Below are 57,016 nucleotides of genomic sequence, written 5' to 3' on the forward strand. Positions count from 1 at the left end.
GGGGTGGCGCTCGGCGAGAGGCAGCGCGCCGGTGCCGTACTCGGCCTTGCGGCGCAGCCAGTCGGCCGGCGCCGTGCGGTGGTCGTGCGCCGCGGTGGCCGAGGGCTCGTACCGCAGCCGCCAGCCCCGTGCGACGACTCGCCAGCCCAGATCCACGTCCTCCCCCACGCGCATACGCTCGTCGAAGCCGTCGCCGAGGGCCGCCACCCGGCCCACGACACAGGCCGTGGGCGCCCAGGAGACATACGACCCCGGCCGGACCAGCGCGGGACGAGCGCCGAGGTCGAGTGAGGAGCGGGCCTGCTCGTAGCGTCTGATCCAGCCCTGCGAGCCGGGGACGCGCAGCCCGGTGATGCGCGGGGCGGCCAGGCCGACCCTGGGGTCGGCGAAATGCCGGAGCAGCTTCGCCACGGTGTCGGGCGCCAGGACCACGTCGGAGTCCACGAAGGCGACGAAAGGTGTACGCACCAGACGCAGGCCTGCGTTGCGGGCCCCCGCCGGTCCCAGGTTCTCCTCCAGTGGGACCAGACGGGCTCCGTGGCGGCGCGCGACGGCTGCCACGGGACCGCGCTCGCGGGAGGCGTCGTCGACCACGATCACCTCACTGCCGTGGGGCACGCTGTCGAGCAGCCGGTCCAACTGGCGCGGCCGGTCGCGGACCGGGATCACATAGGTGAGCGACGGGTCGGCCGGCGGCGGCAGCTCGGAGAGGAGCGGATGGGCGAGACCCAGCTCCAGCAGCCGGTCGGCGAGGACCGCGCCGGCCCGGTCCCCGACCCGAAGGGTCCGGTCACCGTCGAGGAGCGCCTGCGCACGCGCCGTCAGCCGCAGCAGCCGGGTGAGCGGAGCGCCGCCCAGCAGGGCCCTTCCCCCGTCCAGCACGCGGGTGTTGCGGTCCAGGGCGATCCGGAAGCCGAGCGGCAGCGGCGCGTCCGGAGCTGTCGGCGGCAGGGCGCCGGCCGACGGGGCCGCCGCGGTCCTGCCGCGCGGCCCGTACGGATGGGACCTCATCGAAGTGGGCCTCCCGTCGGTTCGAGGAGTTGCCCCTGCCGGCCGGCGCGGAAGGCGAGGACACGGCGCACCACGGCGTCGGTCTGTGCTTCCAGGAGCCGGGCGCCTTCCTCGGCGGAGGCTCCCGAGGGATCACCGAGCACGCCGTTGGGGGCCACGGCGCGTACGCCGGAAGCGATCAGCTCCGGCAGGAGCGCTGCCAGCGGCGCGGTGTTGCCGGCCTTGGATGCCCTCAACTCCACGTCGGCGGGCGCGAGGTGGAGCATGAGGGAGGTCTCGGTACGGCCCGCGTGCGCGTCGCCGCCCGGGAAGTCGCAGTTGGTCCAGGCGACCCGATGCCCCTCGGCGCGCAGATGCGCGACCGCGGCTGCGAAGGTACGGACGTTGCCGCCGTGTCCGTTGACGAAGACCGTGCGCGACGCCCAGAGCCCGAGTGAGCGCACCAGCTCGACCAGAACCAGGCAGAGGGCCTCGTGGCCGATCGAGACGGTGCCCGCGAACCCGGCGTGCTCGCCGCTGTTGCCGTAGGCGAGCACAGGCGCCACACACACCGGGGCGGGCAGCCGGCCCGCGGCGCGTTCGGCGACCGCGTGGGCGATGACGCTGTCGGTGGACAGGGGCAGGTGCGGGCCGTGCTGCTCGGTGGATCCGACCGGGACGAGAACGGTGGCCCCGGACGACGGCACGCGGGGCCAGGTGGTGCGGCTCAGAGGCGTGTCCACGACGTCAGGTCGCAATGCCGGGGGCGGCCCGGGACGCGTCGGGCGCCACAGAGGCGGGGCCGTCGGCGCCGAGGACCCGGGTGAAGCCGTCGGGGATCACCAGGTCGTCCGGCGCCAGCTCACCCGCCGAGGCCCGGCCGAGGCCGAGGACCGCGGAGTCGAGCCCGCCACGCAGAATGTCGAGGACGTTCTCGACGCCCGCCTGTCCGCCCGCGGCCAGCCCCCACAGGTAGGCACGCCCGACGAGCACCGCGTCGGCGCCCAGGGCCAGGGCCTTGGCCACGTCGCCGCCGCGGCGCACGCCGCCGTCGAGCAGCACCTCGATCTGGTCGCCCACGGCTTGCGCCACGGCAGGCAGGACGCGGATGGTCGCCGGAGTGGTGTCGAGGTTGTTGCCGCCGTGGTTCGAGACCGAGATCGCGGTGACTCCGGCGTCGACGGCACGCTTGGCGTCGTCGACCCGGCTCACCCCCTTGAGCAGGAACGGAGCGCCCCACTGGTCGGCCAGCCAGCTGACGTCCTGCCAGGTCGGTGGCGCGGTGTTCATCCACTCGCCGTAGGCGCCGAAGAAGGTCGGTGCCTGCCCGCCCGGCGGCCGGAGGTTGGGGGTGGTGAGGTCGGGGAGGCGGCCGGTGCGGGCGAAGGCCCACAGCCACCGGGGACGCGGCAGCACACCCGGAGCGAGCCTGGCCGCGGTCCGCAGATCGATCTTCTCCGGGATGAACGGGCTGCCCCAGTCGCGCCCGTTGGAGAAGGACCAGTCGAGGGTGAGGACGAGCGCCCTGCAACCGGCCGCCCTGGCCCGCTCCATGCGCTGGAGGATGGTGTCACGGCTGCCGGACCAGTACAGCTGGAAGGCGGTGTCCGGGTTGGCCGCGGTCACCTCCTCCACGGGCTTGGCGGCGAACGAGCTGAGTCCCATGGGAATACCGCGGCTCGCGGCGGCGCGGGCGACGGCGACCTCACCTTCGGGATGCACCGCCTGCACACCGGTCGGAGAGATCACCACGGGGAAGGCCGCGTCCATGCCCAGCACGGTCGTGGACAGTTCGCGCTCGGCATGATGGCCCACGACCCTCGGGGCGAAGCCGAGTTCGGCGAAGGCGCCGACATTGTCGTCGATCGTCCGGCCGCGCTCCGAGCCCGCGAGCAGTGCCCCGTACACCATGCCGGGCAGGTATTTCCTGGACCGCCGCTGTGCCTCGGCGACCGTCTCGAACCAACCGTTCCTGCTCATGGATCCCTGCTCTCGTGAAGTGCGGTGCACCGGATTCCGGCGCGCTCAGGCGGGCCGGAAGCCGGACAGGGGGGATTCGTCGCACGCGCCGACCGGCATGTGGTCCGGGCGCCTGCTCAGGACGACGGGAACCGGGCCGCCTCGTGCGGGCGGCGCAGCGCGGTGTGAGTGGTCGCTCGACGGCTCGGGGAGCGTCGTCCGGCCGGCGAGCAGCGGTGCGGCGTGTCCCTGGACGCACTCGGGGTCGGGTCCGTCGAGCGGCAGACCGGTGAAGAACTTGGCGGCCATGCAGCCGCCCTTGCAGCTGTCGTAGAAGGAGCAGGAGGCGCACGCCCCGCCCTGCTGCGGCTCCCGCAGCCGCCGGAAGAGGTCCGAGTGGCGCCAGACCTCGGTGAAGCCACCGGTGTCCCGGACGTTCCCCGCCAGGAACGTGTCGTGGATGGCGAAGGGGCAGGCGTAGACGTCCCCGACGGGGTCGATCAGGCACACCACCCGGCCCGCCCCACAGAGGTTGAGCCCCGGCAGGGCCGACCCGAACGCCGACAGATGGAAGAAGGAGTCGCCGGTCAGCACGTCGTCGCCACGGTCCACCAGCCAGTCGTAGAGGACGCGTTGCTGTTCCGGCAGAGGGTGCAGTTCGTCCCGAACGTCCACGCCGCGTCCGGAGGGGCGCAGCCGGGTCAGCCGCAACTGGGCCCCGAACCGGTCGGCGAGCGCCTTGAACATGTCGAGCTGAGGGATGTTGTACCGGGTGCAGACCACGGACAGTTTGGCGTTCCGCATGCCCGCGTCGGCGAGGTTGCCCAGTGCGCGCAGCGCGGTGTCGTACGAACCGGCGCCGCGGACACGGTCGTTGACCTCGGAGGTCGCACCGTCCAGGGAGATCTGGACGTCGGTGTAGTCGTTGGCGGCGAGTCGGCGTGCGGCCTCGGGGGTGATCCGGACGCCGTTCGTGGAGAACTTCACGCCGACGCGGTGATCGGTGGCGTAGTCGAGGAGTTCGAAGAAGTCGGGGCGGACCGTGGGTTCACCGCCTCCGATGTTGACGTAGAAGACCTGCATGGCCTCCAGTTCGTCGATCACCGCCCTGGCCTCGTCCGTGGAGAGTTCGCGGGGGTCGCGGCGGCCGGAGCTGGACAGGCAGTGCGTGCACGACAGATTGCACGCGTAGGTGAGTTCCCAGGTCAGACAGATCGGTGAGTCCAGACCCAGCTCGAACAGATCCGTCAGGCGTGGAGCGGGGGCGTCCTGTGCGCTCGGGGAGGTCGCGGTCATGCTCTCACGGTCCTTTCCACCAGCATCGACGATTCGGCCAGCACGGCCAGGGCCCGTGCGTAGCGGGGGAGTTGGTGATCGAGGACGCCGGCGCGCGAGCACGCGTCCCGGGCGGTGGACGCCGAGTCCAGCTCCCGGACCACGTGCAGCAGTCGGGGATCCTTGAGGAAGGACAGCTTGCGGGTGCCGAAGTGGTACAGCAGCGCCCCGAAGGGCTCGGGCCGTACCGACACCTGGGGGTGCAGCGTCCACTTGCGGTCCAGGTCCAGAGCCGCCGGCGCTGTCGCGGACGGCTTCGGGTGCGAGGCGGGCACGGAGTGGTCGCCCGGTTCCTAGTAGACGCCGCACATGCCGTCGATCGAGACCTCCTCGACGAGGTCGTCCGCCTCGACGAGTTCGTCGGCGCCGGCCGGCGCCAGGTCCATGACCGCGGGGAGGGACTCCGCGTCGTCGAGGGGAAGGCGGGCGGGGGTCGTGGTCGTCCGATCCATGGATCTCTCTCCTCATGTTCGAGCCGGAGCACCGAGGCTTCGACGGCTTGACGGATACGTCACCGACACCGGTGACGGACGAGTCCGATGGCAGAGTATTGGCATCCGGTGCCAAAAGGCTAGACGGTGTGCGGCCGCGATGTGCGGGGCCGCACCGACGCCGACGCGGAGCGCCGGTGAGTGGCCGTCAGTCCTTGCCGCGCATGGCGTCGGCGACGATCTCGCCGATCAGGACGGCGGTGGCAGCCGGACCGCGCAGCGGCGCCGTGGGCAGGATCGAGGTGTCCGCCACGCGCAGGCCGTCGACGCCGTGGACCCGGCCGTACTGGTCGACGGCCGTGAGGGGATCCCTGTCGGGTCCCATCGGCACTGTCCCGCAGGCGTGCTGGGACGTGCCGAGGCGCTCGCGGATCCAGCGGTCCAGCGCTCGGTCGTCCCTGAGCACGTGGGCGGGCGGTCCGGGCGGCGCGGACGAGAGGGCACGGAAGGCGCGGGTGGCGGCCAGCGCCGCGGTCGTCCGGACGCCCTCCCGCATCCGGCGTCTGTCGTCGGACGTGCGCAGGTAGTGATAGTCGATGTGCGGGGGTGCTGCCGGATCCGCCGTCCCAAGGCGGTAGCCGCCCGTGGCCTGCGGGGCCTGCGACGACACCAGGAAGGCCAGGGGGGATCCCGGTGCCGTGGGCATGCCCGCCAGACTCGCGAGCGGGGCCAGGGACTGAAGGATCTCGAGATCGCCGGGGTGCGCGCCGTCCGAGGAGGACGGGTGCAGACAGCCACCGAGCCAGGAGGCACCGGGTCCTCCCAGGTCGTGGCGGGGCAGCCACTCCATGATCACCTGCGGATGGTCGCTGAAGCGGGCGCCGACGGCGGGGGAGTCGACGACCACCGGGACGCCGAGCCTGCTCAGTTCCTCGCCCGGCCCGATGCCCGACAACTGAAGGAGCTGGGGTGTGGCGAAGGACCCGGCGCACAACACCACCTCGGACGCGTGCACCACGGTCTGCCGGCCGCCGTGACGCACCAATACCCCGGTCGCCCGGCCGTGGCTTACGAGGACCTTCAGCACCGGGCAGTCGCCGCGGACCGTGAGATTGCGCCGGTGGAGCGCCCCCAGCAGATGGCTGACGCCGGTGTTGCGCCGGACGCCGTGCACGGAGTTGGAGGGCACGGCTCCGAAGCCCGGCCGTTGCTGGTCGTTCTTGTCCCGCTCTTCGGGAAAGCCCAGCTCCAGCGCGGCGGCGCCGAACGCGGCGGCCGCGGGATGCCCGAGTGCGCCGCGCCGGACGAGCACCGGGCCGCCGCCCCCGTGCACGTCGCTCGCGCCGTGGTCGAGGTCGGTCTCCATCTCGCGCAGGAAGGGCAGGACGCGCTCGTAGGACCAGGCGGGGTTCCCCGCTGCGGACCAGCGGTCGAAGTCCGCTCGGCGGGCGCGGACGAAGTAGCCGCCGTTGACCGTGGTGGAGCCTCCGAGGTACCGGCCGCGCGGCACCAGGTGGGGACGGTCGGGGGTGAGGTGTGCCGGGAGCATGCGAACCGCGCGGTTGCCGGGCTGGGCACCCGGTATCCGGCGCGCGTCGAGCAGATCGGCCGGGAACCGCGCGAGGGTTTGCGGAACCGGTCCCGCATCGAGCAGCAGGACGGTGCGGCCGGCGTCCTCGCCGAGCCGGGCCGCCAGCGGGGCGCCGCCGCCTCCGGCGCCGACCACGATCACGTCGTACCGGTCCATCGGTACCCCCTCGGAGTCTTGCGCGAACTGTCGCGGGGCGGCGGATCCCGTACTCGGCCAGGTCCCCACCGCTCTTCGCCAAGCTGCCCGACGAGGTGGTGACCTCCGGTGGGTTCGCATGTATGGTAAATCGAAGCATGAGTAGATTGAGTTAACTGAATAGTCTGTTACTGGATTGGTCGCTCCGTGTGTACCTACGCGGCAGCGGGAAGGAGCCGCATGACCCAGAACGGCAGGCTCGGGGCGGGAGAGCCACAGCAGGTGGACGAGGCCTTCGTCGGGCGCGCGTTGGACGACGCCGACCTCAACGCACTGAGACTCGCGCTGTATCAGGCGACCGGTGACGAGAGCCTGCTCGAACTGCCGCTCAAGACGACCGTGATGTACGGAGGCGCCCTCAACCAGACGGTGCTCGCCGAGGAAGCCGTACCGATCCTGCGGGCCAAGGCCACCGAGTTCCTGCTCACGAAGCCCGCCGACTTCAGCGAGGCCAAACCGGACGACGCCGAACTGCGGCGGATGTACGAGGCCTTCCGCAACGAGAAGCTGACGGACCGGGACTGGGCCTACCGCCGCGACCTCGCGGCCTTCGACGACCATCCCCGCCTCGCCCGCTGGAGTGCGGGCAAGCCGGAGATCCCCGAGGACTTCCGCGTCGCCGTCATCGGCTCCGGCTTCGGCGGCATCGCCGTGGCGGTGCAACTGGAGCACCTGGGCATCCCGTACACGGTCTACGAGCGGCGCTCGGAGCTGGGCGGCACCTGGAGCATCAACGCCTACCCCGATGTGCGGGTCGACACCACCAACTTCCTCTACCAGTTCTTCTTCGAGAAGAACTACCCGTGGACCGAGTACTTCGCCAGGGCCGGGGAGGTCCGCGAGTATCTCCAGCACGTGGCGAAGAAGTACGGCGTGTACGAGCACATCAGCTTCGACAGCGACATCAAGGAGGCCGACTTCGACGCGGAGAGCGGCCTGTGGTCGCTCAAGGCGGTCGTCGACGGTGAGGCACGCGAGCTGACGGCCAACGCCGTGGTCAGTGCCAGTGGACTGTTCGCGACACCCAAACGGCTGGACGTCCCGGGGATCGAGGACTTCCGCGGCGAGATCGTGCACACCGCCGAGTGCACCGGCCGCGAACAGCTCGACGGCCGCAATGTGGCCATCATCGGCAACGGCTCCACAGGTGTGCAGATGATGTCCAGTGTGCGCAGCCGTGCCGCGAACGTGGGCGTCTTCCAGCGCACCCCCCAGTGGATCAGTCCGCGCGAGCGGTACGGCGAGCCCATCGAGCCGGAGACCCGCTGGCTGCTGGACACCATGCCGTACTACTGGAACTGGTACTGCTACTCCATAGCCACCCTCCGCCTGGGCGGTCAGGTCCTCCAGGAGCCCGACCCCGCGTGGCAGGCCGCGGGAGGCCTGGTCAACGAGGCCAACGACTCCTACCGCGACAGTCTCACCGCCTATGTGAAGTCCAGGCTGCGCGACCGGCCGGACCTGTGGGAGAAGCTCATCCCGAAGCACGCCCCCATGGCACGGCGGCTCATCGTCGACAACAACTGGTACGCCTCGCTGCTCGAGGACAACGTGGAACTGGTCACCGAGAGCATCGAGCGGTTCACCCCGACGGGAATCCGCACCGTCGACGGCAAGGAGCGCCCCTACGACCTGGTCTTCACGGCCACCGGCTTCGCGACCCAGAAGTACCTCTGGCCCACCGTCTACCGCGGGCTCGGCGAGGGAACGCTGGAGGAGCGGTGGAGCACCCCGGAGGGCGGCGGGCCGCGCGCCTATCTCAGCATCACGGTGCCCGACTTCCCGAACCTCTTCATCATCTACGGGCCCAACTCCCAGAACCGCTCCGGATCACTGATCGTCTGGATGGAGACCTGGGCGCGCTACACGGCGCAGGGGCTCGTCGCGCTGATCGAGGGCGGCCACAAGTACCTCACGGTCCGCCAGGACGTCTTCGACGACTACAACCGCCGGCTCGACGAGGCCATGCTCTCGCTCATCTGGTACGACAAGGGCTCCAAGGACCGCAACTACTACGTCAACGAGTTCGGCCGGCAGCAGGTCAACGTGCCCTGGCGGCTGGAGGAGTACCACCGCCTCCTGGAGCGGTTCGATCCGGGCGACTACCGCTTCGGCTAGATCAGATCACACCACTGACGCAGATCCGCATTTTCGCAGAGCGTGCCGTTCGACCGGGCGTCACGCGTGGAGGAGAGACCGTGACGAAGGAACACGCTGCCGCGCAGGCCACGCTCGAAGTGGTCGACCCGACCCCGGACAAGCTGGCGGCACTGGCCAGTCCGCTGGCACCGCGCCTGGACACACTGAACGGCAAGGTGCTCGGCCTGCTGTCCAACAGCAAGCCCAACGCCGAGGTGGCGTTGCAGGCGGTCGCGGAGAAGATCAAGGAGACCTACCCGGACCTGAAGATCCGGCTGTACCCCGGGTCGATCCGCTTCGAGCCGGAGCTGCTGCGGCGGGCCATCGACGAGAGCGACGCCCTGATCGGCGCCACCGCCGACTGCGGGGCCTGCACCTCGTGGCTGATCCACGACGGCGCCCAGGCGGAGAAGGCCGGCGTGCCCCAGGTGACGATCGTGGCCCGGGGCTTCGAGCGCGACACGGACACCAGCGCCAAGGTCTTCGGGGTGCCGGAGCTGCGGTACGTGGTCGTGCCCCGGGTCTTCACCGCGCTCACCGCCGAACAGGCCGCCGAGCAGACGGTGCCCGTCGCGGACGACGTGCTGCGCGCCCTCGTCAAGGGGGAGGCGGACGACGAGACCGGCGTCGACGACCAGGCGGGACAGGAGCGGCAGGAGTCGTACACCTTCCAGGGCGCCACGGTGGCACAGGCGTACGAGTCGTTCCACGAGTACTACACCGAGCACGACTTCGGCGACGGCCTGCCCCTGCACCCGCCCACCCGGGACAAGGTCGAGGCGATCATCGAGGCCCAGGGGCGCCCGCGCGACGAGCTGATCGTCACCATCCCGCCGCTGCACGGCCACGGCACCCTGGAGCGGATCGCGGTCAACGCGGCCATGGCAGGCTGCCGCCCCGAGGAACTGCCCGTCGTGATCGCCGCGTTGAAGGCGATCCACGACTGCCCGCCGCCGATGAACCTCTCGGTGCTGATGTCGACCGGAGCCTTCGCGCCCGTCCTGGTCGTCAACGGGCCGCTGGTGAAGAAGCTCGGCATCAACAACGGACGCAGCCCGCTGGGACCGGGCCGCGCCAACCGGGTCAACACCCGCATCGGCCGTGCCGTCGCCCTCACCCTGCGCAACCTCGGCATGTGGATCCCGGGGCGGATGGACCTCGACACCATCGGAACCGTGCGCAAGAACATCCAGGTCATCGGCGAGAACGAGGACGAGAGCCCCTGGGAGCCGTACCAGGTGAACAAGGGCTTCCGGCCGGACGACAGCACCGTGACCGTACTGCACTCCGTCGGTGAGTGGGACCTCGGGTCCAACCACGGCACCGTGGAGCGCCGGCTGCGCTCCCTCGCGGCGCGCACCCCCGCGCTCACCCAGGTCGGCTTCATGACCAGCACCCTGGGCGGCCTCCAGGGCAACGAGGACGGGCTCTTCTACCTGCTGCCGCCCGAGACCGCCAAGCGGTTCAACGACGCCGGCCTGAGCAAGGACGCCGTCCGGCGGTTCATGCTGCACAACGTCAGGCGCAGCATCGCCGACATCATCGCCCCGTTCCTCGACTTCCGGGACCGGGGGCTGGTCCGGCCGGAGTGGGAGTGGATGTTCCAGCTCACGCCCGAGGAGCAGCGGTCGCAGACGATACAGGCGTTCAACGACCCGGACACCGTCAACATCGCCGTCGCCGGCCACGGAACGCCCAAGGAGTTCGTCTTCGGCACCATGACCACGCCGATCACGGAGAAGATCACCGCCATCGGGTAGTCGGGGTCGCGATCCCGGAAGGAGTGACGGTATGCCAGGTGTCAGTGAGGTCACCGACGCCGACTTCGAGGAGGTCGTCGTGCGCGGTGCCCGGCCGGTGCTGGTGGACTTCTGGGCGCCCTGGTGCGGTCCGTGCCGGGCGATGGGGCCCATCATGGACGCGCTGGCCGAGGCGCACGGGGAGAAGATCGACGTCGTGAAGGCGAATCTGGACGACAGTCCCCGGACGGCCGAGGCGCACGGGGTCTCGTCGGTCCCCACCCTGCTGCTCTTCTCGCGGGGAGAGGTGGTGGCGACACTCGTCGGCGCCAAGCCGCGCACACTGATCGAGAAGGCCATCGGCGACTACCTGTGACCCGCCGAGACACACGCGGGGCGACCGTCACCAGGACGGTCGCCCCGCGTCGCCCGTGCCGGGCACGGGTGGCCGGTGCCGCGCTCAGCCGGCCGGGTCCGGCTCCCGTACGGTGACCTCGGCCAGTTCGACACCGCGGGTCTGCAGCCCCTCCTCGATGAACGCCTTGAGCGAGTCCCCGTCGAGCACACAGGTCGAGCAGGCGTCATTGGTGCCTCGGGCGTAGTCGACGGTCAGCCGCGACTGCTCGGGAGAGAACTCCGCGAGCCGGATCGTCCCCCCGTCGGGAGCCACCATGGGCTCCAGCAGGGTGAGCACTTCGCGTACGACGTTCCTGGACTTGGGTCATGCCGGGCTCCTGTGTGGTCGGTTCGTCCTGGGTACGTATGGGTGTGCTGCGGCGTGCCGGACCCCCGTCGGAGGTCAGGGGCCCTCCTCGCCCTTGAGCGTGGGCAGGAGGGCGAGGCTGGAGCGGGCGTAGGCCTGCCGGCGCCGCTCGCCGACCATGAAGGACGGCGGCGCGAAGTAGACGACGTCCCGCGCGATCGAGGCGCGGCGGCGGCGCAGGGCCGCCGTGGCGTCGGCGGTGCTCCCGCACACGGCGATTGCCTCGACCATGTCGTCGGTCACGGCCCGTGCCATGTCGTCGATCCGGCCGTCGGCGAACGCCTCCCGGATGCGCTCCACCTGGGCCGTCCAGCCGTGGTGTGCGGCGAAGGCGTCGTAGGTGCGCACCGTCAGGTAGAAGGCGATCATCCGGCGCATGTCCTTGACGGCGCGCTCGGGATCCGCGTCGTCGACGGCCGTCAGCAGCCAGCCGTGCTCCAGCGGGCGGGTGTCGCGTCCGGCCTCCTTCGCGCCGCTCTCCACGGCGGGCCGCACGATGTCGTCCCACCACCTGTCGGTGAACAGGCCGTGCCCGATGACACCGTCCGCGACGCGGCCGGCCGCACCCGCCATCCGCCGCTGGAATCCGGCGAGCAGGACGGGTACCTCGATCCGTCCCAGTACCGGTGCCTTGACCTGCGCGTCGATGTGGTAGAACTCGCCCTCGAAGCGCACCCGTTGCCCGTTCTCCGCGTGCAGCCACGCCCGGACGGCCGCGACCAGCTCCGACATGCGCTGCACGGGACGGTCCGCGGGCACGCCGCACCAGTCGCGGTTGACGGAGAACGCCCCCGAGCCGAGGCCCGCGAAGACGCGGCCGGGCGCCTGGGTCCACAGGGTGCGGATCGCGGTCGCGTGCGCGAACGGTGTCCGGGACAGGCCGTAGGCGATCGCGGGGCCGACCAGGGCGCTGCGGGTGGCCCCGGCCATGGCCGCCACGGTCACGTAGGCGTCGTGGTCGGCGAACTCTCCGGTGCAGAAGGCCGATGCTCCGGCCGCTTCCGCTTCCCGGCCCGTTTCGCCGCCCGGCCACGGCATACCGAACTCCGTCATGGTTGACCGATCCTCTCGGAGCGCTGAGAGCTGCTCAACTGGGCCAGAATTGTAGCATTGAGTTATCTGTTTAAGTTGAATGTCTGCTGCCGATACCTTCACATGATTTAGCTGCTCCCATAGAGTTGAGACGTTGGTCGCAGGCCGGTCGAGCCGGAGCCGAAGGACGGAGACAAGGGATGACGCACACCACGGCCGAGCCCACCGATCTTGAGCGGGCCCGTGCCAAATACCGGGCCGAGCGGGACAAGCGGCTCGATCCGAGGCGCCGGGAGATTCTCGATCTCGCGGGACACGAGGAACTGTTGAAGGACCCGTTCACCGAGGTCGTCGACCGTGAACCCGTGCACGACACGGTCGACGCGCTCGTCGTGGGCGGAGGATTCGGCGGTCTGCTGGTGGCCGCGCAGCTGCGCAAGGCGGGTGTGGAGCGGGTCCGGATCGTGGAGAAGGCCGGAGACGTGGGCGGGGTGTGGTACTGGAACCGCTACCCGGGCGCGATGTGCGACGTGGAGTCGTACGTCTATCTGCCTATGCTGGAGGAGCTGGGCTACATGCCCCGGCACCGGTACGCGTACGGTCCGGAGATCCTGGCCTACACCCAGAAGCTCGCCCGGCACTTCGGACTGTACGAACTGGCCCTGTTCCACACGGCGGTGACCGGGATGCGGTGGCAGCCGGACGACTCGCGCTGGACGGTGACCACCGACCGGGGCGATGCGGTCAGGGCCCGCTACGTGGTCGTGGCGCACGGCTCCTTCACCTCCCTGAAACTGCCGCCGATCGAGGGCATCGACAGCTACGAGGGCAAGCTCTTCCACACCTCGCGGTGGGACTACGACTACACCGGCGGAGGGCCGGCCGAGCCGCTGGACAAGCTCGGCGACAAGACGGTCGGGGTCATCGGCACCGGTGCCACCGCGGTACAGATCGTGGCGCCGCTGGCCGAGTCGGCGAAGAAGCTGCTCGTCTTCCAGCGGACCCCCTCCACGGTCTCCGTCCGCGACAACCAGGAGACGGACCAGGAGTGGGCGCGCTCCCTCCGGCCGGGCTGGCAGCGGCGCAGGCGGGACAACTTCACGGCCGTCACCAACGGCGAGCAGATCACCGAGGACCTGGTGGGCGACGGGTGGACCGTCTTCTATCACGCGATGCTGAGCGGAGACGGCCTCGGTGAACTGGGACCCGAGGAGTTCGCCCGGCGGCGCGAGCTGATCGACCTGGAACACATGGAGCACGTACGCGCCCGGATCGACGCGGAGGTGCGGGACCGGGCGACGGCGGAGGCGCTGAAGCCGTACTACCGCTACCAGTGCAAACGGCCCTGCTTCCACGACGAGTACCTGCCCGCCTTCAACCGGCCCAATGTGCAACTGGTCGACACCGAGGGCAAGGGCGTGCGGCGCATCACCGCCCGGGGCGTCGAGGTCGCCGGAGTCGAGTACCCGGTGGACTGCCTGATCCTGGCGACGGGCTTCGACCAGGACTCCGCCTACACGGACCGCGTCGGCTTCGACGTGACGGGGCTGGACGGCCTGACCCTGTCCGAGAAGTGGAAGGACGGTCCGGAGACCTTCCACGGCATCATGACGAGCGGCTTCCCGAACTTCTTCCTCCTGCCGCCGAACTACACCCAGGGCACCGCGGCGGTGAACTTCGTGCACACCCTGGAGGAGACCGGCCGCCACGTCACCCATCTCATCCGCGAGTTCGAGGACCGCGGGGCCGTCGCGGAACGTCACCCGCCGGGCCGAGGAGGACTACGTCAGCGGTGTCGTGCAGGGGTCGGGTCTCGCACTGCTGGGCGGCGGCAGCTTTCTGCGGGACTGCACGCCGGGACGCTGGAACAACGAAGGCGATCCCGAGGGCCGCCCCGACAAGAACGTCAACTATCCGGGCACCTCGACTGCGTACTTCACCATGCTCGAGGAATGGCGGCGCCGAGGCGATCTCGCAGACCTGAACCTCACCGCCTGGCCGGAGCGGACCACGAGCACGCCGGTCGCCGACTCCTCGACCGACGAGAGGACCACGTCATGACGAGCACAGTCCCCGCGGCCCCGGTGCCGAGCACCCCGAGCGCCCGCAGGTTCGAGGGCAAGGTCGTGTTCATCACCGGTGCGGCCCGCGGGCAGGGGCGGGCGGAGGCGGTGCGGTTCGCCGCGGAGGGCGCCGACATCATCGCCCTCGACATCTGCGAGGACCTGCCGACCACGGACTATCCGGGGGCCACCCCCGAGGACTTGGCGCAGACCTCGCGGCTGGTGGAGAAGCTCGGCCGCCGCATCCTGACACACAAGGCCGACGTACGCGACTTCCCCGCCGTGCGGGCGGCACTGGAACAGAGCGTGGGCGAACTGGGACGCCTGGACGTGGTGGTGGCCAACGCGGGCATGACGACGTTCGGCCGTACCTGGGAGATCGACCTCGACCACTGGAACGCGACCGTCGACATCAACCTCACCGGCGCCTTCCACACCGCCAAGGCCGCGATTCCGATCATGCTGGAACAGGCCACCGGAGGGGCGATCGTCTTCACCAGCTCCGTGGCCGGGCTCAAGGGACTGCCCCTGCTGGCGGACTACGTGGCGGCCAAGCACGGTGTGACCGGGCTGGCCAAGACGCTCGCCAATGAACTGGGGGCCCACCGGATCCGGGTGAACACCGTGCACCCGCACGGCGTCAACACCAAGCTCGTGCCCGGCATCCGGCCCCTCCTGGAGGCGGACCCCGACCTGAGCGCCCACTACCAGGGTTCCCTTCCCGACGGGGTGAGCGAGGCCGAGGACATAGCGGCGGCAGTGGCCTGGCTGGCCTCCCACGAGGCGCGGCACGTGACCGGCATCCAGCTCCCGGTGGATCTCGGGCGCACCAACCGCTGACCCCCGGCCGCCGCAAGCCACCCGCTCGCCGTCCGCGCCGGCCGCCGGAGTGCCGCCCGCGTGAGCGGGACACCCCCGCGCGCCACGAAGAGAACCCCGGATCCCGCACGCCGACGCCTTTGCGGCACAACCGTCCCGATGAGTGGACATCCCGCGCCCATGGGCCCGCGCCCCTCACCATGCTGGGCTGCCGTCGAGTCAATCCGGCCACATGGCCGACAGTCGTTCCGTACGGCCCTGCCGACAGGCGGCGGTTCGAAAGGTCCGGCCAGTTCTTCCAAGCCACTGATGTCTTGTGAGGAGGCGAGTCGCATGCTGCTCAGCGCCGTGAGACGGGTCGCGCGCAGCCTGATCGTGATCGTCCTGGTCACCATGGCCTCCGTGGGGCTGCTCAGTCTCGCGCCCGGCTCGGTGGCCTCCGTGATCCTCGGCGAGAACGCCACACCCGAGGCGGTCGCGGAGCTGAACGCCCAGCTCGGGATGGACCGGCCGCTGTGGAGGCAGTACCTCGACTGGGCGGGGCACGCCGTCAAGGGCGACCTCGGGACCTCCCCGGTGACCAACGAGTCGGTCCTGGACGCCGTACTGAACCGCCTTCCGGTGACCCTGGAACTGGCGGCCATGGCGCTCACCATCTCCCTGGTCGTCTCCCTCCTGCTCGCCGTGGCCTCCGCGGCCTGGGAGGGCTCGTGGGCGGACCGGGCGATGACCGCCTTCTCGTCGGCCCTGCTGTCCGTCCCCGCGTTCATCGCGGGCCCGCTGCTCATCTACTTCCTCGCCCTGCAATGGGGCTGGTTCCCGGTGAGCGGCTGGTCGAGAGCCGGTGCCGACGGGCTTGAAGCCAACCTCCGGGGCGCCTTCCTGCCGGCGCTGTCCATCGCGCTCACCGAGATCGCCGCCTTCCACCGGGTGCTGCGCGCCGATCTGGTGTCCACGCTGCGCGAGGACTTCATCGGGGCGGCCCGAGCCAAGGGCATGAGCCGGAGCTACGTGATGCTCCGGCACGCCCTGAGACCGTCGTCCTTCTCACTGATCACGCTGGTCGGCATCAACCTGGGCCGGCTGATCGGCGGGACGGTCGTGGTAGAGGTGCTCTTCTCGCTGCCGGGCCTCGGCCAGCTGGTCGTCTCCTCGATCGTCTCGCGCGACCTCGTGTCGGTCCAGGGAATCGTGGTCTTCGTCGTCGTCGTGTACGTGGTCGTCAACACCCTGGTCGACCTCAGCTACGGATGGCTGGACCCGCGGGTCAGAAAGGTGGCCGCAGCATGACGTCCACGAAGCAGACGGACCGGTCCCACACCGGGGCCGAGACCGCCGCACCGGTGGAGCCCTCGGTTCCGGTGGTCCGCAGCCGGCCGTCGATCCTGGTGGTCCTCGCCTACGCCTGGCTCGCCGTGGCGGTCCTGGCCGCCGCCCTGGCCGACGTACTGCCCCTGGCGCCGTACGGCACTCCCGTCGGCGCGCCCCGCCAGACACCCGACTTCGGCTCCCTCGACCTGTTCCTGGGCACCGACCAGCTCGGCCGGTCGCTGCTGTCCCGGTGCGTCTACGGGGCACGCGTCTCGCTGCTGGTCGGCGCGGTCGCGGGGCTCGCGGGGGCGGCCATCGGGGTGGCGTTCGGGATGGCCGCGGGCTACCTCGGGGGCCGTGTCGACAGCCTGATCAGGCTGCTGGCGGACGCGATGCTCGCCTTCCCGCCGCTGATCCTGCTGCTCGCCCTGTCCTCCGTGCTCACCCCCAGCGTGCCGACGATCCTCATCGGGCTGACCCTGCTGGTCATTCCCTCCTTCATCCGGCTGGCCCGTGCCAACACCCTTTCCTGGGCGTCCCGCGAGTTCGTCACCGCCGCCCGCAACATGGGGGCGGGCGACCGGCGGATCATGCTCCGCGAGATCCTGCCCAACCTGCTGCCGGCCCAGGGGGCGTATCTGCCGGTCGTGGTGGCCGCGCTCATCGTGGCGGAGGGCTCGTTGAGCTTCCTCGGCATGGGCATCCCGCCGCCCTCGCCGAGCTGGGGCGGGATGATCTCCGACGGCAAGGACTCGATCGGCGAATACCCGCACATGGTCTTCGTGCCGGCCCTGTTCATCTTCCTGACCGTGTTCTCCCTCAATCAGGCCGGCGACGATCTGCGTCACCGCCTCGACCGCGCACTGCGCGAGTGACGAAAGCGCCGTACCGCATCCATGGTCGCGCCGTACGGCGCCCGCAGTTCTCAGACCGTCCGAACGAGAGGTCAACGATGACCCGCAAGAGGCGATACACCACGGCCGTGGCCGCCGGCACCACGGCACTGCTCCTGCTCAGTGGCTGCGGCGGCGGTGGGGGCGACACCACCACGAAGGGGAGCGGCGCTTCCGGAAAACCCGTCGCGGGAGGTTCCGCCGACGTCCTCACCCTCAGCGAACTGCGCACGCTCGACCCGGCGCAGACGGGCAACAACTTCGCGAGCGGCGCGATCGTCGGCAACGCCCTCTACGGCACCCTGCTGACGGACGACCCCAAGACCGGGGAGATCCGCCCCTCGATGGCCGAGTCCTTCGACACCCGGGACGGCGGCAAGACCTTCGAACTGAAGCTCCGCGACGGGCTCGTCTTCTCCGACGGAACCCCGCTGAACGCCGAAGCCGTCAAGTACAACTGGGACCGGATGCGCAAGCCGGCCACCGGATCGCCGTACCTCGGCGACGTGTCGGTCATGGCCTCGACCCGGGTCGTGGACGCGACCACGCTGCGGGTCACGATGTCCCAGCCGGTGTCGCACTTCGCGCACTCGGTGGTGACCACCTCCATGAACTGGATCGCGGCTCCCGAGGCCCTGGAGAAGGGCGCCAAATCGTTCGACGCGGCGCCGGTCGGAGCGGGCCCGTACACCCTCAAGGTGTGGCGGCGTCAGGACGCCATGGAACTGGTGAAGAACCCCAAGTACTGGGACTCGCCCAAGCCCTACCTGGACAGCCTCACCCTGCGCGTCTCCCTCGACGCGACCCAGCGCGTCAACACGGCGATCAGCGGCGGCGCCGACATCGCCGTCGAGTCCAACTGGCAGAACCTCAAGCGGGCCGAGGACGCCGGACTGCCGACGAACGTCATGCCGCTCAGCGGCGGCACCTACATCTCCATGAACATGCGCAGGGCGCCCTTCGACGACCCCCGGGCCCGCGACGCAATGGCCGCGGCCATCGACTTCAACGCCCTCAACGACGCCGTGTTCGCGGGCGCCGGAGAGACGGTCGACACACTGTTCAGCAAGTCGTCGCCCTTCTACGCCGACATACCGGTGAGCACTCCGGACAAGGACACCGCACAACGGCTCTTCGACGAACTCGCCGCGGACGGCAAGCGCGTGAGCTTCACCTTCACCACCACCTCGTCGTCCGAGAGCCGGGCCCAGGCCGAGGCGGTCCAGGCCCAGCTGAGCAAGTTCAAGAACGTCACCGTGAAGATCAAGGTGATCGACTTCGCGGAGTACCTCACTCTCCAGAGTTCCCACGACTTCGACATGGCCGTGACCTCCGCGTCCTTCCTCGACCCCGAGCCGAGGCTGTGGACCGCCTTCCACAGCGGTGAGGCCTCCAACATGTCCGGAGTGGAGGACGCCCAGTTGGACAAGGCCCTCCTCGCCGGGCGGACGGCCACGGACACCGCCGAGCGCAAGGCCGCCTACGAGGAGGTCCAGAAGCGGCTCGTGCAACTCCACCCGATGCTCTGGGTCCTGCGGACCGCGGGCAGCGTGATCTACGGCAAGGACGTCGGCGGGGTGCAGCAGTACGGCTTCGGGTCCCTGCGCCCCGAGGAGATGTGGATCAAGCACTAGGTTGCGCCGGACCACCGCCGCCCGACGAGAGGTCGTGCCAGGCCATGAACACCGCGACGAACGTACCCCTGCTCGACATCCGGAACCTGCGGGCCCACATCGGGACACCGCACGGTGTCGTCCGGGCGGTCGACAACGTCTCCCTCACGGTCGACCGCGCGCAGTCGCTGGGTGTCGTGGGGGAGTCGGGCTCCGGCAAGTCCGTGCTGGCGAAGGCCATCATGGGCATGCTGCCGGGACGCTCGGGCTGCTCCGGGCAGATCCTCTTCGAGGGCCGGGACCTGCTCACGCTGCCGAGGGCGGAGCGGGCCGGGATCTGGGGCCGGCGCATCGCCATGGTGCTCCAGGACCCCGGCCGCTCCCTCAATCCCGTGGTCCGGGTGGAGCGGCAGCTCACCGAGGGAATGCGAAGGCACCTCGGCGTCGGCCGCACCGAGGCCAGGTCGCGCGCGGTGTCCCTCCTGAAGGAGGTCGGGGTGCCCGACCCGGAACGGCGGCTGCGCAGCTACCCGCACGAACTCTCCGGCGGTATGCGCCAGCGTGTGATGATCGCGATCGCGCTGGCGTGCGAGCCCGATCTGGTCATCGCGGACGAGCCGACCACGGCTCTCAACGTCACCGTGCAGCGCCAGATCCTTGACCTGCTCCGCCGCATCCAGCAGGACCGCGGGGCCGCCCTGATGCTGATCAGCCACGACCTGGCGGTGGTCGCGGGCCGCACCGACCGCACGGCGGTGATGTACGCCGGCCGACTGGCCGAAGTCGGCACCACCCGCGACCTGTTCGCGGCGCCCCGGCACCGTTACACCGAGGCCCTGCTGGGGGCCGTGCCCACCATCGATCACGAACGGCACGCCCCGCTGCGGCTGATCCCGGGCACGCTGCCGGACCCCGTGGCCCCGCCCCTGGGCTGCCGGTTCGGCCCGCGCTGCATGTCCGTACGTGACGAGTGCGGTGTGCCCGGTCCTGTCATGACCCCGGTCGGGGAGGACCACCGGGTCGCCTGCTGCGTCCCGGTGCCCCCGCCCGCCGAACCGATGTCCGGAGGTGATCGCGTTGGCCGGTAGCGGTACCGCGCATCTGCGGGGCGAGAAGGCCCTGCTGACAGTGAAAGACCTGGTCGTCGAGTACCGCACCGACGCGGGGGTGGTGCACGCCGTCTCCGGGGTCAGCTTCAACGTCCTGCCGGGCGAGACGCTCGGCATCGTCGGCGAGTCCGGCTGCGGCAAGTCCACCACGGGCCGGGCCGTACTCCGCCTCGGCGGCGCGGCGGCCGGCACCATCGAGTTCGACGGCGAGCGGATCGACCGGGCCGGCACCCGGCGCATGCGGACGCTGCGGCGTCACATGCAGATGGTCTTCCAGGACCCGGTGGCCTCGCTGAACCCCCGGCGCCGGGTCAAGGACATCGTCTCGGAGGGGCTCGCCGTGGCGGGCGTGCCGTCCCAGGAACGGGACAAGCGCTCCTCCACGGCGATGATCCGGGTCGGACTCGAAGCGGAACGGTTCGCGAACCGGATGCCCCGCCAGCTCTCCGGGGGACAGGCGCAGCGGGTCGCCATCGCACGTGCCCTGGCCGTCGACCCCAAGCTGCTGATCTGCGACGAACCGGTGTCGGCCCTCAACGTCTCGGTCCAGGCGCAGACGCTCAACCTCATCGAGGAGATCAAGGCCGCGTACGCGCTGACCGTGGTGTTCATCGCGCACGACCTCGGTGTGGTCCGCGCCGTCAGCGACAACGTCATGGTGATGTACCTCGGCAAGTCGTGCGAGTTCGGGGACTCCGATCTGGTCTACGACCGGCCGGCCCACCCCTACACCCGCGCCCTGCTCGACTCCGTCCCGCTGCTCGACTCCGAGGACGGGTTCAGCGGGCCGGCGCTGGAGGGCGACATCCCCTCGCCGCTGGCGCCGCCGACGGGCTGCCGGTTCCGCACCCGCTGCCCGCTGGCCACCGAGCGGTGCGCCGTCGACGAGCCGCGGATGCGGAAGGTGCGCGAGGACCAGTACGTGGCCTGCCACTTCCCGCTCCACGGTCCCGAGGACGACGAGCCGGACGGCGCCCCGTGAGCCTCACCCGTCCCGTCGCGGGCGCGGGCCCGCCAGGTCCCGGCCGATGATGTCCTTCATGATCTCGGTGGTGCCGCCCACGAGGGTCTGCACCCGTGCGTCGGCGTACGCGCGGGAGATCTTGTACTCGTCCATGAAGCCGTAGCCTCCGTGCAGTTGGAGGCAGGCGGCGACGACCCGGTTCTGGAGTTCGGTCGCCCACCACTTGGCCTTGGCCCCGCTGACCGCGGTCAGGGTGCCCTCGTTCAGCTCCAGGACCAGGCGCTCCAGATGGCTGCGGGTCACCTCCACCTCGGTGGTCAGCTCGGCGAGCCTGAAGCGGGTGTTCTGCAGGTCGATGATCCGCCGGCCGAACGCCGTGCGCTCCTTGGTGTAGGCCACCGTCCAGCGCACCGCCGCCTCGGACGCCACCACCGCGCGCCAGGCTATCGACAGCCGCTCCAGGGGGAGCTGGGCGGTCAGATGCTCGAACCCGGCGCCTTCCTCGCCCAGCAGCGCCTCGGCCGGGACCCGCAGGCCGTCGAAGAACAGCTCCGCGGTGTCCTGCGAGTGCAGCCCCAGCTTCCGCAGCTTGCGCCCCCGGTGGAAGCCGGGGGTGTCGCTCGGCACGAGGAAGAGCGTCAGCCGGGCCCGGCCGCCCTGCTCGCCGGTGCGCGCGGCCACGATCACGAGGTCCGAGCCGTAGCCGTTGGTGATGAAGGTCTTGGCACCGTCGATGACCCAGTCCGCGCCGTCCCGCCGTGCGGTGGTCCGCATGCCCCGCAGGTCGCTGCCGCCGCCGGGCTCGGTCATCGCGATGGAGGTCACCACGTCGCCCGCCGCCATGCCCGGCAGCCAGCGGGACTGCTGCTCCCCGGTGCCGAACCGGGTCAGGTACGAGCCGACGATGTCCTCGTTGATGGCGATCCCGGAGGCCAGCGCGGCGGCGCCCACCTCTGCCAACTCCTCCTGGAGCACACACCGGAAGCGGTAGTCGTCGGCACCGGCGCCGCCGAACCGCTCGGGGATGCGCAGTCCCACGGCCCCGGCCCGCGCCGCCTCCTTCCACAGGGAGCGGTCGATCATGCGGGCGGCTTCCCAGTCCTCCAGCTTCGGCGTCACCGACCGTTCGACGAGGGTGCGCACGGTGCTCCGGAACGCCTCGTGGTCGTCTCCGTAGAAGTCGTGAGTCATGATCCGTCCCTCTCTTGTCTATCATCTTAAATCGCTTACTGATATACCCTAAAGACGGAGAGTGCGACAGGAGGACCGATGTCACCGGAGCCACCGCTGCGGGGTCTGCGGGTGCTGGAGTTCCTGGGGCTCGGCCCGGGGCCCTTCGGGGGAATGCTGCTGGCCGACCTGGGCGCGGACGTCCTGGCCGTGGCCCGGAGGGGCGCCGCACGGCCGGCCCTGGCCGAGAACCGGCCGGTCACCGAACTGGACCTCAAGACCGCCGACGGCCGGGAACGGGCACTGGAACTCGCCGACCGCGCCGACGTGCTGATCGAGGGGTTCCGCCCCGGCGTCATGGAACGGCTCGGTCTGGGCCCCGCCGTCCTGCGGGAACGCAACCCCGCGCTGATCTACGCCAGGATGACCGGCTGGGGCCAGCACGGGCCGCTCGCTCCCAGGGCGGGCCACGACATCAACTACATAGCCCTCACCGGCGCCCTGCACCACGCCGCCAGGCGGGAGCAGGTGCCCACCCCGACCGCCAACCTGCTGGGCGACTTCGGCGGCGGCGGAATGTACCTGGTGGTCTCGGTGCTGGCGGCCCTGCAACGCAGGAGCCGCACCGGTGAGGGCGGGGAACTGGACGTCGCCGTGGGCGACGGGACGGTGTACCTGACCGCCATGCTCCACGAGTACCGCTCGCGGGGCACCTGGTCGGACACGGCAGGCACCAACCGCCTCGACTGCGGTGCGCCGTACTACGACGTGTACGCGTGCGCGGACGGCCGTCATGTCGCGGTCGGCGCCCTTGAGACACCGTTCTTCGCCGAGCTGGTACGACTGCTGGACCTCGACCCCCGGTGGATCGCGGAACGCGAGGACCCCGAGGTCTGGCCCGAGCTGCGCCGGGACATCGGGCGCGCGCTGCTGCGGCGCACCCGCGACGAGTGGGCGGCCGCCGCCGAGGGCACGGACGCCTGTCTGACCCCGGTGCTGGACCTGGCCGAGGCGGCCGGGCACCCGCATGTCCGGGCCCGGCGGACCCTGGTGCCGGCCCCGTTCGCCCAGAGCGGCTGGCGGCCCGCCCTCCCCGGACTGCGGGCCGCCCCCCAAAGGCCGGCCGCGGACGCGCTCGAAGAGTGGTTGGGGGCCGGGCCGCCCGGCGAAGCCGGCCGGTGAACGGCCGGCCTGCGCGCCCCTGGCGGGACGCGAGGGGTGAAGACGTGGAACACCCGACTTGGAGGCCAAGACATGACGGTACGTCAGGCAGTGATCGTGGACGCCGTGCGCACCCCCATAGGCAAGCGCAACGGGTCGCTCAGCGAGATCCACCCCGTCGATCTGTCGGCGGTGGTGCTGCGCGGGCTCCTGGCACGCACCGGGGTCCCGCCCGAGTCCGTCGACGACGTGATGTGGGGCTGTGTCACGCAGTTGGGGGACCAGTCGAGCAACATCGCCCGGTTCGCGGCACTGGCCGCCGGATGGCCCGAGAGCGTACCCGGAGTGACCTTCAACCGGGCCTGCGGCTCCAGCCAGCAGGCCATCGAGTCGGCCGTGCACGCCGTCGTCGCGGGCGCCTACGACGCCGTGATCGCGGGCGGCGTGGAATCCATGTCGCGCGTCCCGCTGGGAGCGACGCGGCAGACGGGCGTCCCCTACGGGGAGACCGTCCTGAAGCGCTACGGCACCGACCGGCTCGAACAGGGGACGGGCGCCGAACTGATCGCCCGCAAGTGGGGGTTCGACCGCCACCGGCTCGACGAGTACGCCTCCCGCTCGCACGAGTTGTCCGCCGCGGCGATCGACGGCGGGCTCTTCGACGGACAACTGGTCACGGTCCCGGGCGCGGAAGGGCTGACGCGGGACGAGGGCCTGCGCCGGGGCACCTCGCCCGGGACACTCGCCAAACTGAAGCCGTCGTTCCAGGAGGACGGCGTCATCCACGCCGGCAACTCCTCCCAGCTGTCCGACGGCGCCGCCGCGCTGCTCATCACCACCGCCGAACTCGCCCGCCACCACGGCCTGACCCCGCTGGCGACCGTCCGGGCCGGCACGGTCGTCGGTGACGACCCGGTGATGATGCTGACGGCCCCCATACCGGCCACCCAGAAGGTACTCCGCCGGGCCGGACTGACCATCGACGACATCGGGGCCTTCGAGGTGAACGAGGCCTTCGCGCCCGTGCCGCTGGCCTGGCAGACGGAGGTGGAGGCGGACCCGGAGCGGGTCAACCCGCTGGGCGGCGCCATCGCGGTGGGCCACCCCCTCGGCGCTTCCGGCGCGATCCTCGCCACCCGGCTGCTCCACCACATGCGCCGCGAGGACATCCGCTTCGGCCTGCAGACCATGTGCGAGGGCGGCGGCACCGCCAACGCCACCGTCTTCGAACTGGCCGGCTGACACGGCCCGGCAACGGAACACGAGGGGAGCACCGTGGGCATCACCCAGAAACAGCGGGCACACGACCTGGCCCGTCTGCGCGCACGCTGGTACCGGGAAGGGCACTACTCTTCCCGCACCCTCTCCGAGGCACTGACCGAGGCCGAACTCCACCACCCGAAGGCGAGGTTCGTGTTTGCCTCGCAGGAGCAGAGCGTCGTGCGGACCCTGGCCGAGGTGGTCGCCATGGGCCGGCGCCTGGCGGCGGGGCTGCGCGAGCGGGGCGTGGGCCCCGGCGACGTGGTCGCCGTCCAGGTTCCCAACCGCCTTGAGCTGGTGGTGTCGTACTTCGGCACCTGGCTGGCCGGCGCGGTCCTGCTGCCCATCACCCACATCTACGACGCCACCGAGGTCGGCGTCATCCTGCGCGACGCCGGGGCGAAGGTGCTGATCGTGCCGGACGCCTGGCGCTCCATCGACTTTGTCGACCGCCTCGCGCGCCTGGACGCCGGTCCGCGCCTGGAACACACCGTGGTGATCGGGGACCGGGTCCCGTCCGGCGCTCTGCCCTGGTCCGAACTCCTCGGCGGTGAGCGCCGGTTCCAGGTGGACGCCGCGGACGTTCGCTCCGACAACGTCTGCGCGGTCATCTACACCTCGGGCACCACCGGCGTGCCCAAGGGAGTCCAGCACACCCACAACTCCCTGCTGTGCGAGCTGCGCAAGGGCGACCGGATGAACGAGGTGGGCCCGGACGACAACCGGCTCATCCCCTGGCCCTCCGGCCATGTCGCCGGACTGCTGGCGACATGCAGCGGCATCGTCGGCGGGACGGGCACCGTCCACATGGACCGCTGGGACGAGAAGCGTGCCGTCGAGCTGATCGAGACCTACCGCTGCACCATCACCAGCGGCACCCCGCTGCACGTGGAGGCGCTGCTGAGAGCGGCCGAGGAACACCGGCGGGACATCTCCAGCCTGCGGTTCGTACAGGTGGGCGGCGCCAATGTGCCGCCCGCGCTCATCGCCCGCGCCGACGCCGCCGGGATCGTGGTGGCGCGGGCCTACGGCAGCACCGAGCATCCCAGGTCCGCCACCTCCCCCCTGGACGCCTCCCCGAGCCAGCGGTCGCGGACGGACGGCATGGTCCGCTTCGGCGACGAGATACGCATCGTGGACCACCTGCTGCGACCGGTGGCTCCGGGCACCGAGGGGGAGGTGCTGACCCGCGGCCCGAGCCAGTTCGTCGGCTACCGCGACCCCGCCGAGGACGAGACGGCGTTCGTGTCCGGCGGCTGGTTCCGCACCGGTGACGTGGGACGGCTGGACGAGGACGGGCGTCTGACCATCACCGACCGGATCAAGGACATCATCATCAGGGGCGGGGAGAACATCGCCTCCAAGGAGGTCGAGGACATTCTCGCCACCCATCCCCGGATCCGCCACGCCGCCGTCGTGGCCGAACCGGACCCCCGGTACGGCGAGCGGGTGGCGGCCTTCGTCGTCCTCGACGGCGGAACCCTGGACATGGACGAGGTCCGGGAGCTGTTCGCCCGCCAACGCGTCGCACCCCAGAAGACACCGGAACGCATCGAGGTCGTTCCCGAACTGCCACGCGCCCCCTCGGGCAAGGTCCGCAAGTTCGAGCTGCGCGCCCGCCTGCGGGACGCCGGCCCGACCGGCCCCGCCCGACCCTCCGCCTGACACGGCCCGGTACAGAGAGGCACCACATGGACGTGGGTCTGCTGATGAGCTACACGGGCGGCTTCGCCGAAGCCGCCCGCAGGCTGCCCGACTTCGAGGCGGCCGGCGTCGACACCGTGCTGCTGCCCGAGGCGTACAGCTTCGACTCGGTCAGCCAACTCGGCTACATCGCGGCACGCACGGAGCGGACCGGCATCGCGTCGAGCATCCTGAACGTGTACTCACGCACCCCCGCGCTGCTCGCGATGACCGCCGCCGGACTGGACTTCGTCTCCGACGGCCGCTTCACCCTGGGCATCGGCGCGTCCGGCCCCCAGGTGGTGGAGGGATTCCACGGACTGCCCTACACCGCGCCGCTGGCCCGGGTGCGGGAGGTGATCGAGATCTGCCGCACCGTGTGGCGCCGGGAACCCCTGATCCACGAAGGCCGGCACTTCGAGCTTCCGTTGACCCGGGAGCGCGGCGGCACCGGCCGGGCGGGCCGCCCGCTGCGGCTTGTCAACCACCCGGTGCGGCCCGACATCCCGATCGTCCTCGCCGCACTCGGCCCCAAGAGCGTGGAACTCGCCGCCGAGCTGTGCGAGGGATGGCAGCCGACCATCTACCTGCCCGAGGCCGCCAAGGAGGTCTTCGGCCCCTCCCTGGACGCCGGCCGCGCCCGCCGCGCCGCGCACCTGCCCCCGCTGCGGATCCTGCCCGATGTCAAGCTGCTGATCAGCGAGGACGAGGACGCGCTCGCCGAGGCCCGCCGGCAGGTGCGGGAGTACCTCGCGCTCTACGTCGGCGGGATGGGGACCCGGGGCGGGAACTTCTACAACGCCCTGGTCTCCCGCTACGGCTTCGAGGGGCCGGCGGCCGAGATCGAGGAGCTGTACCAGACGGGCCGCAAAGCCGAGGCCGCGGCGGCAGTCCCCGAGCAACTCCTGCGCGCGGTCGCTCTGGTGGGCCCGCGCTCCTTCGTCGCCGAGCGGGTGACCGCGCTGCGGGAGAGCGGAGTGACGGGCATCAACGCGGCCCCCGTCGCCGCCACGCACGAGCAGCGCGTCCGGGACTTGGCGACGCTCGCCGAGATGGCTGCCTGAACCCTCCCGGCGGCGGGCCGCGCGGCCCGCCGCCGGGCCCGGCCGTGCGGTCAGTCGCGGCCGTCCCCGCGAGCCCCGGCCGTGAGCAGCCCGAGGACGCGCTCGTGCTGGCGCGACGCCGTGCCGAAGAGCATGGCGTCGGCGGTGGCGCGCCGCAGATGCAGATGCAGGTCGTGCTCCCAGGTGAAACCGATGCCGCCGTGCAGCTGGAGCGCCTGGCCTGCGAGGTCCGGTACGACCTCGCCCGCGTACCCCTTGGCGACGGAGGCCGCGAGCGAGGCGTCCTCGGCACCGGCGTCCAGGGCCATGGCGGCGTAGTAGGTGGCGGCACGCAGCGCCTGGAGAACCATGAACATGTCCGCCGTGCGGTGCTTGACGGCCTGGAAGCCCCCCAGGGGCCGGCCGAACTGCTCCCGGACGGTGACATGGGCGACCGTCGCCTCCAGCAGGCGCTCGCCCACCCCGAGGGCGTCGGCCGCGACGAGCACGCTCATGGAGTCCAGCAACCGCTGGGCGTCGTCGTCGCGGGTGGACAGCACATGCTCGGGAGCGACGCGGACGCGGTCGAAGACAACGTCGTACCGGCTTCTGGTCAGGTCGATGGTGCGGCGCCGCTCGGTGCGGGCGCAGGCGGCGGGCACCAGCAGGACGTGCGGCCGGTCGCCGGAGAGGACCACGAGCAGCCGGTCGGCCGCCGAGGCGGCGTGCACCGCCGTGGCCCGCCCCGAGAGCACGACACCGCCGCCGTCCTGCCCGGTGGTGAGCGAGCCGGAGTGCACGAAGGCGGCCCGCGACCGCCCCTCGGCGAGCCCCTCGGCGAGGTCGCGGGTCCCGGGCCGGGCGGACGCCGCGACCGATGCCAGCGCGGTCTCGGGCCACGGCCCCGGCGCCGCCGCGCGGCCCAGCTCCTCCGCCACCAGGCACAGCTCGGTCAGGCCCTGACCGGAACCGCCGTGCTCGACCGGGGTGGCGAGCCCCGTCCAGCCCATCCGCGCGCCACGGTCCCACAGCTTCTCGTCCAGATCCGCATGCGCCTCGGCGACCGAGCGCACCAGCCGCGACGGGCACTCGGCCGTCAGCAGATCGCGGGTGATCCCGCGGAGCGCCGCCTGCTCCTCGGAGAGTTCGAAATCCACCATCAGCCGGTCCTTCCCTGGTCGCCTCCGGCGGGGCTAGGCTGCCCGCGAGGCCGTTAGCCGCTTATTCAGTGTAATGATTTAGCTATCATAAGTGCGAGTTTCCGCAAGTCCCACGACGTGGTTTCCGCACGGTGCCGTGACGGAGCGCCGGGCGGGGGAGAGGACCGAGGATGTCGGAGCCGCAGGCCGGCGCTGAGGAGCGCCGCTACGAGACCGTTCTGTTCGACGTGGCGGACCATGTCGCGACGGTGACGCTCAACCGCCCGGAGCGACTCAACGCGTTCAACCAGACGATGGTGGACGAGTTCCGGGACATCTGGACCCGGGTCCGGGTGGAGGACACGATCCACGCCGTCGTGCTGCGGGCCGCCGGCGACCGCGCCTTCTGCACCGGAACCAACGTCACCGACCGCATCCACAAGGCCGAGAACGTCTGGAGCCAGGAGGATCCGGGCCGCGGACTGAGCCCGAAGCAGAACCGGGTGTGGAAGCCGGTCGTCGCGGCGGTGCACGGCATGGTCGCCGGCGGCGCCTTCTACTGGCTCAACGACTGCGACATCGTGATCGGCGCGGACGACGCCACCTTCTTCGACCCGCACGTCAGCTACGGCATGACCTCCGCGCTCGAACCCATCGGGCTGGCCCGCCGCATCCCCCTCGGGGAGGCCCTGCGCTGGGCCCTGCTCGGACTCGACGAACGCATGTCGGCCGCCCGCGCCCGCGAGATCGGCCTGCTCTCGGAACTGGTGCCCTACCCGCGGCTGTGGGACCGGGCGGACGAACTGGCCCGCATCATCGCGGCCAAACCCGCGGCGGCCGTCCAGGGCACGGTGCGGGCGATCTGGGAGACCCACGGCCTGGACCGCGAGACCGCGCAGGCCGTCGGCTGGCACTACACCACCGTCGGCAACCCGATCGGCACACCGCAGGTCTCCCGGGACACCTTCGTCAAGCCCGCGTGGAAACTGCGCTGACCCGCCCGTTCAACGGATCGCCACCGGGTTCACCAGACCGCCCGTGCTGTGCAGAAAGCGCTCCGGCGTCGCGTTCAGGAGAAACGTGTAGCGCCGGTCCCCGGCGCAGGCCGCGGCCAGGTCCTCCAGCACCCAGTTCTGCCCCTGGATCATCCCCATCATCACCAGACACAGGACGTGCACCGGGAGCATCAGCCCCTCGACGTTGCCGGGCAGCAACTCCATGGGCATGTTGTCGATGGCCGCGGCCGCCGCGCGCCGTTCGTGGAAGAACAGCGGGGCGTCGTAGTCGAGAGCGGGTACCGGGCGCCGGTAGCGCGGCACGTCGCCCTCCAGGAAGTACGCGGCCTGCCCGGTCCGCACGAGGACGATGTCGCCCTCCTCGACGCGTACGCCCTGCGCCTCCTCGACCGCTTCGAGGACGGCCCGGGTCACGGCGAACCGGCCGGGCAGCCGGTCGACCCCCTCGTGCCGGGCCACGTCGAGCAGGATCCCCCGGGACACGACGGTGCCCGCGGCCTCGATGCCGAGCCGGCGCGCGCCGTGGTCGTCAACGTCGGCGGCCGGAATGCCGTTGTACATGACACCGCGGTGGCTGCAGTGCGACAGGGCGTCCCAGTGCGTGGCGGCCTGCGTGGGTGTCACCACGATGTCGTCGCTGTACGCGCACGCCTGCGGATGCTCGGACATCGGCCTGTTGACGGCGAGCATGGTGCGTACGGGGTTGATCCGGCCGGGAACGCCCGTGCCGTCCTGGGGGCCGTTCAGCGAGAGCGACATGGACAGCGAGAAGCTCTCGCCCGTCTCGACCGAGGCCGTGGCCCGCCGCACCACCTCGGGGGTGATGAAGTTGAGGGTCCCGAGCTGGTCGTCGCCGCCCCAGCGGTTCCAGTTGGTCACTCGTTTCGCCAGATCGTCGAATTCGGCAACGCTCAGCATGACTGCGGCCCTTTCATGAGTGAGTGGTACAGGAGTTCACGGTCACGGACGCGGCTCTCTCGGAAGGCCGAGGGCACGCTCCGCGATGGTCGTCCGGAGTACTTCGTTGGCACCGCCGGCGATCGTGTAGGCACGGGCGTACAGGAGGGCGTCCTGCCAGTAGCCGTCGGACACGGCGCGTGCGTCGCCCTCCACCAGCAGGCCGTCAAGACCCTGGAGTTCGACCGCGAGGGCGACGGCGTCGAGATTCGTCTCGCTGAAGACGATCTTCACGGCCGCCGCGTCCGCGGGGCCCTCGCGGCCGGCCGTCATACGGGACTGCACCGCCTTGCTCATCAGGTCGGCCACCCTCACCCGGGTGGCGAGCCGGCCCAGCCGGGCGCGCAGCGCCGGGTCGTCCAGCGCCGTGCGGCCCGCCGGGTCAGGGCGGCGGGCCAGGGCGAGCAGCCCCTCCAGGTCGTCCAGCAGTTCGCTGCTGTGGGCGGCGACCGACGTGCGCTCGTGCGCCAGACTCGCGCCGGCCACCCGCCAGCCCCCGTTCACCGGGCCGATGACCCGGTCGGCGGGGACGCGCACCCCGTCCAGGAAGACCTCGTTGAAGTCCGCGGTGCCGGTGATCTCCCGCACGGGCCGGACCTCCACCCCCGGGCTGCGCATGTCGAGGGCGAAGGCGGTGATCCCCCGGGTCCTCGGCGCGTCCGGATCGGTACGGGCGAGCAGGTATCCCACGTCCGCGTGCTGGGCGTTGGTCGTCCACACCTTCTGGCCGTCGACGACGTAGTGGTCCCCCTCGCGCCGTGCCCGGGTCCTGAGCGAGGCCAGGTCGCTGCCCGCCTCCGGCTCGCTGAACAACTGGCACCACAGGTCCTCCCCGGAGCGCAGCCGGGGCAGGAAGTGGCGCTTTTGCTCCGGTGTCCCGTGGGCCAGGAGCGCCCCGGCGGCCAGGCCGCCGGCGCCGATCTGCCCCCAGACCTTCGCGCGGGCCAGTTCCTCGGCGACCACGAACCCCGGCTCCGGACGCGGGTCGCCCAGACCGCCGTACTCCGTCGGCCACGACCTGCCCAGATAGCCGGCCGCGAAGAGGCGGGCCGTCCAGCGGCGCAGTTCGGGGACCAGGCCGGGGTCGGGTGCCCGCACCCCGGCGTGGGTCTTGTGCCCCGGGGCGTGGGCGCGGACGAAGGAACGCACCTCCTCGCGGAACTCCTGGAGTTCGGCGCTGGTGTCGAGCCTCATCGTCTCTCCTGTCGGATGCTGGGCAAAGGCGGCCGGCCCGTTCAGACCGTGGGCATTCCGGGATCGCGGGGCAGACCGAGTACCTGCTCGGCGAGGGTGTTCCGCTGGATCTCGGCGGTTCCCGCCCCGATGGTGGAGGCGCGGGTGCGCAGGAACCCGTGGAGCCAGCGGCCGCGCTGGACGGCCTCCGGCGATCCGGGTCCGAGCAGTGCGGCGGGTCCGAGCGCGTCGACGGCGAATTCGTGCAGATCCTGCTCGAAGGCGGTGATGTGCAGCCGTGAGACGGACGACGAGGGGCCCGGCTCGCCGTGCCGCAGGATGTCGGAGATGGTGCGCTGGCCGTTGTAGTGCATGATGCGCACCCGGATCTCGAAGTCCGCGACCCGGTCGCGCACCACCTCGTCGCGCAACGCGCCGGTCTGATCGAGCAGTTGCGTCAGTTCGGTGAGGACCCGGCGGTAGGTCGCGGCCTGGTTCATCGCGCCCGCGGCCCGCTCGTGGCCCAGACTGGTGCGGACCAGCGGCCAGCCCCCGTTCTCCGGGCCGACACGGTCGGCGACCGGCACCCGGACCTCGTCGAAGAAGACCTCCGCGAAGACGTGCCCGCCGGTCAGGTCGAGCAGCGGGCGTACCTCCACGCCGGGCGCGTGAGCGTCGACGACGAGATAGCTGATGCCGCGCTGACGCGACTCACGGGTCCCGGTGCGCACGAGGGTGAAGAAGACGTTGGCCCGGTCGGCGTGGCTCGTCCACACCTTCTGCCCGTTCACCACGTACGCGTCGCCCGTACGGCGTGCGGTGGTGCGCAGGCTCGGCAGGTCGGAACCGGCCTCCGGCTCCGAATACCCCTGTGCCCACACCTTGTCGCCGCGCAGCATGGCCGGCAGCCAGCGCCGCTTCTGTTCCTCCGTGCCGAACTTGATGATGGTCGGGGCGGCGATGCCGAGGCCCGTGCCGACCGGCGAGGGCACCCGGGCCCGCGCCAACTCCTCCTGGTAGACCACCTGGTGGGCGAACGGCAGATCCATCCCGCCGTACTCCTTCGGCCAGCCGGGACCGGCGAACCCGTGGTCGAAGAGCGCCGCCTGCCAGGCCCGGGTCCAGGCGAAGCGCCGGTCGGGATCGCGGGGCCGGCGTCCGGGCCCGCCGGTGGCGAGGAAGCCGCGCAGCCGGTCCCGGAAGCCGTCGAGCGACTCCGGGGCCCGGCCGGCTGGTGAGGATGTCATCGGGGGCCTTCTCCTGACGCGGTGAGGCGGGCCAGTCGGGCGCGCTCCTGCCGGGGAGTCCCGAACAGCAGCTCCGCCGACTTGGCCCGGCGCAGATACAGGTGGGCGGCGTGCTCCCAGGTGAAGCCGATCCCGCCGTGGATCTGGATGTTCTCCTTGGCCGCACGGGTGAACGCCTGCGAGCAGTAGGCGCGCGCCACGGACGCCGCGATCGACGCCTCCTCGTCCGGCTCGCCCACGACCGAGGCGGCGAACCGGGCGGCCGATCGCGCGCACTCGACCTCGACGAGCATCTGCGCGCACTTGTGCTTGATCGCCTGAAAGGAGCCGATCGGGCGGCCGAACTGCTCGCGGGTCGCGGCGTACTCCACCGCCATGTCCAGGCACGCCGCGGCGCCGCCCACCTGCTCGGCGGCGAGCGCCGCGCGGACCAGGTCGCCGACGGCGGCGAGCCCGGCGCGGGCGTCGCCCGCGCCGAGGCGGGTCGCGGGCGCCGTGTCGAGAGCGATCGACGCGAGAGGACGGCCGGGGTCCAGTCCGTCCAGCCGGGTCCGGCGGACGCCGGGCCCGGCACCGGGCAGCGCGAAGACCCCGATGCCCTCGGGGCACCGCGCGCTCACCAGCAGCAGGTCGGCGAGGTCGCCGTCCACCACGTAGGTCTTCGAGCCGGTGAGCGTCCAGCCGGCCCGCCCGTGCTCGGCGAGTGTCGCGGGCGGGTCCTCCCACCCGGCGTCCGGCTCGGCGAGGGCGAGCGTGGCGGTCAGCCGCCCCGCGGCGATCCGGGGCAGCCAGCGCCGGCGCGCGTCCTCGTCACCGCAGTGGGCGAGAGCCGACCCGGCCAGGACCACGGTGGCGAAGAAGGGACCCGCGTACAGGGAGCGCCCCATCTCCTCCAGGACGACCCCCAGCTCGACCGGCCCGAGCCCCACGCCCCCGTACTCCTCCGCCACGGCGACGCCGGCGAGCCCGAGCGGGCCGGACAACTGCTGCCACAGGTCCATGTCGTACGACGGGGGCGGGCCGTCGGGGGGCTGCGCCCTCGGGGCGGGCGCCTTGTCGTCGAGGAACCGGCGCACCAGCGCCCTCAGTTCCTCCTGCTCCTCGGTGAGGCTGAGACTCATCGCTCGTCCCTAGACATGGGCATGCCCTTCTCGCGGTGCGGCACACTGGCAACCATTAGAGTAAATGAGTGAACTGATTCAGGGCAGGGGGGTGACATGGTCGGGGTGGCCCGGCCCGATCGGACGGTTCGCCGACGGGTGCGTGAAGTGTTTCGGTCAGCGGCACCGGGATCGCCCTATGGACAGGCCGATCAAGTACACTCATTTGCATGAGTGTCACACCGGGATCACAGGTCGGTCGGGCTGTTCGGGCGCCCAAGACGGCGGAACTGATCGCCGCGCAACTGCGTCGTCAGATTGTCAGGGGCCAGCTCCAGCCCGGTGAGACCCTGCCACCGGAGATCCAGCTCATGGAGCAGTTCAACGTCTCCCGTCCCACGCTGCGCGAGGCCTTCCGCATCATGGAGGCCGAGATGCTGATCAGCGTGCGCCGGGGCAGCCGGGGCGGCGCCCAGGTCATGGCCCCCGACTTCACGGTGGCGGCACGGCATGTGGGTCTGCTGCTGCAGATGCAGGGCACGACCGTCGACAACGTCTACGAGGCCCGGATGGTGGCCGAGCCGGCCTGTGCCCGGATGCTGGCGAAGCGCCGTACCAAGCAGGACCTCGCCGATCTCACCGAGGTCGTGACGGAGTTGCAGACCGCGGTGGAGTCGACGGGGGACCTGGTTCCCGACCCGGTGCTGTGGTCGAGACTCACCTACCGCTTCCATGAACTGATCATGCAGCGCTCCGGCAACAAGACCCTCGCGGTGCAGGGCGCGGTCCTCCAGGAGATCGTGGCGACCCACCTCGAACTGCGCGTCGCGCGCAACTTCGACACCACCGAGTCGCCCGAGCGCTTCCACCGGGCCATCAAGGCCTACAAGCGACTGGTCACCCTGCTGGAGGCGCGGGACGCCGAGGGCGCGGAGCGCCACTGGCGCAACCACATGAAGGTCGCGGGCACCTACCTGCTCAAGGACGATCTGCACAACAAGCCCGTCGTGGACCTCTTCGCCTGATCCGCCGCCGGGCCTGTCCGGCGTCCGCATGTCCCCTCTCCGGCCCCGGCGCGCGTCCGCTCGCTCCGGGGCCGGCCGGTCTTCCCCCGCCCCGCCGCACGCACCGCGCATCTTCTGTCCCGGTCAGCGGAATGCGCCGCTGATCGCGGAACGCGGCGCCCTAACCTCCTCCTAATGCCTCCGGCCGACGGGCCGCACGCGTCGCGGCTGCTCCGCCGTGTCACAGCCCCGGGTCCGGTGCCCGGACCTGCCGGGTGACCCGTGACCCGTCGTGCGCCCGGCCCTCTCGCATCCACGTCGACATCGCCATCGTCTTCCGTCCCCGGCGCGCCCGCCGGCGGAGGGCAGCGCGGCATGCGGGCCCACCCCCGCTCGATCGACGGGTTTCGTGAGCCGGCCGGCTCCACGGCAGCAGCACTCGGAGCAGGTGACGGATCAAGGGAGATCTGCATGGACGAAAGACTGAAGTTCCGGTTCTACCGCCTGTCGGTCTGGTGCGGAGCGGCGGTGGCGGTGGCCAACACGGTCGCCTTCTCCATCGTCGGCAAGCTCACTCCGCCGGTCGCCCCGACCGACAGCGCCGCGACCGTGGCCGACTTCCTGTCCGACAACCGCACCGGAATCCTGTGGGCCGTGGTCCTCATGGGGATCGTCGTTCCGCTGTTCTATCCGTTCGCGGTGGTCACCAGCCTGCAGATGCGGCGGATCGAGGGCGGCTGGGGTCTGCTGTCGATGGTTCAGGTGACCACCGCCGTCGTCGCGCCGACGGGCTGGGTCTATCCGCTCGCGGTGCTGGCCACCGCCGCCTACCGGCCGGACCGCGACCCGGAGCTGATGCGGCTGCTCAGTGACCAGTTCTGGCTCACCTATGTCGGTGTCGCCGTCATCTTCGTCGTCAACGTCGGCTCGATCGGCATCGCGGCGCTCATCGACCGGAGCCCGGAGCCCGTGTTCCCGCGCTGGTTCGGCTGGATGAACATCGTGCTCGCGGCCCTCTTCTTCCCGGGGGTCTTCGTGTACGTGGTGACCGACGGGCCGTTCGCCTGGAACGGTGTGTACTCGATGTACATCCCGACCGTCGCGTTCGTCATCTGGAAGATATCCATGATCATCGTGCTGTTGCGCGCGGTGAAGAGCGATGAGCGGCAGACGCTCCAGAAGGCGGCCGCGGCACCCGCCGTGTGAGTTGCCGCAGTGAGGGCGGCCCCGCCGGAAAGGGGGGGCCGCCCTCACCCATGTCCGCCGCCGCCCGGCGGATCAGAGCTTGGAGTACTGGAACTTGCGCCCCGCGCCACCGTCGACCACCAGCGTCTGGCCGGTGATCCAGCGGGAGAGATCGGTGAGGAAGAAGAGGATCGCCGAGGCGATGTCGCTGGTTGCGCCCACCCGGCCGAGCGGCACCTGCTCGGCCGCGCGCTCGTAGTAGTCCGGCTCCGGGTGCCGCTCGGCCACCCGCGGGGTGGCCGTCTGGCCCGGCGCGACCACGTTCACCCGGATGTCGGGGCCCAGTTCCAGGGCCGCGGTGCCGGCGAGGTTGGTGACGGCCGCCTTGGCGGCCCCGTAGACGGCGTGGTTGGGCGAGGACCGCAGTCCCGAGATCGAGCCGACGAACACGATGGAGCCGCCCTGCCGCATCGCCCCGGCCCCGATCTGCAGGGCGAGGAAGGCGTGGCGCAGATTGAGGTCGAGGCCGCGTTGCCAGAGGTCGTCGGTGATCTCGCTGATCGGGCCCCAGTCGGAGATGCCGATGATGTCGGCGATGCCGTCCAGCGGACCGAAGTCCTCCACGGCCTCGGCGACGAGGCGCTCCATGTCCGCCCGGTCGGTGGCGTCCCCGGTGGCGGCGCGACCGCCCACCTCCTCGGCGACGGTCTTGGCGCGGTCCGGGTCGGTGTCCACGACGGTCACCCGTGCCCCGACGCCCGCTGCCGCGTGACAGGTCTGGCGCCCGATGCCCAGGCCACCGCCGAGAACCAGTACGTGTTTGCCCTCCAGGCTCAGCAGGCCCTTGTAGTCGGGGGTGATTTCGGTGAAGCCCATCGTTCCTCCCGCGGTTGCGGAGTTTGATCTGAACGGGGTCCGCGAAGGCCTGTGACAGTCCTTGACGCCAGACAGAAGCACCTAGTTAATATAGCGATATCCGTTGAGTAAGTTAGATGTTTCTAGCCGATGCGCTCAACGCCTCACCCGAGCTTTCGGGAGATCCCCGGGTGTGCGTGGCGCGGACCCGCTCGCGCCGCGAGTTGAGAGGTGATCCTCGAATGGACCGGGTCCCACCGGAGCGCCTGCTCCGTGGTGTTCTGCCAGGTCTGCCCTGGGCGGACAGCCACTCGCGGCTTCCCGCGGCGGCGTGCGGGAAGCTGACCGCGGACACCGTGCGCGCCGCGAGGATCCCCGCGGGAGTGCACCTCGCCTTCACCGGCACGGCCACCGTCGTCGAGCTGACGGTACGGGTGGGGGAGCGCACCACGGTGCCCGCGCCCTCCGTCCCGGACGCCTTCGTCGTGAGCGTGCCGGACGGCCGCGAGTCGAGCGTCCGCGTGCCCTTTGGCGGCGGAACCGTACGGATCCCCCTGCCCCGACGCGACCCGGACCAACCGGTGCGCGTCCATCTGCCCGAGACGGTCGAGGTGTTCCTCGACGCGATCACGGCCGACGCCCGTCTGGAGCCGGTCCCGCGCGGCCCGCTGTGGGTGGTGTACGGCGACTCCATCACTCAGGGCTGGTCGGTCACCCGGCCCGGCTCGGCCTGGCCCTCCCTGGTGGCCGACGGCCTCGGGCTCGACCTGGTCAATCTCGGCTTCGCCGGTGCGGCACGCGGTGAGCTGCCCGTCGCGGACGTGATCGCCGGGTCCGGCGCGGCGGGCGTCGCGCTGGCCTGGGGCACCAACGCCTGGACGTCCCTGCCGACCGGGGCCGCACATATGGCGGAGACGACACGGCTGTTCCTGACGGCGGTCCGCCAGGGTCTGCCGCACACGCCCCTCGTCGTGGTGAGCCCCATCGTGCGGCCGGACGCGGAGCATCGCACCAACCGCTTCGGCGCGACCCTCGCCGACCTGCGCGACGCGCAGGAGTCGGCCGTTCGGGACTTCACGGCGGAGACCGGCGACCGGGACATCACCCTCGTGCCGGGCCGCGACCTCGTGCCCGCGAAGGAACTCGTCGACGGAATCCACCCCGGTGACGAGGGACACCGGAGCCTGGCCGCCGCGGTCACGCCCCGGGTCGCCGCCGCGCCGGCACCCGACGTACGAAGAGGCCCGCGATGACCGGATGTCCCGCTGCCCTCGACCGCGGCGCGAGCGGCGGACCGGCCGGTGCGGAGGCCGGCGTCCCGGACCGTCCGGCCGACGGGTCCGACGCCCGCCCACCGCCCTCGGCCGGCACCGCCGAGAACCGCCCGCCAAGGCACCCCTCAAGCCCCGCCGGCGCCCGCGCCGCCGGCCCCCGCGCCGCCGGGCCCCACGACGCGGCGCACTCCCCTCTTCCCCGCCTCCGGGCTCCACGTCAACGTACGACATCACGCGAGATCCGCGGCCGGCACCCGGGTGCCCACCCCCTCTCGCCCCGCAGACGAGTACACGAGCACAGCACCGCCGGCCTTCGGCGGGGAGGAGTGGCATGGACCTGAACGCGTTGTTCTCGCTCACCGGCAAGTCGGCCGTCGTCACCGGAGGCGGCAGCGGCATCGGCAGGGCGAGCGCGAAAGTGCTTGCCGCGGCCGGCGCCCGGGTCGTCGTCGCCGACCTCGACGCGGCGAGCGCCGAAGAGGCGGCCGCCGAGATCAAGGAGGAGGGGGGACAGGCGCGGGCACACCCCGTCGACGTGGCCGACCCCGCCGCGGTGGACGCGCTCGTCGACGAGACGGTCGCGACCCACGGGGGACTGGACATCCTCGTCAACAACGCCGGCATCATGATCCGCCGTCCACTCGCCGAGATCTCCCACGAGGAATTCGACCGGATTCTGTCGGTCAACCTCAAGAGCGTCCTGTACGGCTGCCAGGCGGCGGCCCGGGTGATGCCGACGGGCTCCAGCATCGTCAACACCCTCTCCACCATCATCGACTTCGCCACCGTCGGCACCGGCTCCTACGCCGCGGCGAAAAAGGGCGCGGAGGCGCTGACCCGGACCTTCGCCGTCGAACTGGGGCCACAGGGCATCAGGGTCAACGGTGTCGCCCCCGGGTGGACCGACAGCGCAATCACCCGGCAGCGGGGCACCGACGCCTCGGGCCGGTTCGACCAGGACCAGTTCGACGAACTCGCCCGCAGGATGGCCGCCGCCGCCCCGCTGCGCAGGATCGCCGAGGCCGACGACTCCGCCCATGCCGTGCTCTACCTGGTCTCCGAAGCGAGCCGCGCCGTCACCGGACATGTGATCCGGGTCAACGGCGGGGCCTCGATGGCCTGAAAACCGATCGGCACCACCCGGACCACTCGAATCGTGCGGCCGACTGGGCGGCCGGCCGATCCACCTGACCACCTCTGTCAGAGCGAGCCGCTCCGACCGAAGGCGGAGCCCGCAGCGGGCCCGCCGTGATCTGACGACGCAGAGCCGATGAAGTCTCTTCCCGTGAGGGACCTGTTGGGCGGGCCTGCCATGCAGTCACCGTCCAGGGATGCTCAGGAGGTCACCGTGTCCGAAACCGAAACCGAATCCCCATCCGGAATGGTCGACAGGGTCGTGCTGATCCTGGAGGTCTTCGAGCGATCCGGCGGGCCGCTCACGCTGGGACAGATCAGCTCGCGCACCCGCCTTCCGCGTTCCTCCGTGCACCGGATCCTCCAGCAGCTCGTCAGCGCGCGCCTGCTCAGCCGGGACGACAACGAGTACCGGCTCGGTCTGCGCATGTTCGAGATCGGCAGCCTCGTCGTGCACCGCACCCGGATGAACGAGGCCGCCCGGCCACTGCTTCAGGAACTGTGCGCGGCCACCGGACACGTGGTCCATCTGGCCGTGCTCGACCAGCAGGACGTGGTGTACCTGGAACGGATCGGGGGCACCTTCGCCACCGCCCTGCCGTCGCGGATCGGCGGCAGACTCCCCGCGCACTGTACGGCGGTGGGCAAGGCGATACTCGCCTACTCGGCACCGGGCATCGTGGACGAGTACCTGTGGAGCGGACTGTGCCGGCGCACCGAGCGCAGCATCGGCACGCCCCAGGCACTGGAATCCACCCTCACCAGGATCCGCAGCACCGGATACGCGACCGAGATCGGCGAGTCCGTGGCCGGGGTGTCCTGCGTCGCCGCACCCATCCTCGTCCTCGGTGCCCCCCTCGCCGCCATCTCGGTGTGCGGGCCGTACGACAGGATCCGCGTCGACGAACTGAAGTTCCGGGTGAAATGGATCGCGGCGGAGATCTCCCGGCGTCTGACGGCGACGAGCCGGCCGGGCCCACGGCGGCTGATCACGACTGTTCCGCTCAGTGGACACCTCGCGTCCGCCGGTTCGCCCGGCCCGGCACGATGAACCCGTGACCGGCCAGGAAGCAAGGGGCCGCGATCCCCGCGCCGGCCCGTCCACCGCGGCCCGAACCCGCCCGGCAGGCCCGGCACACCGGGAGACGGCACAGCCCGATCCGCCGGAGGATGTTCGTGAACGTCAAGCGCACCGGACACACAGGCGGCGGTCGAACGACTGGAGCGGGCGAGTGCGACGGGACTGCCCTGCGCACCGCTCACCGACCTGCTCGGCCGCACCGACATCGACCTCGCCTACCGGGTGCAGCAGGCGGTGACCCGACGCCGGCTGGCGGCCGGGGCCCGGCTGGTCGGAAGGAAGATCGGGCTGACCTCCGAGGCGGTGCAGTCCCAAGTGGGCGTCGACCGCCCCGACTTCGGCGTCCTGTTCGCGGACATGCGCTACTCGGACGGCGAGGAGGTGCCCGTGGAGCGGCTGATGCAGCCGCGGGCGGAGGCCGAGGTGGCCTTCCTCCTGGGCCGCGACCTGAGCGACGAGGACGCCCTCACCCACCTCCGCGACGCGGTGGAACTGGCGTACCCCGCCGTGGAGATCGTGGACAGTCGGATCAGCGACTGGAAGATCTGCATCACCGACACGGTCGCCGACAACGCCTCCTGCGGAGTCTTCGTCATCGGTGAACAGGGTCTGCCGCTCGACGCGTTCGAACCGGCGGACACCGTCATGACGATGCGCCGCGACGGCGAGGTGGTCTCCAGCGGGACCGGACGCGCCTGCCTCGGCGACCCGCTCAACGCCCTGCGCTGGCTCGCGGCCACGGCGATCGAGTTCGGCGCGCCGCTGCGCGCCGGTGACCTGGTGCTCTCCGGGGCGCTGGGCCCGATGGTCCCCGTGCGCCCCGGTAACGTCTTCGAGGTGCGGATCGAACCCTTCGGCACCATCACCGCGCGATTCTCGGGAAAGGCAGAGCGATGACGCAACGCACCGGCGTGGCGATCGTCGGGTCCGGAAACATCGGAACCGACCTGATGATCAAGGTGAAACGCGCCTCGGCCCAGCTCGAAGTGCTCGCCATGGTGGGCATCGACCCATCCTCCGACGGACTCGCCCGTGCCGCCCGGATGGGTGTGGCCACCACCTCCGAGGGGGTGCGGGGGCTGCTGGACATGCCGGAGTTCGAGGACGTACGGATCGTGCTCGACGCCACCAGCGCCGCCGCCCACGTGGCCAACGCCCGCCTGCTGGAGGGGCACGGCCGGCGGCTGGTGGACCTCACACCGGCCGCGCTCGGCCCCTTCGTGATACCGCCGGTCAACCTTGAGGAACACCTCGACGCACCGAACATCAACATGGTGACCTGCGGCGGACAGGCCACCATCCCGATCGTCGCCGCCGTCTCCCGGGTGACCGAGGTGCCGTACGCGGAGATCGTTGCCTCGGTCGCCTCGCGCTCGGCCGGACCCGGCACCCGGGCGAACATCGACGAGTTCACCGAGTCCACGGCGCACGCCGTGGAGACGGTGGGCGGCGCCCGCCGCGGAAAGGCGATCATCATCCTCAACCCGGCCGAACCACCGCTCATCATGCGCGACACGGTGTTCTGCCTCGTGGGCGACGCGGACCACGACGAGATCCGGCACTCGATCGACCGGATGGTCACGGAGGTCGCCGCCTATGTGCCCGGCTACCGCCTGGTGCAGAAGGTGCAGTTCACCCCGATCGACCCCGCCGAGGTGAGCACCCTGCTGCCGCGGGGGTCCGGCCCGGTCGACACCAAGGTCTCGGTGTTCCTGGAGGTCGAGGGCGCCGCCCACTACCTGCCGGCCTACGCGGGCAACCTCGACATCATGACCTCGGCCGCCATGCGCGTCGCCGAACGAATCGCCGAACGCACCAAGGCGGTGGCCCGATGACCGAGATCTATGTGCAGGACGTGACGCTCCGGGACGGCATGCACGCCATCCGGCACCGGATCGAGCCCGAGCTGGTCGGCAGGATCGTCGCCGCGCTCGACCGGGCGGGTGTCGCCGCCATCGAGGTCACCCACGGCGACGGACTGGCGGGCGCGAGCCTCAACTACGGTCCGGGCAGCCACACCGACTGGCAGTGGATCGAGGCCGCCGTCGCCAACGCGAAGCGAGCGGTGATCACCACCCTTCTGCTGCCCGGCGTGGGGACCGTGGCGGAACTGCGCCGGGCCTACGAGCTGGGGGTGCGCTCGGTGCGGGTCGCCACCCACTGCACGGAGGCGGACGTGGCCGCCCAGCACATCGCCGAGGCCCGCGAACTGGGCATGGACGTGTCGGGCTTCCTGATGATGAGTCATATGCTGGGCCCCGCGGAACTCGCCGCCCAGGCCCGGCTGATGGAGTCCTACGGGGCGCACTGCGTCTACATCACCGACTCGGCCGGCCGGCTCACCTCGGACAACGTCCGGGACCGGGTGCGGGCCTACCGGGACGTCCTCGACGCGGAAACCCAGATCGGCATCCACGCCCACGAGAACCTGTCCCTGGGCGTCGCCAACTCCCTTGCCGCCGTGGAAGAGGGCGCCTACCGGGTCGACGCCTCGCTGGCCGGCCAGGGCGCGGCCGCGGGCAACACTCCCATCGAACCGTTCGTGGCCGTGGCCAACCTCAAGGGCTGGAAGACCGGTTGCGACCTGTTCCCGCTCGAGGACGCAGCCGACGACCTGGTACGCCCGCTTCAGGACCGCCCGGTCCGCGTCGACCGGGAGACCCTCACCATCGGCTACGCCGGGGTCTACGGAAGCTTTCTCAGGCACGCGGAGAACGCGGCCCGGCTGTACGGGCTCGACACCCGCGACATCCTGGTCGAGGCCGGCCGGCGCAAACTCGTCGGCGGCCAGGAGGACATGCTCATCGACATCGCGCTGACCCTGCAGAGCCAGAAGTCCTGAACTCCGACAAGCGGCACCCCCCGTCGCCGGGACCGGCCGGACGAACCGCCGCGTCGGACAGGCGCAGGGCCACCTGTTCCACCGGCACACATATGGAAGGACACACATGAGCGAGATCGAATACGACCCGGGCCCACAAGTGGCCTACGCGGGCACCATCAATCTGGGCACACCCGACCTGGAACGTTCACTCTGGTTCTTCCGCGACGTGCTCGGCATGGAGGTCGTGGCCCAGACGGGCGGCGTGGCCTACCTGCGCGGCTACCAGGAGCTGGTGCACCACTCGCTGGTCCTGACCCAGCAGGACGAGGCCAAGGTCAACTCCTACGGCTTCCGGGTCAAGCGCAAGCAGGACGTCGAGCTGTTCCACAAGCAGTTCGAGCAGGAAGGCGTCGAGTCGGTGGAGATCGGCTCGGGCCAGATCCTGGGCCGGGGGGAGGCGGTCCGCTTCCTGGTGCCGGGCAGCGACCACCCCTTCGAGCTGTACTACGACATCGAGAAGCCGCTGGCGGAGGAGGCGCTGCGCTCCAAGCTGCCCAGCAACAGCTCCCGCCGGCGGGGCATGGGCGTGCGGCGCCTGGACCACATCAACCTCCAGACCAGCTCGGGCACGGTCAACGAGGCCGAGAACTGGCTGCGGGACTCGCTCGGATTCAGGCGGCGCGAGTTCGCTATGCTGCCGCAGGCGCCCGACATCATCCTGGCGTCCTGGCTGTCGGTGACTCCGCAGGTGCACGACCTGGCCATCGGAGTCAGCGCGGACGACGACAACGGACGTTTCCACCACGTGGCGTTCAACGTGGAGAACTTCCACGACGTGCTCAGGGCCGCGGACGAGATCCGCGACCTGGACATCGCCTACGGCCACGGGCCCGGCAAGCACGGCATCGGCCAGGCCATGTACCTCTACGTCCACGACCCCGGCTCCGGCCACCGCATCGAGCTGTACTCCGGCGGCTACCACATCTTCGACCCCGACTGGGAGGCGCTGGAGTGGAAGCTGCCCGAACTGGAGTACGGGCAGACCTGGTACGGCGATGTCCTGGACGTCGGTCCGGGCGGGGCGTTCCTGTCCACCTCGCCGTCCGCGGGCCTCATCGAGTGAGCGGCGAGCGATGAGCGCGACCTACGAGTCGACCAGGGTCACCAAGGACATCGGGGGACTCACCTTCGCCTACCACGAGGCCGGTGAGGGCGAGCCGCTGCTCATGCTGCACGGGTCGGGGCCCGGGGTGAGCGCCTGGTCCAACTTCCGGTACAACCTCCCCGAGTTCGCCAAGCGGTTCCGCACGGTGATGCCGGACCTGCCGGGCTTCGGCGGGACCGGACTGCCGGAGCTGGACCAGGTGTACCCCGTCGTCGCGGCCGAGTGGATCGTGCGCCTGATGGATCATCTGGGCGTGGAGTCGGCGGCGTTCGTCGGCAACTCGATGGGCGGTGCGGTCGCCGCGGAACTGGCCGCCCGGCACCCCGAACGTGTCCGCAGAATGGCACTCATGGGCTCGGGCGGACTGTCCGTCGGACTGTTCAACGCCGAACCCAGCGAGGGCTTCAACCGGCTCTTCGAGTTCCTGGAGAACCCCACCCGTGAACACATGATCGCCTGGGTGCGGACGATGGTCTCGGACCGGCGGCTGATCACCGACGAACTCATCGACGAGCGCATGGAGAACGCGCTCGCCGAGGGGGTCATCGACCGCACCCGGGCCATCATCGGCTCCATGTTCGACCCCGCGCGGCAGGCCGCGTACACGCCGCTGTGGAAGCAGGTGGCGTCCATCACCACCCCGATCCTGCTGCTGTGGGGCCGCGACGACCGCATGCTGCCCTACGACCAGGCCCACTTCGCCGCCCGCTGGCTGCCGGAGGTCGAACTCCACACCTTCTCCCGCTGCGGGCACTGGGCGCAGATCGAGCGCAAGCGCGAGTTCGAACGGGTCGTGACCGAGTTCCTCACCCGCGCGGAGACCGGCTCCGACGGCTGAGCCCGCGGTCACCGCGGACCGGCCCGGCGACATGCGACCGGGCCGGCTCGCGGGGCCGCACTCGTCCCCGCTTCCCGGTCAGCGGGACACGCGGCCCCACCGGGACACCACAAACCGACAATGAGGGAATTCCCACGCCGCCGGGAGGCGACCGAAGAGAGAGCGGAAGGTACGCGGCATGGCGCACGAAGTCGTTGAGCGTGTCGAGGAGCTGGGGCCGCAACTGGCCCAGCTCGCCGAAGAGAACGAGAAGCTGGGCAGGCTGAGCGATCAGACGGTGGCGCTGCTCCGCTCGACAGGGGTGCTGCGTCTTCTGCAGCCGACGAAGTCCGGTGGCTACGCCGCCCACCCCCGGGACTTCGCCGAAGCGGTCATGGCCGTCGCACGCCATGACGGCGCGGCCGGCTGGGTCTGCGGTGTGGTGGGCGTCCACCCCTGGGAAGTGGCTCAGATGGATCCGCGGCTCTCCGAGGAGATCTGGGGCACGAACCCGCAGACGTGGATCGCCTCGCCCTACATGCCCAACGGCATCGCCGAACCCGCCGAGGGCGGTTACGTGCTGAAGGGACGCTGGCCGTTCTCCTCGGGGACCGACCACTGCGACTGGGTCTTCCTGGGCGCCCTGGTCGGCGACGGCAAGGGCAGGCCGGCCTCGCCGCCGCAGGTCCTGCACGTCGTGCTGCCGCGGTCGGACTACGAGATCCTCGACGACACGTGGGACGTGATCGGGCTCTCCGGCACCGGCAGCAAGGACGTCGTCGTGGACGGCGCCTTCATCCCCGAGTACCGCACGATCAACCAGGACGAGGTCTCGGCGGGCGAGGCCGCGGAGCGCAACGGCGTCACCGAGCCCCTGTACCGCCTGCCGTTCACGTCCATGTTCCCGCTGGGGATCACGTCCGCCGTCATCGGGATCTGCGAGGGCGGCCTGCGCACCCACCTGGCCCTCCAGCGCGACCGGGTCGCCGTCACCGGCGTCCAGGTGCGCGACGACCCGTACGTGCTCTACGCGGCGGGCGAGGCGGCCGCGGAGATCGGCGCGTCCCGGGTCCAGCTCATCGAGGGCATCAGCCGCATCTACGAGCAGGTGCAGGCGGGGCAGCCGGTCACCATCGAGGACCGGGCCACCGTCCGGCGCAACCAGGTGCGGTGTGCCTGGCGCGCGGTCTCCGCCCTGGACGAGATATTCGCCCGCTCCGGCGGCAACGCGATCCGGCGCGGCAACCCGGTGCAGCGGTTCTGGCGGGACGCGCACGTGGGACTCCAGCACATGATCCATGTGCCGGGCCTCGCCTACCACGCCGACGCCCTCAAGCAGATGGGGCTGGACCTCCCGCCGCAGCTGAGCGTGATGATCTGACGCACCGAACCGATCGGTGAGGAGGAATGGCCACCATGAGCGACGCGGGCCTGCGGGACGCCTCGTCCCCCGAACCACCCTCGCGCAACCCCGAGGACAAGCGGTACTTCCGCGACGTGCTGGGAAGCTTTCCCACCAGCGTCGTCGCCATCACCGCCGGCGGAGAGGGCCTGGACACCCAGGCCATGATCGTCGGCTCCTTCACCTCCATCTCCCTGGACCCGCCGCTGGTGGGCTTCCTGGCAGACCGGTCCTCCAGCACCTTTCCCAGGATCAGTGCGGCCGGCAGGTTCTGCGTCAACGCGCTCGCCGCCGACCAGGAGGCGCTGTGCCGGTCCATCGCCACCCGGAGCGCCGCCGAACGCCTGAACGGCGTCCCCTGGCGGCCCTCCGGGCTGGGCAACCCCGTGCTGGAGGGCATCGTCGCCTGGATCGACTGCGAGCTGGCCGACGTGGTGGAGATCGGGGACCACGTCCTGGCCGTGGGACAGGTGCGCGAACTGCGGGCCGAGTCGGCGAAGACGCCGCTGCTCTTCTTCCGCGGCGGCTACGGCGACTACTTCTCCAGCACGTCCCTGGTGCTGGACCGGCTCGTCGGCTGGTGACCTGCGGGCACGCGCACCCGGGAGCACGGGCGGACCGGCCGGGTCATCCGGCCGGTCCGCCGTCTTCCGGCCCGCCCCCGACCGCCCCGCGACCCCGCTGAGGACCGTCCGTGACCACAGGTACCGAATCGTCCACGACCCTGCCCCGGCACCCCGCGACGGGTGCGCGGCGGCGCCTGGTGACGCTCGTCGGCCCGGCCTTCGTGGCCGCGGTCGCCTACATCGACCCGGGCAACTTCGCCACCAACTTCGAGAGCGGCGCCCGCTTCGGCTACCTGCTGCTGTGGGTCGTCGTGGTGGCGAACGTCGTCGGCATGCTGCTCCAGTACCTCTCCGCCAAGCTCGGTGTGGCGACCGGGCGGAGCCTGCCGGAGCTGTGCCGCGACACGTACCGGCGGCCGGTGGTCCTGGGCCTGTGGGCGCAGGCCGAGATCGTGGTCATCATGACCGATGTCGCCGAACTGGTCGGCGGCGCGGTGGCGCTGCGCCTGCTGTTCGGAGTGCCCATGCTCGCCGGCGGACTGATGATCGCGCTCGCCTCGTTCGCGATGCTCAGCTTCCGCACGGCCGGTCAGCGGGGCTTCGAGGCGCTGATCGCGGCCATGCTCGCGGTGGTCGCGGGGGTGTTCCTCTACCAGACACTCACGGCGGGGGTCGACGTCGGGCAGGCGGCCGGGGGACTGATCCCGCGGCTTGACGGCACGTCGAGCCTGATGCTGGCCGTCGGCGTGGTCGGCGCGACGGTCATGCCGCACGCCGTCTACCTGCACTCCGCGCTCACCCGGGAGCGTTTCGTGCCCGGCCACGGACTGGGCCGCGACCGGCTGCTGCGGGTCCAGCGGCTCGACGTGCTGCTGGCCATGGGCATCGCCGGACTGATCAACGCGGCCATGCTGGTGGCCGCGGCAGGCATCATGTACGGGTCCGGTGCCGAGCCGACCCTGGTCGGCGCGCACGACGAACTCGCCGCGCGGGCGGGCACCTCGGCGGCGGTGCTGTTCGCCGTGGCACTGCTCGCCTCGGGGCTGGCCTCCTCCAGCGTCGGCATCCGGGCCGGCGAGATCGTCATGGAGGGCTTTCTGCGGCGCAGGATCCCCTTGTACACGCGGCGGCTGCTCGCGGTCGTCCCGGCCCTGGCGATCCTGGGCACGGGCATGGACGCGACACGGGCCCTGGTGCTGAGCCAGGTGGTGCTCTCCTTCTGCATTCCCTTCGCACTGGTCCCGCTGGTCCTGCTGACCCGGCGCAAGGACGTCATGGGCCCGTGGGTCAACCGCCGGCTCACCACCGCGGCGGCGGGCTGCGTGGCCGTGGTCGTCACCGCGCTCAACGTGGTGCTGGTGGTGGAGGCGTTCGGCGGCTGACCCGGTCGCCGCGAGGGCCGGCACATCGCGTGCCGGTCAGTGGAAACCGGCCACCTGGCGGGCGGCGGAGCCGAGCAGACTGCTTGCGGCGGTCCAGGGAGGCGGCCCCGGGCACGGCGGAGCAGGAGCCGAGGACCTCGATGGCCTCCGGAGAGTCCTGGCGAGCGCAAGAGAGCGCACGAGGAGGAACGTGATGACCACAGAGGACACCTACGATGTGATCGTCGTGGGATCGGGGGGCGGCGGACTGGTGGGGGCGTATGTTGCCGCCTCGCGCGGCCTGCGCACCCTGGTGATCGAGAAGACGGACCGCGTCGGCGGGACCACCGCCTACTCCGGCGCCGGACTCTGGTTCCCCGGGTCCGCGCCCATCGCACGGGCCGGTGCCGACGACGACACGGAGGCGGCGAGGACGTATCTGCGCAGCGTCGTCGGCGACGACGACCGGGCGCACTTGCAGGACGCCTATCTCGACGCCGGGCCCAGGCTGATCGACGAGCTGGAGGACAACCCGTGGTTCCGCTCGTTCACCCATGAACCCGTGCCGGACTACTTCGCCGACGCCCCCGGTTCGAGGCCCACCGGCCGCACCATCTTCCCGCCGAAGGTCGACGCCTCGGAACTCGGCCCGCACGCGGCACTGGTGCGGGACACCATCCCCACCGAGCGGTGGGGAGTCGAACCCGGCCAGGTCCTCGACGGCGGCCGCGCGCTCATCGGCAGGGCACTGGCCGCCTTCCTGGAGACCGGCAACGGGACGCTGCGGACCGGGACCCGGCTGGAGGGCCTCGTCGTCGAGGAGGGCCGGGTGGTCGGCGTCACCGCCGACGACGACGGGGAACAGGTCGTCCTCCGCGCCGAACGCGGCGTCCTCCTGGCCGCGGGCGGCTTCGAACGCGACGCGGAACTGCGCAAGGAACACCACCGGGTCCCCCTCGACGGCACCTGGTCCAACGGCGCTCCCGGCAACACCGGGGACGCCCTGCGGGCCGGCCTCGCGGTGGGCGCCGCGACCGAGCTGCTGGACGAGGCGTGGTACGTGCCCGGACTTCTCCAGCCGGACGGCCTGCCCGTCTTCCACACCGGCACCCGCGGGGGCATCTGGGTCAACGCCGCCGGCGAGCGGTTCATGAACGAGACCCGCCCCTACGACCAGGCCGGACACGAACTGGTCCGACTGCACTCCGACACCGACGTGCCGCACATCCCCTGCCACTGGGTGCTCGACCAGCGCCAGATCGACCGGGACGGCTTCGGCGGCCCCCCGGACGAGCCGCCGCGCCCCGAGTGGCTGGAGTCGGGGGCGCTGAGGAGGGCCGACACCCTGGAGGAGCTGGCCGAACTGATCGGCGTCCCCTTCGCGGCCCTCGCCAAGACCGTCGAGGAGTACAACGGCTACGCCCGCACCGGCGTGGACGAGCGCTTCCACCGGGGCGAGACGCCCTGGGACCAGATGTACGCGCACATCGTCGGCTTCCCCGCGGGACCGGTGATGAACTACCTCGCCGCTCCCACCCCGCAGTGGCCGAATCCCGTCCTGCCGCCGCTGGACACCCCGCCGTACTACGCGGCGACCGTCGTCCTGTCCGACATCGGCACCAAGGGCGGTCTCAAGACGGACGAGGACGCCCGGGTGCTGCGGCCCGACGGCGCCCCGATCCCGGGTCTTTACGCCGCGGGCAACACGGCGGCGGCCATGTCCGGGCGCGTGTACCCGGGTGCCGGCACTCCGATCGGCTCGTCGCTGGCCTTCTCCTACCGCGCCGTGCTCGACATGGCCCGCTGACGCCGGACGCCGCGCGGCCGGTGCCTCGTGGCAGGCACACGACGACGCCGTACGGTCCTCCCGCCCGAGGACCGTACGGCGTCACTGTCGTGCGCGGGCCGTGGCCCGTCTCACCGAGCGGCGGCCGGCTGCTGCGCCAACACCTGCTCCGCCAGCTTCACATGCGCGGCGTCCACCAACTGGCCGTCCAGACTGGTGGCGCCGAGCCCGTCGGCCTCGGCGGCGCGGTAGGCGGCGAGGGTGCGCCGCGCCCGATCGATCTCCGCATCGGACGGCTGGAAGACCCGGTTGGCGATCTCGATCTGCGAGGGGTGGATCGCCCACTTCCCGTTGAACCCGAGCGAGGCCGCGGCTCGGGCGTCGCGTTCGTATCCGTCCGGGTCCCGGAAGTCCGGGTAGGGAGCGTCGACGGCGGCGATCCCGGCGATGCGGGCGGCGGTGAGCACCCGCATGCGGGCGTAGTACCAGAAGTCTCCCGGATACGGTTCGCGGGGACGGAAGTTGGTGTCGACCCGGGCGCCCTGGGAGACCGAGAGGTCGCCCGCGCCGAAGATCACCGCGTCAAGACGGTCGCTGGCGGTGGCGATCTCCTCGGCGTGCGCCACCCCGGCCACGTCCTCGATGAGGACTTCGAGCCGGATCCGCTTGCGCAGCCCCAGCCTCTCCTCCAACTGCGTGAGCAGTACGTCGACCCACCACACGTCCCGGGCCGCCGTGGCCTTGGGGACGATGAGGGTGTCCAGGTTCTCCCCGGCGCCCTCGACCACCTCGATGATGTCGCCGTGCGCCCACCTGGTGCTGATGGCGTTGATCCGCACCGCACGGGCGGTGCGCCCCCAGTCCTGCTCGTTGAGGGCCCGTACGGCCTTGCCCCGTGCCTCCTCGCGGTGCGCGGGGGCGACCGCGTCCTCCAGGTCGAGGAAGACCAGGTCGGCGTCGGAGGCCGCCGCCTTGGCGAACATGCGGTCGTTGCTCGCGGGCGTCGCCAGCTCGGACCGGCGCGGCGGGGGTGTGGGCATCGTGTCTCCTGTCTGGTGTCTGCTGTCCGGGACCCGGGCTCAGGCGTTCGTGGGCTGCCGGTCGGCGGCGAACACGTTGGCCGGGCGCTCCAGGTCGAGGTTCTCCCGCAGGGTCCGGCCGGTGTACTCGGTACGCGTCAGGCCGCGTCGGCGCAGCTCCGGTACCACCAGCCGGACGAAGTCCTCGAAGGCGCCGGGGAAGTGGGTGGCCGCGATGACGAATCCGTCGCAGGCCCGGGAGGTGAACCACTGCTCCATCTGCTCGGCGATCTGCGGGCCGGTGCCGACGAACCGCGGGCCCTGCAACAGGGTGGCGCGGTGGTTGGCGAGCGTCCGCAGGGTGAGGGTGCGGTCGCCCAGATGGCGGCGGACCCCCTGGACGAGGCCGCGGATGCCGGAGACCGAGTCGATGAGTTCGTCGGTGACCACGTCGTCCAGCGAGTGGCCGGCGAAGTCGTGGTTGGTCACCTCGGAGAGCAGGGTGAGGGACGCCATCGGGTGCACCAGCTCGTTGAGGAAGATCGCTTCCTTCTCCCGGGCGATGGACTCGGTCTCCCCGGCGATCGTGTAGACCATCGGCAGCAGCCGCACGGAGTCGGCGTCCCGGCCGGCCTCGGTGATCAGCGCCTTCTGCTGGTCGTAGTGCTCACGGGCCAGCTCGTGGCTGGGGTCGCTGGTGAAGACGAGATCCGCCCACCGGGCGGCGAACTGCCGGCCCCGGCCGGACTGCCCGGCCTGGATGATCACCGGTCGGCCCTGCGGGGTGCGCGGTACGGTGAGCGGGCCGCGCACGGAGTAGTACTCGCCGTGGTGGTCGATCTCGTGGACGCGCTCGGGGTCGGCGAAGACGCCGCTCTCCCGGTCGGCGACGATGGCATCGTCCTCCCACGAGTCCCAGAGCTTGGTGACCACGTCGACGAACTCCTCGGCGCGGTCGTACCGGGTGTCGTGGCCGACGTGCTGGTCGAGCCCGAAGTTGCGGGCCTCGGCGTCGTTCACCGAGGTCACGATGTTCCAGGCCGCGCGCCCGCCGCTGAGGTGATCGAGCGTGGCGAAGGTCCGGGCCACGTGGAAGGGCTGGTAGTACGTCGTGGAGTAGGTGGCGCCCAGGCCGATGTTGCTGGTGACGCCGGCGACGGCACCGAGCACGGTGCTGAGGTCGAGTTTGACCGGGCGCGCTCCGTAGCGCACCGCCTCGTCGGGGGAGTCGCCGTAGATCGACGGCATGGCCAGCCGGTCGTCGAAGAACATGAGGTCGAACGTGCCCTCCTCCAGGACACGCGCGATCCGCTGGTAGTAGCGCAGGTCGAGGAAGTCCGTCGCGGCACTGGGATAGCGCCAGGAGCCGGAGTACACGGACACGTTGGACGCCTGGAGGAAGGCGACGAGGGTGAGTTGGTCAGGTCGTGAAGTGCTCATCGTCGAGCCTCTCGTGAACTGTCGGTGTAGCAACCGATGACGAGACCTGATATATCAGTCTGGTACTGATGTATTCATGGCTCCGGCGCGGTTGTCAAGACGGCGGCGGCATGACAGTGGAGGCGCAGTGGACTCCGAGGAAGAGCGGAGCGGCGCGGGGGCCGCCGGTGCCGGACCTTGGACGGTTCTCGGCCCCGAGGACGAGTCGGCCGCCTATCCGACCGAGCGGGAGCGCATTCTCGCGACGCTGCGCGACCGCATTCTCTCCGGGGTGCTGCCCGCCGGTGCGCGCGTTCAACTCGACACCCTGGCGGACGAGTTCGGTACCAGTCGGACCCCGGTCCGGGAGGCGTGCCTGGCGCTCGCCCAGGACGGTCTCATGCGGGTCGCCCAGCGCAGCGGGATCACGGTGATCGGACTGCCCCCCGAGGCGATCCTGGAGAACTTCGCGCTGATGGCGGGCCTGTCGGGACTCGCCGCCGACTGGGCGGCGCGCGCGATCACCGAACGGGAGTTGCTGCGGGTGCGGGAACTCAACCGGGAGATCAAGGTGGCCGCCGCCGCGGGCGCCGACATCGCCACCCTGAACTGGGAGTTCCACCGGGAGATCAACCGGGCCTGCCACTCGGCCCGGCTCCAGGCGATGCTCGCCGACGCCGGGCGGATGATCCCCCGCCGCTTCTTCGAACTGTTCCCGGAGCACGTCCCGTGCAGCCTCGGTGAGCACGACGCGCTGGTGGCCGCGCTCGAACGGCGGGACGGCGCGCGCGCACGGCAGGTGGCCGAGGGGCACTTCGCCAGCGCCGCCCGGCTCCTGGAGGAGCAGTTCGGGCCCCGGTGAGGCGCTCTCGACGCGGTGCGTACCGACCCTTGTTGGCGCGCAATCGGGGGTGCTACCTTCCATGAAGTGTAAAGAGTTAGCTAATGCAGAGGATTCCGTTCGCTGCATGGCGGTGAACCGCGGTGCTCGCCTCGGCTCCTCACATCACGACCAGAAAGGCACGGAACGCACCATGAGCGACGGTCCTCTGGCCGGTCTTCGCGTCATCGACGCCGCCACCCTCGCGGCGGGTCCACTTGTCGCGACCTGGCTCGGTGAGCACGGTGCCGAGGTCATCAAGGTCGAACAGCCCGACGGGGGAGACCCGTTGCGCCAGTGGGGAGCGCAGAAGGACGGCGTCGGCCTGATGTGGAAGAGCGTCGGCCGCAACAAGAAGAGCATCACACTCAACCTGCGACAGGAGGCCGGCCGCGCGATCCTGCGCGAGCTGGCCGGGCAGGCGGACGTGATCGTGCTCAACCTCCGCCCCTCGACGCTGCGGAAGTGGGGACTGGACCACGCCCGCCTCGCGGCCGACAACCCGCGGCTGGTCATGGTCCACGTCACGGGCTACGGAGCGGGCGGCCCCAAGTCCGACCGGCCGGGATTCGGCACCCTCGGCGAGGCCATGAGCGGCTTCGCCCACCTCACGGGCAGTCCCGACGGCCCGCCCACCCTGCCCTCCTTCATGCTCGCGGACGGAGTGGCGGGCCTCACCGCCACCTACGCCGTGATGATGGCGCTCTACCACCGGGACGTGCACGGCGCCGACGGCCAGCTGATCGACATCAACCTCATCGAACCGCTGGCGCGGCTGCTGGAGCAGTCCGTGCTCACCTACGACCAGCTCGGGACGATCCCCCAGCGCACGGGCAACAGGTGGGACATCAGCGCTCCGCGCAACGTCTACCTCACCAAGGACGACCACTGGCTCGCGATGTCGGGCAGCGCCCCCACCATCGCGAGGCGGGCGCTCGTGGCCGTGGGCCGGCCGGAGCTGACCACGGACCCCAAGTTCGCGGAGGCCCAGCAGAGGCTGCGCAACGCCGCCGAGATCGACGCGATCATGGCCGGGTGGATCCGTGAGCGCACCCTGGAGGAGGCGATGGCCGTCTTCGAGGACGCGGATGTCGCGGCCGCCCCCGTCTACAACGCGGAGCAGTTGCTCGCCGACCCCCAGCTCCAGGCCCGCGAGATCTACCCGTCGTTCCCGGACTCCGACCTCGGCAGCATGCGCGTCCAGTCACCCGTGCCCCGGTTCTCGGCCACTCCGGGCCGGGTCGACCACCTCGGGCCGGCCCTGGGCGAGCACAACGAAGAGGTCTACGGAGGCCTCCTCGGCCTGGACGCCGACCGGCTCGGGGAACTGCGCGAGCAGGGCGTGATCTGACCCCGCGCCCCACAGGCGTCCCGGTCCCGGGCCCGGCCCCGGCTCGGCACTTTGTCCCACACCGATCCCGCACCGGCCGGTCCGGCACCGGCGGCAGGAGGCAGCAGATGAGCCAGTCCGTCACGGATTCCCACGGCCCACGGCCCACGACCGAGTCGTTCATCGGCGGCGAACCGGTCGGCGCGAAGGACACCTACGACAACATCGACCCGTCGACCGGACGTTCGCTCGGAGAGGTGGCACGAGGAGGCCCGGAGCAGGTCGACCGGGCGGTCGCCGCGGCACGGGCCGCGCAGCGCACCTGGCGGACGACCGCACCCGAGCGGCGGGCCGAACTCCTGTGCCGTCTCGCGGATCTGGTGGCGCGGGACGAGCGCTCCCTCGCGCGGCTGGACAGCGAGGACTGCGGCAAGCCGCTCTCCCAGGCGCTCAACGACGCCCGGGTGTGCGCCCGGTACTTCCGGTTCTACGGGCACGCCATCGACTCCTACTACGGGCTGAGCCTGCCGATCCGTGACGACCTGCACGTCTACACGCGGCGCGAACCGCACGGGGTCACCGGCCACATCGTCGCCTGGAACTACCCGCTGCAACTGTTCGCCCGGCAGGTCGGACCCGCCGTGGCGACGGGCAACTGCACCGTGGTCAAGCCGGCCGACGAGACACCCCGTTCCGCGGTGGCGCTCGCGCGGCTCGCGCTGGAGGCCGGACTGCCGCCCGGCGTGGTCAACGTGGTGACCGGGACCGGCGCGGAGGCCGGCGCGGCGCTGGCGGCCCACCCCGGTGTGGACCACCTGGGATTCGTGGGCTCGACCGGGGTCGGCGCACTGGTCGCCACGGCCGCCGCCGAGCGGGTCTCCCCGGCCATTCTCGAACTCGGGGGAAAATCCGCACACCTGGTGTTCGCGGACGCCGATGTGGAGCGGGCCGCGCAGGTCGCCGCGGGAGCCATCCTGCAGAACGCCGGGCAGACCTGCTCGGCGGGCTCGCGGGTGCTCGTGCACGAGAGCGTCCACGACGAAGTGGTGGAACGCATCGCCGGGCACTTCGCCCAGGTCTCCATCGGCCCGGGAACCGAGGACCCCGACCTCGGTCCGCTGGTCTCGCGCAAGCAGCAGAGCAGGGTGCGCGGGTATGTGGAGTCGGCCGGCACCGGAGAGATCGTCTTCGGCGGCACGATCGCCGAGCCGGCCGGGATCACCGCGGGGGCGTACTTCACACCGACCCTGATCGACGGTGTGGACCCGGCCTCCCCGATCGCGCAGGAGGAGGTGTTCGGACCGGTCCTGACCACCATGACCTTCGCCACCGAGGAGGAGGCGGTGGCCCTCGCGAACGGCACCGACTACGCCCTGCTCGGCGCGGTGTGGACCAAGGACCTCAGCCGCGCCCACCGGCTGGCCGCCCGGATCGAGGCCGGCCAGATCTACGTGAACACCTACGGCGCCGGCGGGGGAGTGGAACTGCCCTTCGGCGGGTTCCGCAAGTCCGGGTACGGCCGTGAGAAGGGCGTCGAGGCGCTGGACGCCTACACCGCCACGAAGACGGTCGTCGTCCAACTGTGACGGCGCGGAAAAGGACGTAGAGACAAGAGGTGGGCCCCGCCCGGATGGCGGGGCCCACCTCTGTCGTCCTCGGTTCGCGAACCGCTCAGGGCGTGAACCCGACGTAGTCGTCGAGCCGTCGGCGCAGCAGCCAGCGCCCCTGCGACGCCACGAACTCGTCGTGGTAGCGCGCGACGATCGCGACGGACCACGCGGAGCCGTCGCTCTTGAGCATCGTCACGTCGGTGGTCGCCTTCGCCTCCCGGTCGTTCCACTCCGTCACGACGGTGCCGCCGATGACATGGCGCTGGGGCCGGTCCGGGTCGGGCCGCCAGCCCGGCTGGGCGAAGGCCTCCCGGACGGCGTCCACGCCCTTGAGCGTGGCGACTCCGGGGATCTCCATCACCGTGTCCGGTGTGCACCAGGCGGACATGTCGTCGCTCCGGCCGTCGTC

General features: G+C 71.2%; 50 protein-coding genes (2 of these 50 cut by a window edge). 31 read left to right on the forward strand and 19 right to left on the reverse strand.

From position 1 onward, the window contains the following. From mftF to mftG, 7 genes are all read right to left on the reverse strand, one after another. Positions 1-1,011 carry the 5' portion of a mycofactocin biosynthesis glycosyltransferase MftF gene (gene mftF, locus AC4IHM_RS32310; RefSeq protein ID WP_490870508.1) on the reverse strand. It extends 540 nt beyond the left edge of the window, so only the first 1,011 of its 1,551 coding nucleotides appear in the window; it begins with the start codon at positions 1,009-1,011; its stop codon lies beyond the left edge, outside the window. Then, positions 1,008-1,733, reverse strand: coding sequence for a mycofactocin biosynthesis peptidyl-dipeptidase MftE (gene mftE / locus AC4IHM_RS32315; RefSeq protein ID WP_490870509.1), 726 nt, complete (start codon positions 1,731-1,733; stop codon positions 1,008-1,010). The genes mftF and mftE overlap by 4 nt, the downstream gene beginning before the upstream one ends. Before the next feature lie 4 nt (positions 1,734-1,737). After that, positions 1,738-2,970 (reverse strand): pre-mycofactocin synthase MftD, encoded by a 1,233-nt coding sequence (mftD, locus tag AC4IHM_RS32320; RefSeq protein WP_490870510.1) that lies wholly within the window; start codon positions 2,968-2,970, stop codon positions 1,738-1,740. 45 nt (positions 2,971-3,015) lie between these two features. Next, positions 3,016-4,245 (reverse strand): mycofactocin radical SAM maturase, encoded by a 1,230-nt coding sequence (mftC, locus tag AC4IHM_RS32325; protein WP_490870511.1) that lies wholly within the window; start codon positions 4,243-4,245, stop codon positions 3,016-3,018. Beyond that, entirely contained in the window at positions 4,242-4,559 is a 318-nt protein-coding gene (gene mftB, locus AC4IHM_RS32330; protein ID WP_490870512.1) for a mycofactocin biosynthesis chaperone MftB, read from the reverse strand. The genes mftC and mftB overlap by 4 nt, the downstream gene beginning before the upstream one ends. A gap of 18 nt (positions 4,560-4,577) precedes the next feature. After that, a complete protein-coding gene (gene mftA, locus AC4IHM_RS32335) occupies positions 4,578-4,736 on the reverse strand; it encodes a mycofactocin precursor MftA (RefSeq protein WP_490870513.1) in 159 nt (52 codons plus the stop codon). Between the two features lie 187 nt (positions 4,737-4,923). Continuing rightward, entirely contained in the window at positions 4,924-6,462 is a 1,539-nt protein-coding gene (gene mftG, locus AC4IHM_RS32340; protein ID WP_490870514.1) for a mycofactocin dehydrogenase MftG, read from the reverse strand. 219 nt (positions 6,463-6,681) lie between these two features. Between mftG and AC4IHM_RS32345 the strand changes: the two genes are divergently transcribed. The 3 genes from AC4IHM_RS32345 (at position 6,682) to trxA (ending at position 10,755) form a co-directional block, all read left to right on the forward strand. Beyond that, complete coding sequence (locus tag AC4IHM_RS32345; RefSeq protein WP_490870515.1) at positions 6,682-8,619, forward strand: flavin-containing monooxygenase; 1,938 nt, start codon at positions 6,682-6,684, stop codon at positions 8,617-8,619. 80 nt (positions 8,620-8,699) lie between these two features. Then, complete coding sequence (locus tag AC4IHM_RS32350; protein ID WP_490870516.1) at positions 8,700-10,400, forward strand: UGSC family (seleno)protein; 1,701 nt, start codon at positions 8,700-8,702, stop codon at positions 10,398-10,400. A gap of 31 nt (positions 10,401-10,431) precedes the next feature. Next, positions 10,432-10,755 (forward strand): thioredoxin, encoded by a 324-nt coding sequence (gene trxA / locus AC4IHM_RS32355; RefSeq protein WP_490870517.1) that lies wholly within the window; start codon positions 10,432-10,434, stop codon positions 10,753-10,755. 84 nt (positions 10,756-10,839) lie between these two features. On the opposite strand, the gene AC4IHM_RS32360 is transcribed toward trxA, so the two are convergent. Together AC4IHM_RS32360 and AC4IHM_RS32365 are read right to left on the reverse strand one after the other, a co-directional pair. Further along, positions 10,840-11,073, reverse strand: a complete 234-nt coding sequence (locus AC4IHM_RS32360; protein ID WP_490870518.1) for a hypothetical protein — start codon at positions 11,071-11,073, stop codon at positions 10,840-10,842. 105 nt (positions 11,074-11,178) lie between these two features. Next, positions 11,179-12,195, reverse strand: coding sequence for an LLM class flavin-dependent oxidoreductase (locus AC4IHM_RS32365; protein WP_490870519.1), 1,017 nt, complete (start codon positions 12,193-12,195; stop codon positions 11,179-11,181). A 179-nt stretch (positions 12,196-12,374) separates the two neighbouring features. Here AC4IHM_RS32365 and AC4IHM_RS32370 point away from each other — a divergent pair, with 179 nt between their 5' ends. The 6 genes from AC4IHM_RS32370 (at position 12,375) to AC4IHM_RS32395 (ending at position 20,964) form a co-directional block, all read left to right on the forward strand. Continuing rightward, the gene (locus tag AC4IHM_RS32370) at positions 12,375-15,077 is read left to right on the forward strand and encodes a mycofactocin-coupled SDR family oxidoreductase (protein ID WP_490870520.1); all 2,703 of its coding nucleotides are present in this window, start codon (positions 12,375-12,377) and stop codon (positions 15,075-15,077) included. Between the two features lie 312 nt (positions 15,078-15,389). Further along, positions 15,390-16,346, forward strand: coding sequence for an ABC transporter permease (locus AC4IHM_RS32375; protein ID WP_490870521.1), 957 nt, complete (start codon positions 15,390-15,392; stop codon positions 16,344-16,346). After that, entirely contained in the window at positions 16,343-17,242 is a 900-nt protein-coding gene (locus AC4IHM_RS32380) for an ABC transporter permease (protein WP_490870522.1), read from the forward strand. The genes AC4IHM_RS32375 and AC4IHM_RS32380 overlap by 4 nt, the downstream gene beginning before the upstream one ends. Positions 17,243-17,319: 77 nt before the next feature. Further along, a complete protein-coding gene (locus AC4IHM_RS32385) occupies positions 17,320-18,894 on the forward strand; it encodes an ABC transporter substrate-binding protein (RefSeq protein WP_490870523.1) in 1,575 nt (524 codons plus the stop codon). Positions 18,895-18,938: 44 nt separating this feature from the next. Then, positions 18,939-19,961 carry an ABC transporter ATP-binding protein gene (locus tag AC4IHM_RS32390; RefSeq protein ID WP_490870524.1) on the forward strand — a complete coding sequence of 341 codons (1,023 nt, stop codon included), beginning with the start codon at positions 18,939-18,941 and terminating at the stop codon, positions 19,959-19,961. Then, entirely contained in the window at positions 19,951-20,964 is a 1,014-nt protein-coding gene (locus AC4IHM_RS32395) for an ABC transporter ATP-binding protein (RefSeq protein WP_490870525.1), read from the forward strand. The genes AC4IHM_RS32390 and AC4IHM_RS32395 overlap by 11 nt, the downstream gene beginning before the upstream one ends. 3 nt (positions 20,965-20,967) lie before the next feature. On the opposite strand, the gene AC4IHM_RS32400 is transcribed toward AC4IHM_RS32395, so the two are convergent. Continuing rightward, positions 20,968-22,137, reverse strand: a complete 1,170-nt coding sequence (locus AC4IHM_RS32400) for an acyl-CoA dehydrogenase family protein (protein WP_490870526.1) — start codon at positions 22,135-22,137, stop codon at positions 20,968-20,970. A 78-nt stretch (positions 22,138-22,215) separates the two neighbouring features. Between AC4IHM_RS32400 and AC4IHM_RS32405 the strand changes: the two genes are divergently transcribed. The 4 genes from AC4IHM_RS32405 to AC4IHM_RS32420 all read left to right on the forward strand — a co-directional run bounded on the left by AC4IHM_RS32405 (position 22,216) and on the right by AC4IHM_RS32420 (position 27,284). Next, the gene (locus AC4IHM_RS32405) at positions 22,216-23,298 is read left to right on the forward strand and encodes a CaiB/BaiF CoA transferase family protein (RefSeq protein WP_490870527.1); all 1,083 of its coding nucleotides are present in this window, start codon (positions 22,216-22,218) and stop codon (positions 23,296-23,298) included. Positions 23,299-23,370: 72 nt separating this feature from the next. Next, positions 23,371-24,519 carry a thiolase family protein gene (locus AC4IHM_RS32410; RefSeq protein ID WP_490870528.1) on the forward strand — a complete coding sequence of 383 codons (1,149 nt, stop codon included), beginning with the start codon at positions 23,371-23,373 and terminating at the stop codon, positions 24,517-24,519. A 33-nt stretch (positions 24,520-24,552) separates the two neighbouring features. After that, the gene (locus AC4IHM_RS32415; protein ID WP_490870529.1) at positions 24,553-26,202 is read left to right on the forward strand and encodes an AMP-binding protein; all 1,650 of its coding nucleotides are present in this window, start codon (positions 24,553-24,555) and stop codon (positions 26,200-26,202) included. A gap of 26 nt (positions 26,203-26,228) precedes the next feature. Then, positions 26,229-27,284, forward strand: a complete 1,056-nt coding sequence (locus AC4IHM_RS32420) for an LLM class F420-dependent oxidoreductase (RefSeq protein ID WP_490870530.1) — start codon at positions 26,229-26,231, stop codon at positions 27,282-27,284. A 50-nt stretch (positions 27,285-27,334) separates the two neighbouring features. On the opposite strand, the gene AC4IHM_RS32425 is transcribed toward AC4IHM_RS32420, so the two are convergent. After that, the gene (locus tag AC4IHM_RS32425; protein WP_490870531.1) at positions 27,335-28,423 is read right to left on the reverse strand and encodes an acyl-CoA dehydrogenase family protein; all 1,089 of its coding nucleotides are present in this window, start codon (positions 28,421-28,423) and stop codon (positions 27,335-27,337) included. A gap of 170 nt (positions 28,424-28,593) precedes the next feature. Between AC4IHM_RS32425 and AC4IHM_RS32430 the strand changes: the two genes are divergently transcribed. Continuing rightward, entirely contained in the window at positions 28,594-29,397 is an 804-nt protein-coding gene (locus AC4IHM_RS32430) for an enoyl-CoA hydratase/isomerase family protein (RefSeq protein WP_490870532.1), read from the forward strand. A gap of 9 nt (positions 29,398-29,406) precedes the next feature. Here AC4IHM_RS32430 and AC4IHM_RS32435 read toward each other — a convergent pair whose 3' ends face one another. Genes AC4IHM_RS32435 through AC4IHM_RS32450 form a run of 4 tightly spaced genes read right to left on the reverse strand, consistent with a single transcriptional unit; the run spans position 29,407 to position 33,916 of the window. After that, positions 29,407-30,336 carry a cyclase family protein gene (locus AC4IHM_RS32435; protein WP_490870533.1) on the reverse strand — a complete coding sequence of 310 codons (930 nt, stop codon included), beginning with the start codon at positions 30,334-30,336 and terminating at the stop codon, positions 29,407-29,409. Positions 30,337-30,378: 42 nt separating this feature from the next. Further along, positions 30,379-31,569, reverse strand: a complete 1,191-nt coding sequence (locus AC4IHM_RS32440; protein WP_490870534.1) for an acyl-CoA dehydrogenase family protein — start codon at positions 31,567-31,569, stop codon at positions 30,379-30,381. A 41-nt stretch (positions 31,570-31,610) separates the two neighbouring features. Continuing rightward, positions 31,611-32,795 (reverse strand): acyl-CoA dehydrogenase family protein, encoded by a 1,185-nt coding sequence (locus tag AC4IHM_RS32445; protein WP_490870535.1) that lies wholly within the window; start codon positions 32,793-32,795, stop codon positions 31,611-31,613. Then, complete coding sequence (locus tag AC4IHM_RS32450; protein ID WP_490870536.1) at positions 32,792-33,916, reverse strand: acyl-CoA dehydrogenase family protein; 1,125 nt, start codon at positions 33,914-33,916, stop codon at positions 32,792-32,794. Before AC4IHM_RS32450 ends, AC4IHM_RS32445 begins: the two co-directional genes overlap by 4 nt. 209 nt (positions 33,917-34,125) lie before the next feature. Between AC4IHM_RS32450 and AC4IHM_RS32455 the strand changes: the two genes are divergently transcribed. Further along, complete coding sequence (locus tag AC4IHM_RS32455) at positions 34,126-34,920, forward strand: FadR/GntR family transcriptional regulator (RefSeq protein WP_490870537.1); 795 nt, start codon at positions 34,126-34,128, stop codon at positions 34,918-34,920. A 450-nt stretch (positions 34,921-35,370) separates the two neighbouring features. Beyond that, complete coding sequence (locus AC4IHM_RS32460; RefSeq protein ID WP_490870538.1) at positions 35,371-36,105, forward strand: hypothetical protein; 735 nt, start codon at positions 35,371-35,373, stop codon at positions 36,103-36,105. A 72-nt stretch (positions 36,106-36,177) separates the two neighbouring features. Here AC4IHM_RS32460 and AC4IHM_RS32465 read toward each other — a convergent pair whose 3' ends face one another. Continuing rightward, positions 36,178-36,960 (reverse strand): SDR family NAD(P)-dependent oxidoreductase, encoded by a 783-nt coding sequence (locus AC4IHM_RS32465; RefSeq protein WP_490870539.1) that lies wholly within the window; start codon positions 36,958-36,960, stop codon positions 36,178-36,180. A gap of 221 nt (positions 36,961-37,181) precedes the next feature. Here AC4IHM_RS32465 and AC4IHM_RS32470 point away from each other — a divergent pair, with 221 nt between their 5' ends. The 12 genes from AC4IHM_RS32470 to AC4IHM_RS32525 all read left to right on the forward strand — a co-directional run bounded on the left by AC4IHM_RS32470 (position 37,182) and on the right by AC4IHM_RS32525 (position 50,370). Then, positions 37,182-38,192, forward strand: coding sequence for an SGNH/GDSL hydrolase family protein (locus AC4IHM_RS32470; RefSeq protein ID WP_490870540.1), 1,011 nt, complete (start codon positions 37,182-37,184; stop codon positions 38,190-38,192). Between the two features lie 352 nt (positions 38,193-38,544). Next, positions 38,545-39,336 (forward strand): SDR family NAD(P)-dependent oxidoreductase, encoded by a 792-nt coding sequence (locus tag AC4IHM_RS32475; protein ID WP_490870541.1) that lies wholly within the window; start codon positions 38,545-38,547, stop codon positions 39,334-39,336. 225 nt (positions 39,337-39,561) lie between these two features. Then, on the forward strand, positions 39,562-40,398 hold the full coding sequence (locus tag AC4IHM_RS32480) for an IclR family transcriptional regulator (protein WP_490870542.1): 837 nt from the start codon (positions 39,562-39,564) through the stop codon (positions 40,396-40,398). 264 nt (positions 40,399-40,662) lie between these two features. Further along, positions 40,663-41,325 carry a 2-keto-4-pentenoate hydratase gene (locus AC4IHM_RS32485; RefSeq protein WP_490870543.1) on the forward strand — a complete coding sequence of 221 codons (663 nt, stop codon included), beginning with the start codon at positions 40,663-40,665 and terminating at the stop codon, positions 41,323-41,325. Further along, positions 41,322-42,263, forward strand: a complete 942-nt coding sequence (locus AC4IHM_RS32490) for an acetaldehyde dehydrogenase (acetylating) (protein WP_490870544.1) — start codon at positions 41,322-41,324, stop codon at positions 42,261-42,263. Before AC4IHM_RS32485 ends, AC4IHM_RS32490 begins: the two co-directional genes overlap by 4 nt. Beyond that, a complete protein-coding gene (dmpG, locus tag AC4IHM_RS32495) occupies positions 42,260-43,270 on the forward strand; it encodes a 4-hydroxy-2-oxovalerate aldolase (protein WP_490870545.1) in 1,011 nt (336 codons plus the stop codon). Before AC4IHM_RS32490 ends, dmpG begins: the two co-directional genes overlap by 4 nt. 106 nt (positions 43,271-43,376) lie before the next feature. Beyond that, complete coding sequence (locus tag AC4IHM_RS32500; RefSeq protein WP_490870546.1) at positions 43,377-44,375, forward strand: VOC family protein; 999 nt, start codon at positions 43,377-43,379, stop codon at positions 44,373-44,375. A gap of 10 nt (positions 44,376-44,385) precedes the next feature. Further along, positions 44,386-45,255, forward strand: coding sequence for an alpha/beta fold hydrolase (locus AC4IHM_RS32505; RefSeq protein WP_490870547.1), 870 nt, complete (start codon positions 44,386-44,388; stop codon positions 45,253-45,255). 178 nt (positions 45,256-45,433) lie between these two features. Further along, on the forward strand, positions 45,434-46,615 hold the full coding sequence (locus AC4IHM_RS32510; protein WP_490870548.1) for an acyl-CoA dehydrogenase family protein: 1,182 nt from the start codon (positions 45,434-45,436) through the stop codon (positions 46,613-46,615). 35 nt (positions 46,616-46,650) lie between these two features. Next, positions 46,651-47,220 carry a flavin reductase family protein gene (locus tag AC4IHM_RS32515; protein WP_490870549.1) on the forward strand — a complete coding sequence of 190 codons (570 nt, stop codon included), beginning with the start codon at positions 46,651-46,653 and terminating at the stop codon, positions 47,218-47,220. A gap of 110 nt (positions 47,221-47,330) precedes the next feature. Further along, positions 47,331-48,584 carry an Nramp family divalent metal transporter gene (locus tag AC4IHM_RS32520; protein ID WP_490870550.1) on the forward strand — a complete coding sequence of 418 codons (1,254 nt, stop codon included), beginning with the start codon at positions 47,331-47,333 and terminating at the stop codon, positions 48,582-48,584. A 193-nt stretch (positions 48,585-48,777) separates the two neighbouring features. Beyond that, positions 48,778-50,370: an FAD-dependent oxidoreductase gene (locus tag AC4IHM_RS32525; RefSeq protein WP_490870551.1), complete on the forward strand. Its 1,593-nt coding sequence runs from the start codon at positions 48,778-48,780 to the stop codon at positions 50,368-50,370. Positions 50,371-50,480: 110 nt separating this feature from the next. On the opposite strand, the gene AC4IHM_RS32530 is transcribed toward AC4IHM_RS32525, so the two are convergent. Further along, positions 50,481-51,389, reverse strand: coding sequence for an HpcH/HpaI aldolase/citrate lyase family protein (locus tag AC4IHM_RS32530; RefSeq protein WP_490870552.1), 909 nt, complete (start codon positions 51,387-51,389; stop codon positions 50,481-50,483). A 39-nt stretch (positions 51,390-51,428) separates the two neighbouring features. Continuing rightward, positions 51,429-52,808, reverse strand: a complete 1,380-nt coding sequence (locus AC4IHM_RS32535) for an LLM class flavin-dependent oxidoreductase (RefSeq protein WP_490870553.1) — start codon at positions 52,806-52,808, stop codon at positions 51,429-51,431. 127 nt (positions 52,809-52,935) lie between these two features. Here AC4IHM_RS32535 and AC4IHM_RS32540 point away from each other — a divergent pair, with 127 nt between their 5' ends. The 3 genes from AC4IHM_RS32540 to AC4IHM_RS32550 all read left to right on the forward strand — a co-directional run bounded on the left by AC4IHM_RS32540 (position 52,936) and on the right by AC4IHM_RS32550 (position 56,583). Then, entirely contained in the window at positions 52,936-53,649 is a 714-nt protein-coding gene (locus AC4IHM_RS32540) for a GntR family transcriptional regulator (protein WP_490870554.1), read from the forward strand. Between the two features lie 172 nt (positions 53,650-53,821). Then, entirely contained in the window at positions 53,822-55,018 is a 1,197-nt protein-coding gene (locus AC4IHM_RS32545; RefSeq protein WP_490870555.1) for a CaiB/BaiF CoA transferase family protein, read from the forward strand. A 107-nt stretch (positions 55,019-55,125) separates the two neighbouring features. Next, a complete protein-coding gene (locus AC4IHM_RS32550) occupies positions 55,126-56,583 on the forward strand; it encodes an aldehyde dehydrogenase family protein (RefSeq protein ID WP_490870556.1) in 1,458 nt (485 codons plus the stop codon). 85 nt (positions 56,584-56,668) lie between these two features. Here the strand turns inward: AC4IHM_RS32550 and AC4IHM_RS32555 are convergent, their stop codons facing one another. Further along, positions 56,669-57,016: the 3' portion of a nuclear transport factor 2 family protein gene (locus AC4IHM_RS32555; RefSeq protein ID WP_490870557.1), read on the reverse strand. Its footprint extends 66 nt past the window's final position; 348 of the gene's 414 nt are visible here — the last part of the coding sequence; its start codon lies off the right edge, out of view; its stop codon occupies positions 56,669-56,671.

Source organism: Streptomyces sp. SL06 (assembly GCF_058244745.1).

Bases quoted from the DNA above. Each gene is read 5' to 3' on its own strand.
- mftD (WP_490870510.1), bottom strand. From the start codon at position 2,970: ATGAGCAGGAACGGTTGGTTCGAGACGGTCGCCGAGGCACAGCGGCGG.
- mftC (WP_490870511.1), bottom strand. From the start codon at position 4,245: ATGACCGCGACCTCCCCGAGCGCACAGGACGCCCCCGCTCCACGCCTG.
- mftA (WP_490870513.1), bottom strand. From the start codon at position 4,736: ATGGATCGGACGACCACGACCCCCGCCCGCCTTCCCCTCGACGACGCG.
- mftG (WP_490870514.1), bottom strand. From the start codon at position 6,462: ATGGACCGGTACGACGTGATCGTGGTCGGCGCCGGAGGCGGCGGCGCC.
- AC4IHM_RS32345 (WP_490870515.1), top strand. From the start codon at position 6,682: ATGACCCAGAACGGCAGGCTCGGGGCGGGAGAGCCACAGCAGGTGGAC.
- trxA (WP_490870517.1), top strand. From the start codon at position 10,432: ATGCCAGGTGTCAGTGAGGTCACCGACGCCGACTTCGAGGAGGTCGTC.
- AC4IHM_RS32365 (WP_490870519.1), bottom strand. From the start codon at position 12,195: ATGACGGAGTTCGGTATGCCGTGGCCGGGCGGCGAAACGGGCCGGGAA.
- AC4IHM_RS32370 (WP_490870520.1), top strand. From the start codon at position 12,375: ATGACGCACACCACGGCCGAGCCCACCGATCTTGAGCGGGCCCGTGCC.
- AC4IHM_RS32375 (WP_490870521.1), top strand. From the start codon at position 15,390: ATGCTGCTCAGCGCCGTGAGACGGGTCGCGCGCAGCCTGATCGTGATC.
- AC4IHM_RS32380 (WP_490870522.1), top strand. From the start codon at position 16,343: ATGACGTCCACGAAGCAGACGGACCGGTCCCACACCGGGGCCGAGACC.
- AC4IHM_RS32385 (WP_490870523.1), top strand. From the start codon at position 17,320: ATGACCCGCAAGAGGCGATACACCACGGCCGTGGCCGCCGGCACCACG.
- AC4IHM_RS32390 (WP_490870524.1), top strand. From the start codon at position 18,939: ATGAACACCGCGACGAACGTACCCCTGCTCGACATCCGGAACCTGCGG.
- AC4IHM_RS32400 (WP_490870526.1), bottom strand. From the start codon at position 22,137: ATGACTCACGACTTCTACGGAGACGACCACGAGGCGTTCCGGAGCACC.
- AC4IHM_RS32405 (WP_490870527.1), top strand. From the start codon at position 22,216: ATGTCACCGGAGCCACCGCTGCGGGGTCTGCGGGTGCTGGAGTTCCTG.
- AC4IHM_RS32410 (WP_490870528.1), top strand. From the start codon at position 23,371: ATGACGGTACGTCAGGCAGTGATCGTGGACGCCGTGCGCACCCCCATA.
- AC4IHM_RS32420 (WP_490870530.1), top strand. From the start codon at position 26,229: ATGGACGTGGGTCTGCTGATGAGCTACACGGGCGGCTTCGCCGAAGCC.
- AC4IHM_RS32425 (WP_490870531.1), bottom strand. From the start codon at position 28,423: ATGGTGGATTTCGAACTCTCCGAGGAGCAGGCGGCGCTCCGCGGGATC.
- AC4IHM_RS32430 (WP_490870532.1), top strand. From the start codon at position 28,594: ATGTCGGAGCCGCAGGCCGGCGCTGAGGAGCGCCGCTACGAGACCGTT.
- AC4IHM_RS32435 (WP_490870533.1), bottom strand. From the start codon at position 30,336: ATGCTGAGCGTTGCCGAATTCGACGATCTGGCGAAACGAGTGACCAAC.
- AC4IHM_RS32440 (WP_490870534.1), bottom strand. From the start codon at position 31,569: ATGAGGCTCGACACCAGCGCCGAACTCCAGGAGTTCCGCGAGGAGGTG.
- AC4IHM_RS32445 (WP_490870535.1), bottom strand. From the start codon at position 32,795: ATGACATCCTCACCAGCCGGCCGGGCCCCGGAGTCGCTCGACGGCTTC.
- AC4IHM_RS32450 (WP_490870536.1), bottom strand. From the start codon at position 33,916: ATGAGTCTCAGCCTCACCGAGGAGCAGGAGGAACTGAGGGCGCTGGTG.
- AC4IHM_RS32455 (WP_490870537.1), top strand. From the start codon at position 34,126: ATGAGTGTCACACCGGGATCACAGGTCGGTCGGGCTGTTCGGGCGCCC.
- AC4IHM_RS32460 (WP_490870538.1), top strand. From the start codon at position 35,371: ATGGACGAAAGACTGAAGTTCCGGTTCTACCGCCTGTCGGTCTGGTGC.
- AC4IHM_RS32465 (WP_490870539.1), bottom strand. From the start codon at position 36,960: ATGGGCTTCACCGAAATCACCCCCGACTACAAGGGCCTGCTGAGCCTG.
- AC4IHM_RS32470 (WP_490870540.1), top strand. From the start codon at position 37,182: ATGGACCGGGTCCCACCGGAGCGCCTGCTCCGTGGTGTTCTGCCAGGT.
- AC4IHM_RS32475 (WP_490870541.1), top strand. From the start codon at position 38,545: ATGGACCTGAACGCGTTGTTCTCGCTCACCGGCAAGTCGGCCGTCGTC.
- AC4IHM_RS32490 (WP_490870544.1), top strand. From the start codon at position 41,322: ATGACGCAACGCACCGGCGTGGCGATCGTCGGGTCCGGAAACATCGGA.
- dmpG (WP_490870545.1), top strand. From the start codon at position 42,260: ATGACCGAGATCTATGTGCAGGACGTGACGCTCCGGGACGGCATGCAC.
- AC4IHM_RS32500 (WP_490870546.1), top strand. From the start codon at position 43,377: ATGAGCGAGATCGAATACGACCCGGGCCCACAAGTGGCCTACGCGGGC.
- AC4IHM_RS32505 (WP_490870547.1), top strand. From the start codon at position 44,386: ATGAGCGCGACCTACGAGTCGACCAGGGTCACCAAGGACATCGGGGGA.
- AC4IHM_RS32510 (WP_490870548.1), top strand. From the start codon at position 45,434: ATGGCGCACGAAGTCGTTGAGCGTGTCGAGGAGCTGGGGCCGCAACTG.
- AC4IHM_RS32515 (WP_490870549.1), top strand. From the start codon at position 46,651: ATGAGCGACGCGGGCCTGCGGGACGCCTCGTCCCCCGAACCACCCTCG.
- AC4IHM_RS32525 (WP_490870551.1), top strand. From the start codon at position 48,778: ATGACCACAGAGGACACCTACGATGTGATCGTCGTGGGATCGGGGGGC.
- AC4IHM_RS32530 (WP_490870552.1), bottom strand. From the start codon at position 51,389: ATGCCCACACCCCCGCCGCGCCGGTCCGAGCTGGCGACGCCCGCGAGC.
- AC4IHM_RS32535 (WP_490870553.1), bottom strand. From the start codon at position 52,808: ATGAGCACTTCACGACCTGACCAACTCACCCTCGTCGCCTTCCTCCAG.
- AC4IHM_RS32545 (WP_490870555.1), top strand. From the start codon at position 53,822: ATGAGCGACGGTCCTCTGGCCGGTCTTCGCGTCATCGACGCCGCCACC.
- AC4IHM_RS32550 (WP_490870556.1), top strand. From the start codon at position 55,126: ATGAGCCAGTCCGTCACGGATTCCCACGGCCCACGGCCCACGACCGAG.